Here is a 56,165-nt window from a genome sequence, read left to right on the forward strand (position 1 = left end):
TGGCCAGCGGCATCACCGCCGAAGGCGTGCGCTGCGCCCGCGCCGCGTTGGACCGCGCCCGCGCCATCAATGTCGAATTGCCGATCACCGAAGCGGTGTGCGCCGTGCTGTTCGAAGGCGTCGCGCCCATGACCGCCGTCTCGGCCCTGCTGGCGCGGGATGCGCGCTATGAAGGACTGGGCGCCGGCTCCGGCGAGGCCATCGGCGCCGCCTAGATCGCGCCCGTCCATCCCGCTTCCACAACAAGACACGACACCCACCCCGAGGAGACATCCTTCATGACGCAAACCCGCAAGTTCCGGGTCGGCCCGCTGCTGCGTGGCCTTTGCCTGAGCCTGGCCGCCATCCTGCCCGTTGCCGCCCACGCCGACTGGCCCGAGCGCCCGATCCACATGGTCGTGCCCTTCCCGCCCGGCTCGTCGCCCGACATCCTGGCGCGCACGATTTCCGAGCCGCTGTCCCAGGCCCTGGGCCAACCCATCGTGATCGACAACAAGCCGGGCGCCGGCGGCAACATCGGCACGCGCATGGTGTCGCAGGCCAAGCCCGACGGCTACACGCTGCTCTACACGATCAACGGTCCGCTGGTCACGGCGCCCACGCTCTATAAGAAGACGTTGGGCTACGACCCGCTGACCGACCTGGAGCCGGTATCGCTGGTCGGCACCAGCCCTAACGTGCTGGTCGTGCCGGGCAGCCTCAAGGTCGACAACGTCCAGGACTTCGTCAAGCTGGTCAAGGGCCGCGGCAACTCGCTGAACTACGGATCGGTCGGTCCGGGCAGTTCGGCCCATCTGGCCATGGAGATGTTCAAGGAACGCGCGGGCGTGGACCTGGCCCACATCCCGTATTCCGGTTTTCCGCAGGTCATCACCGCCATCATCGGCGGCGACGTGCAGGCCGGCTTCATGGTGCCGGCGATCGCCGTGCCGCAGGCGCGCGATGGGAAGGTCAAGCTGCTGGCCGTGACCAGCCTGCAGCCCAGCGACGCCTTGCCCGGCGTGCCCACCATGGCCTCGCAGGGCTATCCGGACTTTGAAGCCATCTCGTGGAACGCGATCCTGGCGCCGGCCGGCACGCCCACGCCGATCATTGAACGGCTCAACAGCGAACTGGCGCGCATCATCAATAGCGAGGCCGTACGCAAGCAGCTGGCGCTGCAATACTTCACGCCGGCCCCGTCCACGCCAGCAGCCCTGACCAATCGCATCAAGAATGAAAAGGCGCGCTGGGACCAGGTGATCGACAAGCTGAAGCTGTCGCTGGACTGATCTTCAGTCCGAGGGGCGGCGCCTATGCGCCCCCTTCGTAGCCCTGCTGGCGCCAGGCCTCGAACACCGTGACCGCCACGGCGTTCGACAGGTTCAGGCTGCGCTGGCCGGTGCGCATCGGCAGCCGCAGCCGCTGCTGCGGCGGAAACATCGCCTGATGCTCGTCCGACAAGCCCGCGCTTTCGCGGCCAAACACGAACACATCCCCCGGTTTGAAACTGACGTCGGCCACGCTGCGCTGCGCGTGCGTGGTCAGCGCATAGATGCTGGACGCGATTGCGCCGGTGTCGTCCAGGGCCTCTTGCAGCGTGTCGTGCACGCGCACGGGCTGCCACTCGTGATAGTCCAGCCCCGCGCGCCGCATGCGGGCGTCATCCAGCTCGAATCCCAGGGGACGCACCAGATGCAGTTGCGCGCCGGTATTGGCGCACAGCCGGATGGCGTTGCCAGTGTTGGGAGGGATCTCCGGACAGACAAGAATGACGTGGAACATGGTGCAGGCAAAGGGGGAAAGGTCCACGGCCGGGAAGCGGCCGCGCGAGCGTGATTGTCGCCGATTTGGCGGCGCAGGCCTGGAACCGCGACCCGACCGCGGTCCGATGAAGGTGCGGATGCGGGCGTGGATGCGCGCGCGGTTGCGGGCGCGGACACGAGCTCGGATGCAAACGGCAGATGCAGGCCAGGATGCCGGCGGGAATTGCGGGCTGGAATCCAGCCACGATCCAGGCGGCGATGCAGGCAGATCATGGCGTGCGCGCGGCCACCAACCCCGTCACGCTGGCCGCCCCTGCCGCCATCAGGGCCGTGGCCGCCGCGCCCACGGTACTGCCGGTGGTCATCACGTCGTCCACCACGGCCACATGCCGTCCGCGAACCGGGCCGGTGCAAACGAAGAGACCCGCCGCCCCCCGCTGCCGCGCCCGCCGGCCGAGCGTGGCCTGGCGCGGCGTTTCGCGCCGCCGTGCAAGCAGGAGACGCGGCGCCGGCAGCGCCAGTTCGGCGGCCAGACTACGCGCGATCTCGGCTGCCGGGTTCATGCCCCGCTGACGCAGCGACGCCCGGCTGGCGGGGATGGGAACCAGGAGGAGATCGGGCGGCATGAACCCGGCGCAATGCCCGCATTCGGCGGCAGTGTCGGTAACGCTTGATCCCGGAATGCCGACGGCTTGCGCGCCGGACTGCACCGCTGCCTCTTGCACCGCCTGCGCCATCATTCGCGCCAGCACCGGCGCCATGCTGAGCCGCAACTGCGTCTTCAGCATCAGCACCAGCGCATCGCCGGGAGGCGCATAGTCAAACGCCGCGATTGTGCGGCTGAACGTCTGCGGCTGCGCCATACACGCGGCGCAATGCTGTCCGCCCCCTTGAAGGCGCAGCGCGCATCGCGGGCATCTTGCCAAGCCCCCCGGCGGCCCGGCCATGATGTCCGCCTGACACCCGGCGCACAGCCGCGCCCCAGCGACCCGTGTCCCGCACAACGGACAATCGCACCCCAGGCGCGACAACAACCGTCGCCCCATATTCAGTAGGGGCAATCGGAGCCTGCCGCCGGGATGGGCAATAATGTGAGCCATCCCAGATCAAACCATGCTCCGCCCCGGGAGATCCCGCGAGCGCGACCGAAATGTCCCTGCCAGAAACCGCAACGCCCCCCTCCCTGCCCCTCGTCAGTGCCGACGTGCCGCGCCAATTTGCGCGCCGCGGCGACCTGGCCGACGCCCAGTTCCTCTATGGCGAAGTGGCGCGCCGCATGCTCGGCCGCCTGCAGTACATCCGAGTGCAACCGAAGGCTATGCTGGACGCCGGCTGCGGCGCCGGCGACAACCTGCCGTTGCTGCGCGAGCGCTATCCCGAAGCGGCTTACACCGGCCTGGACAACTGTGAGCCCTTGCTGGCGCAGGCGCGCCAGCGTCACGCGCCGGGCGGGCTGTCGGCCTGGATCGGCAAGCTGGCGCGTCGCGGCCCGGCGGCCCCTTCATTTGTGAACGCCGATCTGGCCAACACGGGACTGCCGCCCGAATCGCTGGAACTGGTCTGGTCGAACATGGCGATGCACTGGCACCGCGAACCGCACGCCGTGCTGGCCGAATGGCGCCGAATCCTGAAAGTGGGCGGCCTGGCGATGTTCTCCTGTCTGGGTCCGGCCACGCTGCGCGAACTGCGGCAGGCGCTGGCGGATGCCGGCCTGCGCACGGCCACGCCGTCTTTCGTGGACATGCACGACTTCGGCGACCTGCTGGTGGAAAACGGCTTTGCGGATCCGGTGATGGACCAGGAGATCCTGACGCTGACCTACCGCAGCCCCGAAAAGCTGCTGCAGGACGTGCGCGCCTTGGGCGGTAACCCCGCCGAAGGACGACGGGGCGGGCTGGTGGGACGCGGCTGGCGCGACCGCCTGTGCGCGGCGCTGGAAGCGCAGCGCAATGCGGACGGCCTGATCGTCTTGAGTATCGAAGTGGCCTACGGCCACGCCTGGCGCGCCGCCGCGCATCGGACCGTGGCAGGCGAAACCCGCCTGTCCATCAGCGCGATCGGCGGCCGGCAGCGCGGAACGCTTTGACGGCAGGGCCTGCAAAGCCGCCCTGAAAGACGGGTCTTCGAAAGCAGGCCTGAATGAACGCCCGTGAAAAAGGCGCGCGAAGCGGGCCTCGCACGCGTCCCTGCCGCAGCCTAGTGCAAGCGTTCCGGCACGGTGACGCCCGGCTCGGACGCCGACAGTCCCTGCATGGGCTCGGACGTCGCCCGGATGCGGCGGCGAAGCACCGCTGTCGGCTCTGCCGGCGGCGCAACGGGCGCCGCCGTACCGCGCCACGCGTTCGACATGGCTTCCACCACCAGCGGCAAGTCGCGCAGGCGATGGTACTGGCTGCGCAGCCAGCGGGCGTCGTTGCCGGCGCGCATGGCGTCGTCGCGCAAGGCGGCGATCATGTCGCCCGTACCCAGTTCCTCGGCCACCGGCATCAGACGCTGGAACAGCGCACGCATATGGTCGATCAGACGCACGCGCTGCCCGTCGGGCGTGACGTAGCTGCCCTGCAGGCCAAAGCGGCAGGCCTGGAAGTGGTTGCTGCGATAGGAAAGCCAGGCGTTGTCGCTGGGATCTTCCTCGCGCATCAGCAACACGGACAGCGCTTGGGCAAACGCCGCCACCTGGCAGGCGCGCTCCACCGTCAGCGGCGTGTCGCAGACCCGGATTTCGACCGTGCCGAACTCGGGCTTGGGACGGATATCCCAGTACAGGTCCTTGATGCTCTCGGCCAGACCGAAAGCGCGAAGCTGGGACAGGTGGGCTTCGAACTGGTACCAGTCCTTGACCTCGGGCGGCATGTGGCCGGCGAGCGGGAAGCTGTTGACCGCATTCAGGCGCGAGCACGAGAACAGGGTGTCCACCCCCTCGCAGTACGGCGACGACGCCGTCAGCGCGATGAAGTGCGGCACGTAGGGCGACAGGCGGCGTAGCAGCTTGATGGAGTCGTCGCCGCTTTTCACGCCCAGATGGATGTGTTGGCCGAACACCGTAAATTGACGCGCCAGGTAACCGTACATTTCGGCCAGGTACTGGAAGCGCGGGGTATCGGAGATGGAGCGCTCTTGCCAGCGCATGAAGGGATGGGCGCCACCGCCCGCCACCGACACGCCAACCGCATCCGCGGCTTCAACCAGGGCGTCGCGCATCTCGCGCATTTCGGCCAAGAGGCCCATGGGGTGCTCGTGCACCGAGGAGTTCAGTTCGATCATGGACCGCGTGATTTCGGGTTTTACGCGGTCGGCAATAGGATGGTTGGCCATTTGGGCCAACAGTTCGTCAGAGGCTGCAGCAAGGTCAAAACTGCGGGGGTCGATCAGTTGCAGCTCGAGTTCGATGCCCAGGGTGTTGGGGGCCGACGAAATGAACGGGATTTGTTCCATCTCGGACTCCTTTGAATGTTTGATGAGGGTATGCGCCGTTCGACCTTGAAGCCCGGCAACCTCCCGGGGGGCACTAGACGGCGGCTTGTGAACGCATGATAGCCGCAGGTTTGTGGCAAAACGATTGAAAATCGTGACATTTGTGTGCAACATCGCGAATCATCCGGTTTTTCCCTCTAAGGAACAGTAAGCAAGCGCTTACCGCCCAGGATTGACGCGGGTTCTGGGCGAGCGCCCGGCGCGGAGCCAGAAAAGACGGGGATCTCCAAAGGGGACGGGATAACCCTAATTAGGGTTATCCCTGACGATTTCGACGCCTGGCGGCGCCTATTTGCGCCAGAAGATCGGCGTGAAGAGCACCAGCACGGTCAGCAGTTCCAGCCGGCCGATCAGCATGGCAAAGGTGCAGACCCAGATCTGGAAGTCCGACAGCACCGCAAAGGTGCCCATGGGGCCCACCGGACCCAGGCCGGGCCCGGTGTTGTTCACGCTGGCGAACACGGCCGAGAACGCCGTGATCGGGTCCAGGCCCGAGAGCAGCAGCAAGCTGGTGAACACCGCGATGGACAGGCCGTAGAACAGCATGAAGGCCAGCACGGACGACATGGTCCGTGTCTCCACCGCCCGGCCGTTGATCCGGACGGGGCTGACGGCATGCGGATGCAACATGGTGACCAGCTCATTACGGGCTTGCTTGATCAGCAGGATGGCGCGGATCATCTTGATCCCGCCCCCCGTCGACCCCGCCGACGTCGCAAAGCCCGACAGCAGCAGCATCGTCAGCGGCGCAAACAGCGGCCATTGGGCGAAGTCGGTATTGGCATAGCCGGTCGTGGTGGCCATGGAGATGGTATTGAACATCCCGTAGCGCAGCGCTTCCAGCGGATCGGTGTAAACGTCCTTGATGAAGAGGTACACCGAGATGACCAGCCCGACCCCCAGCACGACGACCAGGTACGGAATGGCCTCCGGACAGCGCCAATAGGCGCGCGGACTGCGCTGGCGGAAGGCATTGAAGTGCGTGGCGAAGTTGATGCCGGCGATCAGCATGAACACCATCGCCACCATTTCGACCGCAACGGAGTCAAAGTGCGCGAAGCCGTCGTCCCAGGTGGAAAAGCCGCCCAGCCCCATGGTGGTGGCCATGTGGCACCAGGCCTCAAACCACGACAGCCCGGCCAGCCGGTACGCAATGAAGCAGAGGATAGAGAACACGAAATAGACCGCGTACAGCGCCTTGGCCGTGCTGGCGATGCGGGGCGTCAGGCGCTCGTCTTTCATGGGCCCCGGGGTCTCGGCCCGCACCACCTGGTGTCCGCCGACGCCCAGCAGCGGCAGAATGGCGACGGCCAGCACCAGGATGCCCATGCCGCCGATCCAGATCAGCGTCGCCCGCCACAGGTTGATCGACGGCGGCAAGGTGTCCAGGTTGGTCAGGACCGTGGCGCCGGTGGTGGTCAGCCCGGACATCGCCTCGAAATAGGCGCCCGTGAAGGACAGCGGCAGCCCGGCGCCATGGAAGTACAGCAGCAGCGGAATGGCCGCCAGCAGCGGCAGACCTGCCCAGACGGCCGACACCAGCACGAAGCCGTCGCGCGCCCGCAATTCGCTGCGGTTGCGCCGGGTCAGCGCGGCCAGGCCGCCGCCGATGCCGACGGAAATCAGGAAGCCGTCGCGGAAGGCATCACGCGCCGCGTCGCCCCCCACATAGGCGATGAACAGCGGGATCAGCATGGTGAGGGCGAACATCACCATGGTGAGGCCCAGGATGTACAGGGTGGCCAGGACGCGCTTCATGGAGGCTTATCCGGCCGCTCGCGGCCCACGCAAGGGGTGAACGGGGCGGCGCATCAGAAAAACGACGCCGAAACCTGGAACAGCTTTTCCACGCGCGGCATCTGCTGGCGCGAGGGCACGAAGACGATGACGTGGTCGTCGGTTTCGATGACGGTATCGGCGTCCGGCAGGATGATTTCTTCGCCGCGCACCAGCGCGCCGATGCTGGCGCCCTTGGGCAGGCTGATCTTGCCCACCGCGCGGCCCACCACCTTGGACGTGGAGCGGTCGCCGTGGGCAATGGCCTCCAGCGCCTCGGCCACGCCCTGGCGCAGCCGGTGCACGGCCACCACGTCGCCGCGGCGCACGTGGCGCAGCAGTTCGCTCATGGTGGCTTGCGACGGCGACACGGCGATGTCGATGTGGCTGCCCTGCATGAGTTCGCCGTACGCGTGGCGGTTGATCAGCGCGATCACCTTGCGCGCGCCCAGCCGCTTGGCCAGCAGCGACGACATGATGTTGTCTTCGTCGTCGCTGGTCAGGGCCAGCCACGTGTCCATGTCCTCGATGTTCTCGCGCTCGAGCAGCGCCTCGTCTGTGCCACTGCCGTGCAGGACCAGCACACTGTCCGGAAGCTGGGTTGCCAGGTATTCGCAACGCTTCAGGTCGTGCTCGATGATGCGGACGCTGTACTTTTCCTCGGCAAGCTGGCGCGCGAGCCGCAGGCCGATGTTGCCGCCGCCCGCGATCATCACGCGGCGCACCGCGCGCTCGGCGTCGCGCAGCTTGCGCACGGCGCGGCGTGCGTGGTCCGAATCGACAACCAGCACGACTTCGTCGCCCGGGGCGATGACGGTGCCGCTGCCCGCGCGCAGGGGACGGCCGCCGCGCAGCACGTCGATGACGCGCGCCTTCACGTCCGGCCAGACGTCGCGCAGCTTATCCACGGACGAATGCGCCATCGGGCTGCCGTGCCCCACGCGTACGGTGACGACGCTGACGCGGCCTTCGGCGAATTCGACGACCTGCAGGGCCTCGGGGAACTCGATGAGGCTTTGCAGATAGGTGGTGACGCTGCGTTCGGGGCTGATGAGCGCGTCGATGCAGAAGCCTTCTTCGCTCATGAGTTCCGGATGCTCCGGAAATTCCGCGGAGCGGATGCGGGCGATGCGGCGGGGGATGTTGAACAGTTGGCGCGCGATCTTGCACGCGACCATGTTGGCGGAGTCGGACGCCGCACAGGCGATGAGAAGATCGGTGTCGGCGGCGCCGGCATTTTCCAAAACAGAAACCTGCGAGCCGTCACCCAGGACGACACGCAGGTCAAAGTGTTCTTGCAGGTATTGCAACTGGGCGGGGTCGGAATCGATGACCGTGATGTCGTTTTGCTCGGACACCAGGTTTTCCGCCACGCTGGTGCCTACGCGACCAGCGCCCATGATCAGGATCTTCATGTGCTGCGCTTGCGCGCGGACTCGATGCCCAATTGCTTGAGCTTGCGGTAGAGGTGGGTGCGTTCCAGCCCGGTACGTTCGGACACGCGCGTCATGCTGTGGCTTTCCCTGACCAGGTGGTATTCAAAGTAGATGCGCTCGAATTCGTCGCGCGCTTCGCGCAGCGGCTGGTCCAGCGAAATGCTGCCCAACTGGCCGTTGGACGTGGCCGGCACATCGTTGGCGGACACGGCGGCCAGCGCGGCGGGCGGATCCAGTTCGTCTTCCAGCGCCACGATCGGGCTGGCGACGGCCGGATTGGCGGCGGCGGGCGCCGCATGCGGCACGCGGCCACGCGCCAGGCCCGCGGCAACGGTCTTGAGCAGACGCTGCAGCGTAATGGGCTTTTCGAGGAAATCCATGGCGCCGATGCGCGTGGCTTCGACCGCCGTGTCGATGGTGGCGTGGCCGCTCATCATGATGACAGGCATGTCCAGCAAGCCTTGCGAGCCCCACTCCTTGAGCAGGCTGACGCCGTCGGTGTCGGGCATCCAGATGTCCAGCAACACCAGATCGGGACGCATGCGAAGACGGGCAGCGCGCGCTTGCGCCGCGTTTTCGGCCAACTCGACCGTGTGTCCCTCGTCGTAAAGGATTTCCGACAACAGTTCGCGTATACCGACTTCGTCGTCAACCACCAGAATTCTGGCCATAAAGCATCCACCTATTGCGTAGCCGCATTATCCTTTTCTTGCGCGGTGGCGTCCATAGTGTCGGACCCGGGCGCGAGCCGGGTCAACAGGATGGAAATCCGCGCCCCTCCTTCCTTGCGGTTGGCAAGGTCGATACGTCCGCCATGCTCTTCCACGATCTTGCGGACGATTGCCAATCCTAACCCAGTCCCGTGGGACTTTGTGGTTACGTAGGGCTCAAATGCGCGTTGCATGACCTGCGGCGGGAAGCCGGGACCCGTGTCCGCCACCGTGAAACGCAGCGCCTGATGCGCCACGCGATCGGGCTGTTCGCTGCGCATGAGTTGGGTCGTCACGCTGACGCGGCCCTGCCCGCCCAGTTCCGCGATCGCATCGCGCGCATTGGAAAGCAGGTTGTGGATCACCTGCCGGAGCTGGGTCGGATCGCCTTCGATATCGGGCAGGTCGGCGCCCAGGCTGACATCCAGATTCATGGCCTTTTCCGTCAGCCGCGATGGGGCGCCCTCGGGTTCCCAGCCATAGAGCGACAGCACGTCCGCCACCAGCGCGTTGAAATTGATGCGCTGCATGACGGCCGGCGGCGTGCGCGCATACTCACGGAAGTCGTCCACCATCTGCTTGAGCGACGCCACCTGGTTCACGATCGTGTTGGTGGAACGCGCCACGATCTGCGCCTCGGCGGGCGGCAGCTTGCCTTCCAGCTTCATGGCCAGGCGCTCGGCCGAGAGCTGGATCGGGGTCAGCGGATTCTTGATTTCGTGGGCCAGCCGGCGCGCCACCTCGCCCCACGCCACGGTCCGGTTGGCGGAAATCACTTCGGTGATGTCGTCGAACACGACCAGATAACCGTTGCCGCGCCCATCGACGCGCAGGTGCGTGCCCCGCGCCAGCAAGGTCAGCGGCTGGGATGCGGTCGCGCCTTCGGCCTGGGCGGGCGCAATTTCGAATTGCTGCTGCCAGTGCTGGCGCTCGGAGCCGACCGCCGCGTGCGTGGAAAACGCCTGGCGCACGATATTCGCAAATTCCAGCATGCCGTCCGCGGTCTCGAGCGGACGGCCGATGACCGAGCGCAGGTCTGCGCCCAGGATGGTCTGGGCGCCCTGGTTCACGGTGGTGACGCGGAATGCTTCGTCGAACACCAGCACGCCGGAAGACAGGTTGGACAGCACGCTTTCCAGATAGACGTTGGAGCGTTCGAGCTGCTGGCGGTTGCTTTCGACCATGCGGCGCGCTTCGTCGAGCTGGCGGGTCATGGCGTTGAACGATCGCGTGAGTTGGCCGACTTCGTCGCGTTCCGGCGGCTCGGGCAGGGGCCGGTAGTCGCCCACGCCCACCGCCTGCGTGCCGCCCGCCAGGCTGAGCAGCGGGCGCACCAGCCGCTTGGACAGGGACAGAGCCACCGCGATGGCGCCAAACGCGGCCAGCAGCAGGGCCAGCGTCAGCGTGATGCCATAGAGTTTGCGCAGGCCCAGCCGCGACAGCGCCAGTTCCTGGTAATCCCGAAAACCCTGCTGCACGAGGTTGGCGTTGTGCGCGATCTGCTCGGGCACCGGCTGCAGCAATTGCAGCCAGCGGGGTTCGGAGGCCGGACCCAGCAGGTTGTCGTAACGGTCCGGGCCGTTCAGCGGGATCACCACACGCAGATGCAGGCCGCCTTCGGCGCCCGGCGTGACGGGGTCATCGGCTTCGGCCGCGGAATACCCGCGCGCCAGCCGCAACTGATTCATCACCGTGGAAGGCGGCATGGCCGGCAGCAACTGGCCGTACTGGCTGGTCGAAAACGCCACCATCCGGCCGCTGCCCGTGAACACCATGGCTTCCTGCACGCCGTTCGCCTCGCGCAGCCGGGTCAGCGCCAGCGTCACGCCGCTGTCGGTGCTGCGGTTCAATTCCACGGCCATCGAGCGGGCGCGGGCGTCCAGGTCGGCCAGCAGCGAATCCAACGCGGCGCGGCCCAGGTTCAGGCCGGCTTCCAGCGCCGTGTCCACGCGCACGTTGAACCAGGATTCGATCGAGCGCGACATGAACTGCACCGACACGGTGTAGATGAGCGCGCCGGGCACCACGCCGATCAGGGCGAAAGCCAGGGAAAAGCGGGCGGTGAGCCGCGCGCCGAATTGCCGGCGACGGATCTGCCGGGCCAGCCGCACCGTCAGCGCGACAACCCAGACAAAGAGCGCCAGCGCAAAGATGCCGTTCAGGACCAGCAGCGTGTCGTAGTAGCGCGCAAAACGCGAGGCGTTTCCGGTGGACCAGGCCAAGAGGCCCAGCAGCGCCAGGCCGCTCACGGCGCCGACCATCAGCGCCAGCCGAAGCAAAAGCCTCATGAGGGATCTTTCTCCTTGTCGCCCAACATGAACGAGAAGTCCATCCACGGCGTCGCCTGCGCCCACGAGCTGCTGTTCAGGGCGTTGACCTGAAACGGCCTGGGCAACAGCGACGTATCCAGCCGGAGGCGCAACTGCCCGTTGTATTGCAACCCCGCATCAAACTCGCCGGCCTTCGCGACCCGCCAATTGCGGATATGCCGGATGGCGCTCATGGCGTCGTCCAGCGAGGCCACCGGAAAGGACAGCTCGCCCACGCCCGCCCGCCACTGGCGGGTCAGCGCGTTATAGACCACACGCCAGGTGCGCGATGTGTCCACCAGTGACTCGTCGAACCAGTACCAGCGTTCTCGGGTAATGGTCAGGTCAGCCGTGAAATACAGGGCGACGCCGCGTTGGGCGGCGTCGCGCAACTGCTGGTTCAGCTCGAATTCGATGTCCGCGTCGATTTCCAGGTTGCCGTCGCGCACCAACGGTTCCACGCGCGTAACGCGCGGCTCGGACGCGTGAGCCACACCACCCGGCGCAGTCAAAAGCACGGCAGATACCAGCAACAACCCAAGAAATACGCGCGAAATAATGGACATACGGCACCGGAACTACGTCATGCCCCTATTCTTCGGGATTCAGGACTGCTTGGCAAACAAGGCGTAGAAAAACCCGTCGTGTTGCGCCGCGGGTGTTGCATCGACCGCAACTGGCAGCAATTGGCCGGGCGCGTCCAGGCGGGTCGCGTCGGGATGGCGCTGCAGGAATTCCAGGGCCTGACGCGTGCCTTCGATCGGAAACACCGAGCACGTCACATAGAGCAGCCGGCCGCCGGGGGCCACGGTGGACCAGAGCGCATCCAGGATCCGGGTCTGCAGGCTGGCGGTGCGGCGCAGGTCGTTCTCGCGGCGCAGCCAGCGGATGTCAGGGTGGCGGCGGACAATGCCCGACGCCGTGCACGGCACGTCCGCCAGCACGGCGTCAAAGGGCTTGCCGTCCCACCACGCGTCCAGGTCGGCGGCGTCGGCCGCCTTCAGCCGGACATGGCCGCCGCCCAGGCCCAGCCGTTCCAGATTCTGTTCGACGCGGCCAAGCCGGTCGGCGTCGGCATCCAGGGCAAGCAGGTCGATGTCCGCAAGTTCAAGCAGGTGTGCCGTCTTGCCCCCGGGCGCCGCGCAGGCGTCCAGCACGCGCATGCCGTCGGCAGGGGCCAGCAATTCCGCCGCGAGCTGGGCGCCCGCGTCCTGCACCGACCACCAGCCCTCGGCAAACCCCGGCAACTGCGTCACCGGTTTGGGCGTGGCCAGCACCACGCCCGATTGGCCCACGGCTTCTGCCGCCAGGCCCGCCTCCTCAAAGGCAGCCAGCACCTGCTCGCGGGTGGCGCGGCGGCGGTTGACCCGCAAGGTCAGCGGGGCCGGCAGATTGGACGCCGCGAGGATCTCGCGCCATTGCTTTGGATAGGCCACGGTAAGTTGCTTGACCCACCAGCCAGGGTGATTGAATTGCGCCTCGGGACTGTCGGCCACGGCGGCCTCCAGCGCGGCGCGTTCACGCAGGAAACGGCGCAGGCAGGCATTGAGCATCCCCTTGTAGGACGCCAGGGCGCGCGACCCAGCGGCCGCGGTCACCGCCTGGTCGACGACCGTGTGCGGGGCGTAGACCGGCATGCCAGGGAGGGCGACGGCCGCATCGCCCTCTTCCTTGAGCAGCGTCAGCGACACCAGCAGCAGGGATTCGAACAGCACGCTGGGGTAACGCTGCACCATCTCGCGGCCGACGGCGTCGGCCCAGCCCAGGTAGCGCATCGCATGGAACGACACCGCCTGCGTGGCCGGACGCAGCGCGCCATCGACCTCGGCCAGCGCCTCCGTGAGTGAGCGCCCGTCGAGCACGTCCTCCACCACCCCCGCGCTGGCAAGTAGAACGGAAGAAAGCGGGGGGGCCAGATTGGGGGAGTCAGGACGGGTGGACATGGTGCGAAATCAAAGAGTAAGACCGCTATGGTAGCCCGGACCTGGACGGACGGCGGCCCGCGCGGCACACTGGCTCCCTGCCCTGGAGCCCCGTCATGTCCCTCGCCACGCTGCTGCTGTTTGTCCTGGCCTCTGCCATCGCCATCATCACGCCCGGCCCCACCACGCTGCTCGCCATGAGCAACGGCTCGCGCCACGGCGTGCGCGCCGCCTGCTGGGGCATGGGCGGCGCGGTGATGGCGGATCTGGTCCTGATCGGCGCCGTGGCCTGCGGCCTGGGTGTGCTGCTGGCCGCCTCCGAGGTCGCCTTCCAGATCGTCAAATGGGTGGGCGCCGCGTACCTGGCCTGGCTGGGCTGGAAGCTCCTGCGCTCGGACGCGCCGGTGACCCTGCCGTCCGAAAGCGCCCGTGATGCGCGCCCGGCCGGGCTGGCCCTGGGCCTGCGCAGCTTCGTCGTGGCCCTGACCAACCCCAAGGCCCTGCTGTTCATGTCGGCCTTCCTTCCCCAATTCATCAACCCCACCGCTCCCCTGCCCGCCCAGTACGCCATCCTGGCCGGCGTCCTGGCGCTGCTGAATGTGGCGACGATGCTGGCCTATGCGGCGCTGGGCGCGCAGATGGTGCGCGCCTTCCGGGCAGGCGGCCTGCACTGGCTGAACCGGATCTGCGGCGGCATGCTGATCGGACTGGCGGGCACGCTGGCGCTGTATCGCCGCACTGCGGCCTGAATCGCGGGCCTCGGTTCCACGCGGCTTTCCGTCCCCCGTTGCCAGACGGGCCCCACCATCCCGCGCTATCCCCGCCTACGGCAATGCCGTATAATCCTGCGCTGCCCCGCTATCCCCATCGGTGCGGCCGCCGGCCGAATGCCCGCCGGCGCGAATGAATGCCGCACCGCCCCCCTCCCAGTGATTGAGTTATGAAGAAGGCTGTACCGCCTGCCCGGTCCGTCCGGTGGCAGGCGTCGCATATCAGCGAAGCGCGCAATCGCGTGGGCCTGCCGCAGGCGGATTTCGCGGAGTTGTTGGGCGTAAGCGTGCGCACCTTGCAGGATTGGGAGCAAGGCCGCCGCAACCCCTCGGGCGCCGCGCAGACCTTGCTGCGCGTCGCCATGCTGCATCCGGAAACGCTGCGCCACCTGTCCTCCCAGGACGCTCCGGCCTGGCCCTGAATCTTTGACGATGACCCCGCCGCACGCCGAATGCCCGTGCGCGAACCTACGGTGAATTAGATTGGAAGTTATTGAACATTCCCGCCCCGGCAAAGGCGCCGGCGCTGCCCCCAGCAACGGCAACAACGCCACGCTCGACGCCATCACGGCCGCCGCGCAAGAGGCCAACCCCGGCCGCGCGCCGCGCGTGGGCTTCGTGTCGCTGGGCTGTCCGAAGGCACTGGTCGACTCCGAACGCATCCTGACCCAGTTGCGTACCGAAGGCTACGAAGTCACGCCCGAGTACAACGATGCGGACGTGGTCGTCGTCAACACCTGTGGCTTTATCGACAGCGCCAAGGCCGAGTCGCTGGAAGCCATCGGCGAAGCCCTGGCCGAAAATGGCAAGGTCATCGTGACCGGCTGCATGGGCGTCGAGGAATCCGTAATCCGCGACGTGCACCCCAGCGTGCTGTCGGTGACCGGTCCCCAGCAATATGAAGAGGTCGTGCGCGCCGTGCACGGCGTGGCGCCCCCGCGCACGGATCACAATCCCTACGTGGATCTGGTGCCGCCGCAAGGCGTCAAGCTCACGCCGCGCCACTATGCCTACCTGAAGATCTCCGAAGGCTGCAATCATCGCTGCAGCTTCTGCATCATCCCCTCGATGCGCGGCGACCTGGTCAGCCGTCCCGTGGGCGACGTGCTGAACGAAGCCGAGCGCCTGGTGAAGGCGGGCGTGAAAGAGCTGCTGGTGATCTCGCAGGACACCAGTGCATACGGCGTGGACATGAAGTACCGCAGCGGCTTCTGGAACGGCCGCCCGGTCAGGACGCGCATGACCGAGCTCTGTATGGCCTTGTCCGAAATGGGCGTCTGGACGCGCCTGCACTACGTGTATCCGTACCCGCACGTGGACGAAGTGATTCCGCTGATGGCCGAGGGCAAGATCCTGCCCTACCTGGACATCCCGTTCCAGCACGCCAGCCCGCGCATCCTGAAGCTGATGAAGCGCCCGGCCTTCGAGGACAAGACGCTGGCGCGCATCAAGCGCTGGCGCGAAATCTGTCCGGACCTGACGATCCGTTCGACCTTCATCGTGGGCTTCCCCGGCGAAACCGAGGAAGACTTCCAGTACCTGCTGGACTGGATGCAGGAAGCGCAGCTCGACCGCGTGGGCTGTTTCCAGTATTCGCCGGTTGAAGGCGCACCCGCCAACCTGCTGGACGATCCGGTGCCGGACGACGTCAAGCAGGACCGCTGGGAACGCTTCATGGCGCTGCAGCAAACCATTTCAGCTGAGCGCCTGGCGCTCAAGGTGGGCCGCGAGATCGACGTGCTGATCGACGAGGTCGACGAAGACGGCGCCGTGGGCCGCAGCGCCGCCGACGCGCCTGAAATCGACGGCTGCGTCTACGTCAGTTCGGACAAGCCCCTGCAGCCGGGCGACATGGTGCGCGTGCGCGTCACCGACTCCGACGAATACGATCTCTGGGCCGACGTGGTCTGATCCAGGGCGTCTTCAGGACAAACGCCGTCCGGCGCATCGCGCGCCGGACGGCGTTTTGCTTTGACGGATCAGCGCCGCGTCACTTTTCCAGGAAGTCCGACAGATCGTCGGCGTGTTCCTCTTCAACCGCCAGGATTTCTTCCAGCAAACGGCGCGTGGTCGTGTCCTGTTCGCCGATGTACTCGATCATCTGGCGATAGCTGTCGATGGCGATCCGCTCGGCGATCAGGTTTTCCTTGATCATCTCTTCCAGCGTGTTGCCTTCGACGTATTCCGAGTGGCTGCGCTCCAGCAGCCCCTTGGGCGACAGATCCGGCTCGCCGCCCAACTGCACGATACGCTCGGCCAGCTTGTCGGCATGCTCCTGTTCCTGCGTTGCATGCTCGGCGAACTCGGCGGCGACGGGTTCGGCATTCAGGCCACGGGCCATGAAGTAGTGGCGCTTGTAGCGCAGCACACAGACGATTTCCGTGGCCAGCGCTTCATTCAGCAGCTTCAGCACGGTTTCGCGGTCTGCGCGGTACGTGTCGGTGATGGCGCCGGATTCGATGTCCTTGCGCGCCTTGGCGCGGATCGCCTGCACGTCCATGTCGAAGGGACGTTTGGTTTGCTGCGGGGTGCGGGTTGCTTGTTCCATATCGTTAGCTCCTCTAGTCAGTGAAAGCAGCACGACGCTGGACTTCCAGTCGTTTTCGCAATCTTCAGTCTACCGGCCATGCCGGAACATGCTGTGTCCAAACATTGCCCGCGCCGCACGGCCGGACCTGGCCGGCCGCAAAAAGGCGCCTGCGCAACCTTGCGTAAACTATCGGCTTCGCGAAAGGCATCGTGACGCAATCTGTAACGCGGCCGGCAATTTCCCATCGTTTTTATGACCCTGAAGAATATCTGCGTGTATTGCGGCTCCAACCCGGGCACGCGCCCGGACTACATCGAGCAGGCCCGAGTGCTGGCGCGCGAACTCGTCAAGCGCGACCTGGGCCTGGTGTACGGCGGATCGATCGTCGGCATCATGGGTGTGGTGGCCAATGAAGTGCTGGCCGGCGGCGGCCGCGTGATCGGCGTGATTCCCGAACTGCTTCTGAAGAAGGAGCAGGCGCACCTGGGACTGACGGAGCTGCACATGGTGCAGAACATGCACGAGCGCAAGGCCATGATGATGGAGAAGGCCGACGGCTTCATCGCCCTGCCCGGCGGCGCCGGCACGCTGGAAGAGTTCTTCGAGGTATGGACCTGGGCACAGCTGGGCATGCACCAGAAGCCCTGCGGACTGCTGAACGTCGCGGGGTACTACGATGCCCTGATGCAATTCATCGACCACACCGTGGAAGAAGCATTCATCCGTCCCCAGCATCGCGACATGCTGGTGGTGGAAGAAGACCCCGCCTTGCTGCTGGATCGCTATGCCATTTACGAGCCGCCCAACGTCTCGAAATGGTTCGATCCGGTCAGAAAGCCCTGACACCGACGCTTGAGACCTGAACGGAAGCCCCTCGCAATGCCCACCGATTCGTTGTTCCCCGCCTGCACCGAGTCCGTATTGCGCGACTATTTTCACGCCAAGGACGAGAACCGCCCGCATTACATGGCCCGTGCCTTTGCGCCCGACGCCGTGCTGAAGATGGCCCTGCGCACGCAGGCCATCGCCTTTCCGCCCGAATCGCATGGCCTGGCCGCCATCACCGACACCCTGGTGCGCAAGTTCGGCCAGACCTACGACAACGTCTATACCTTTTACCTGTCGCGCCCGGATGCCGACGCGCGCCTGTCCGAGTACCACTGCGACTGGCTGGTCGGCATGACGGAAAAAGCCACCGGCAACGTGCGCGTGGGCTGTGGCCGCTACGAGTGGGCGTTTCAGCCCGACCCGTATCGCGCCAAACGCCTGACCATCACGATCGAAACCATGGTCAGCCTGCCGCCCGCCAATTCGGCCGCGGTGTTCGGCTGGCTGCTGGCCCTGGACTATCCCTGGACCAGCGCGGCGCGCGTGGTCGCCGGCGCCCCGCCGCTTGAAGACCTGGCGCCGGTCGTGCACTATCTTCTTCACCCGCACGGCGTGTAGGGCTCGCGCAAGGCGCCTGTGAAACGGGCGTCTTTGACCAGCCCGCCGGCACTGGATTCAAGAATTGAAATACGACATCGCAGCCTTCGACTTTGACGGAACCCTGGCAGACACCATGCCGTGGTTCAACTCCATCCTCAACACCGTCGCGGACAAGTACAACTTCCGCCAGATCGATGCGGCCGAGCGCGAGCAACTGCGCAGCCGCGACGCGATGGAGATTCTGAAGTACCTGAACATTCCGCTGTGGAAGCTGCCCGCGATCATGACGCACGTGCGCTCGCTGATGCAGGACATCGACCCCAGCGTCCAGTTGTTCGACGGCATCCCCGACGCGCTGGCCCGCCTGAAGGCGAGCGGCCTGCGCCTGGCGGTGGTCAGCTCCAACTCCGTCGAGAACGTGCAGCGCGTGCTGGGCGAAGAAACCGCCGCGCTCTTTGACGACTACGAATGCGGCACCGACCTGTTCGGCAAGGCCGCCAAGATCGACCGGTTGCTCAAGCAGCACGGCACCGCGCCGGAGCGCTTTCTGCTGGTGGGCGACGAAATGCGCGACATCGATGCAGCCCGCAAGGCGGGCGTGCGCGTCGGATCGGTCGCCTGGGGCTATAACCACCCGGACGCCCTGCGCGGCCGCGGCCCCGATGAACTCTTCCTGACGGTCGAAGACCTTCCCAACGCACTGGCGTAACGCCCAGATCCCATGCACACCGATCCCGCCCACCTGATTACCGACGCCGACGCCCTGCAAGCGCTTTACGGTTCGCCCGGCGAAGCCTCCCTGAAAAAGGAGGTTGACCACGTGCATCCGCACTACCGCGCGTTCATCGAGGCCGCGCCCTTTGCGCTGCTGGCGACCGCTGGACCGGACGGACTGGACGCGTCTCCGCGCGGCGACCCCGCCGGATTCGTGGTGGTGGAAGACGAGAAAACGTTGCTCCTGCCAGACCGCCGCGGCAACAACCGTGTGGACAGCCTGCTCAATGTCATCGCCGATCCGCGGGTGGCCTTGCTGTTCCTGGTGCCGGGCGTGGGCGAGACGCTGCGCGTGAACGGCACGGCGCGCATCAGCGTCGACCCCGCACTGCTGGCGCGCTTCGAGATGGACGGCAAGCTGCCGCGCTCCGTGCTGATCGTCGACGTGCACAAGGTCTACTTCCAGTGCTCGCGCGCGCTGCTGCGCTCGCGCCTGTGGGATCCGGACACGCAGATTCCCCGCACCGCGCTGCCCAGCGTCGGCCGGATGCTTTCCGACCTGACGTCGGGCACCTTCGACGGGGTGGCCTACGACCGCGACCTGCCCGCGCGCGTGGCCAGCTCGCTTTACTGAACCCCGAGGCGCCCATGGCACGCAACGTCGAAATCAAGGCGCGGGTCGACAGCCTGGACGCCATCGAACACCTGGCCGCGGCGCTGTCCGGCCAGGAACCGGCGTTCATCGACCAGGACGACACCTTCTTCACGTGCGCCAATGGCCGTTTGAAACTGCGCGCCTTCGCGAATGGCTCGGGCGAGCTGATCTTCTATCAGCGCGCCGACGACAGCGGTCCCAAGGAAAGCTTCTACGTCATCTCGCCCACGGACGAACCCGACACCCTGCGCGAGGCGTTATCGCACGCCTACGGCGTGATCGGCCGCGTGAAAAAGCACCGTACGGTCTTCATGGCCGGACGCACCCGCATCCATCTGGACCGGGTGGAAGGCCTGGGCGAATTCCTGGAACTGGAAGTGGTGCTGCGCGAGGGCGAGACCGTCGAGGCAGGAATGGAAGAAGCCCGCACGCTGATGGCCGGGCTGGGCGTCGCGCCCGAGCAGTTGCTGTCGGGCGCCTACCTGGATCTGCTGGCGGCGCGCCACAGGGGTTGAACCCTCGCGCGGCGCCGGCGTGATCCGTCTTGGGGCGGGTTCAGGCCGGCTGCCAGCCGCGCACGAAAACATCCACGGGCTGGCGCTTGCCGCCCGCCTTTTGCAATTCAAGCAGGCGCAGCACGCCCTGGCCGGTGGCAATGTCGATGCCGGCCGCATCGGCGCGCAATACGCTGCCCGGTTCGGCAGTGGTGGCCTCGTCCAGCGCCTGCGCACGCCAGACCTTCACTGCGTCGGGCAATCCGGGCAGGCGGATGCTGGCGCCGGGCACCGGATTGAAGGCGCGCACGCGGCGCGCCAGCAGTTCGGCGGGCTGGGTGCAATCGAGCGGGGCTTCAGCCTTGTCCAGCTTGGCCGCGTAGGTCACGCCGTCTTCCGGCTGCTTGCGCGCGGTGAGGCCGCCGTTGGCCAGCGCGTCCAGCGCCTCGACGATGGCCTCGCCGCCGGCCTCGGCCAGCGCGTCGTGCAACTGCGCCGCATTGGTCTCGGCCGAGATCGGCACGATGCGTTCGAGCAGCATGTCGCCCGTATCCAGGCCCTCGTCCATCTGCATGATGGTGACGCCGGTGCGCGCATCACCCGCTTCGATCGCACGCTGGATCGGCGCGGCGCCGCGCCAGCGCGGCAGCAGGCTGGCGTGGATGTTCAGGCAGCCCAGGCGCGGCAATTCCAGCACCCATTGCGGCAGGATCAACCCGTACGCGGCCACCACCATGACATCGGGCGCCACGCTTTCCAGCAGGGCGCGCGCTTCGGCGGCCTCGTCGGGATAGCGGCCATCCAGGCGCAGGCTGCGCGGCTGGGCAACGGCGATGCCGGCGTCCAGCGCAGCCTGCTTGACCGGGCTGGGCGTGAGCTTCAGGCCGCGCCCCGCCGGCCGGTCCGGCTGCGTCATGACCAAGGGGATGTCGTGGCCGGCGGCCCGCAGGGCGTCGAACGCGATACGGGCGAATTCCGGGGTGCCGGCAAAAACGATGCGCATGAGGTGGACTGCTGAAGAGGTGAACGAAGGCGCGAGGGCGGGAATGGGCCGAAGTCAGGCCCCGGGATCAGGCGCGCAGCGCTTCCCGCTCCGCCTTCTTGAGCCTCGTCTTGATGCGGTTCTGCTTGAGGTTGGACAGGTATTCCACGAACACCTTGCCTTCAAGATGATCCAGTTCGTGCTGCACGCACACGGCCAGCAGGCCGTCGGCTTCAAATTCGAACGGCTTGCCGTCGATGTCCAGCGCCTTGCAGCGAATACGCGACGCGCGTTCCACCTCGTCGTAGACGCCGGGGACGGACAGACAGCCTTCTTCGTAGATCTTGTAGTCGTCGCTGCGCCAGGTGATCTCGGGGTTGATCAACGTCAGCAAATGATTGCTGTCTTCGGACACGTCGATCACGACCACGCGCTCGTGCACGTCGACCTGGGTCGCGGCTAGACCCACACCCGGCGCGTCGTACATGGTCTCGGCCATGTCGCGCACGAGTTGGCGAATGCGGTCGTCGACCTCGGCAACCGGCTTGGCCTTTTTGTGCAAGCGCGGGTCCGGGTAGCGAAGGATGGGAAGTAAAGCCATTGAATGGGGATGCCAGTAGGAATGCTTGTCCGAGAGTTTAATTCATTAGAGTCTTGATTTCTAATAGTTTTCGGCTAATTCCGGCATTGCGGACATTGCTACGGCACCCATTTTTAGCGCATTCCGGCGACAACTGGCTGCGCGCATATCGGTCCACCCGTCGCCCGCCGTGCCACGCGGCGCATGCGACACTCTCGGACGCCCGACGCCTTCCCCGCGTCCTTTTCCGCCCGTTTCATGCCGCTGACGCAATCCTCCGAAGAACTCGCCGCCTGGCTGCGGCTGTCCCTCGAACCCAACATCGGTTCGGCCACCGCCTGCATGCTGCTCAGCGCGCTGGGTCTGCCCGACCAGATCTACGCGCAACGCGCCACCGCGCTGTCGCGGCACGTGCCCGAAGCGCTGGCGCGCCAACTCGCGGCGCCCATGCCGGCCGACATGGCGGAACAGGGGGCGCGCGCGCTGGAATGGGTGCAGGCGCCCGGCCGCCACATCCTCACGCTGGCCGATCCCACGTATCCGCAAAGCCTGCTGACCATCGCCGATCCGCCGATCCTGCTCTACGTCGCGGGCGACCCGGCCTATCTGCAGGGACCTTCCCTGGCGGTCGTTGGCGCGCGCAACGCCACGCCCGGCGGCCAGGAAAACGCGCGCGCCTTTGCGCGGCACCTTGCCGGCGCGGGCTGGCGGGTCGTCAGCGGCCTGGCGCTGGGCATCGATGCTGCGGCGCATGAGGGCGCGCTGGATGCGGGTCCCAAGGGTGCAGGCACCGTGGCGGTCATGGGAACGGGTATCGACCGCATCTATCCGGCCAGCCATCGCGATCTGGCGCATCGCATCGCGGCGCACGGCGCGCTGGTGTCGGAGCTGCCGCTGGGCACCGGCGCACGGCCGCAACACTTTCCCAAGCGCAATCGCATCGTGGCGGGCCTGGCGCGCGGCGTGCTGGTCGTGGAGGCCGCCAAACAGAGCGGATCGCTGATCACGGCGCGGCTTGCCGGGGAGTGCGGACGCGAGGTCTTCGCCATTCCCGGTTCCATCCATTCGCCGCTGTCGCGCGGCTGCCATGCCCTGATCCGCCAGGGCGCCAAGCTGGTCGAGACGGCCATGGACATCACGGATGAGCTGGGCGGCGGACCCACGCCGTCGCAGCCCGCCCGCAAGGACGCGCCCCCCGCGCTCCCCGCGCATCCCGTGCTGGACGCGTTGGGCTTTGACCCGCTTCACCTGGATGCCATCCAGGCGCGATGCGGCCTGGAAACGGCCGCCCTGCAGACGCAACTGGTTGAACTGGAATTGCAGGGCCGCATCGCCCGCCTGGATGACGGCCGCTACCAGCGTTTGCACTAGCACCGCAACGGGGCCGGATGCGATGGCGCTAATATGTTCGGCAGCGCCGCAGCCTTGTAGCGCCGGTCACCCAATACCGATACAGGAAGAGACATGGCATTGCCCTCCCGCGTGAAGATCGTCGAGGTATCGCCCCGCGACGGTCTGCAGAACGAAAAAGAATTCGTCCCCACCGACATCAAGGTGGAACTGGTCAACCGCCTGACCGCCGCGGGCTTCCCCAATGTGGAAGCCGCGTCGTTCGTGTCGCCCAAATGGGTGCCGCAGATGGCCGACGGCGCCGACGTGATGGCGCGCATCGAGCGCCGGCCCGGCACGATCTACTCGGTGCTGACACCGAACATGAAGGGCTTTGAAGGGGCGCTGGCCGCCCGTGCGGACGAGATCGTGATCTTCGGCGCCGCCAGCGAGGCCTTTTCCCAGAAGAACATCAATTGCTCGATCGCCGAATCCATCGCGCGCTTCGAACCCGTGGTGCAGGCGGCGCGCGAAGCCGGCATTCGCGTGCGCGGCAGCATCAGTTGCGCGCTGGGCTGTCCCTACCAGGGCGAAGTCCCCGTCGAAGCGGTGGTCGACGTGGCGCAACGCTACCTGGCGATGCAGGTCGACGAGATCGACGTGGCCGACACCATCGGCGTGGGCACGCCCAAACGGGTGCGCGAAGTCATGGCCGCCGTCACGCGCGTCGTGGACCCGGCGCGCATCTCCGGCCATTTCCACGACACCTATGGTCAGGCGCTGGCCAACATCCTGGCGGCGCTGGAAACCGGCATCTCCATCTTCCACACCTCGGTGGCCGGCCTGGGCGGCTGCCCTTATGCCAAGGGCGCCACCGGCAATGTCGCGACGGAAGACGTGCTGTACATGCTGCGCGGTCTGGACATCGACACCGGCGTGGACTTCGACGCCGTGGTCGACATCGGTCAATGGATGTCCGCGCATCTGAACCGCAAGGGCTCCAGCCGCGCCGGCAACGCCATCGCCGCCAAGCGCGCGGCATGATCCCCGCCGCATGACCCGCACCGCATGACCACTCAGAATGCCCCCTCCGCGCCTGAAGACCTCGCGGCGCTGCTTCGCGCCATCGGCCCATTGCCCCTGGCGGGCCAGGCCTGGCCGGACTGGGTGCGCATTCTGACGTGGGTGTTGCTTGCCGTGCTGGGCGTGCAGGTCGTCACCACCGCGATCCGCGCGCCCTCGCAGCCTTTCGACACGCTGTTGGCGGTCGCCGTGGTGCTGTGCTTCGTGGCGCTGCTGTTCGTGTCGTGGCACATGCAGACGTCCATCACCACGATCGACGACCGCGGCATCCGCCAGACCTGGTTCACCCGGCGCGAAGTGGCCTGGGAAGACGTGCGCTTCGCGCGGTTTGTACCCATGGTGTTTTCCAAGCGGCTCGTCGTGTTCACACACCGCGGAAAACCTGTAATTTTTCAGGGCGGCACGCGGGAACTGCGCGTGGCGTTCGTGAAGATCGCACAGGTGTATCGGCGCGGTTAGCCCACGCGGTCAATCACAAAAAAACGCCCCGAGTCCGGGGCGTTTGGTTATACATGGCAATCCAGCTACGCGCCGCACTGGGCGCGTAGCCAATGCCGCCGAATCATCGAATCGGCAACGCGTACATCAACCCGCCCTGCGTCCACTGCGCATTCAGGCCACGCTTGATCTTCAGCGGGCTGCCCTCGCCCACATTCCGCTCAAAACTCTCGCCATAGTTGCCCACCTGCTTGACGATGTTGTACGCCCACTTCTCGTCCAACCCCAAGTTGGCGCCGCCACCCGGCGTCACCCCCAGGATGCGCTTGATGTTGGGGTTGGCGCTCTTGGCCTGTTCGTCCACGTTCCTGGACGTCACGCCGTATTCCTCGGCTTCGATCATGGCCGACAGCGACCAGCGCACGATGTTCAGCCACGCGTCGTCGCCCTGGCGCACGAAGGGGCCCAGCGGTTCCTTGGAGATGATTTCGGGCAGCACGACGTAGTCGTCGGGGTTCTGCAGCTTGGAGATGCGAATGGACGCCAGACCTGACGCGTCGGTCGAAAACACGTCGCAACGGCCGGACGCGAACGCATTGACGACTTCGTTGAAGGTCTCGATGACGACCGGTTTGTAGGTCACGTTGTTGGCGCGCGCCCAGTCGGCCAGGGTGTTTTCGTTGGACGTGCCCGTCTGCAGGCAGACCGTCGCGCCGTTGATTTCCTTGGCGCTTTTGACGCCCAGCGATTTGGGCACCAGGAAGCCCTGGCCGTCATAGAAATTGATGCCGGCGTGGATGATGCCCAGCGCCGTGTCGCGCTGCTGCGTCACGGTGGTGTTGCGCGTCAGCACATCGACTTCGCCGGATTGCAGCGCGGTAAAGCGTTGCTGCGAATTGAGGGGCACCACCTTGATCTTGTTCGCGTCGCCGAACACCGCAGCGGCGATGGCGCGGCACAGGTCCACGTCCAGGCCCTGCCATTTGCCTTGCGCGTCAGGGGCGGAAAAGCCTGCAAAGCCCGTGGTCGTGCCGCACGCCACGGCGCCGCGCTGTTTCACGACGTCCAGCGTCGCCGCCTGCGCGCCCTGCGCTGCCGCCATCAAGAGCGCCGCGCCCACCAACCCTTTTGCAATGTTCATGACCTGGATTCCTTTCTGCTACCGGGCGCGAAAGCGCGCCAAGGCAAGAAGCTTATAGACATGAAGCGCCCCCGCCAAATAACGAGCGCTTATTTAGGTATGCCGCCGGCGGGTGCCGGCGGCCTGCGCAGAAAGGATAGCAATGCGGGGCGGGCGTGGCGCTGCGCGCCGTCAAGCCGCCAGCGAGATCGACACCGGTTCGTTGGCCTGGCACGCGTCCAGCGCGCGGCCCAGGCGGACCATGCCCTGCGCGATCTGGCTTTCGTTCATGGTGGCAAACGACATGCGCATGGCAAAGAGATCCGCCTTCGCCGGGTCGGCGTAAAACGCCTTGCCTGGCACGTAGACCACCTCGTGCTCGATCGCGTACGGCAACAGGCGCGTGGCATCCACGTCGCCCGTCAGCCGCGCCCAGAAGAACATGCCGCCCTCGGGCTTGCTGAAGGTGATGCGCCCGTCCAGTTCCCGCGCCAGCGAGTCAGCCATGGCGGCGCAGCGCAGGCCATAGGCGGCCCGGATGCGCGGCACGTGTTCGTCATAGCGGCCGTTGGCCAGGTACTGGGCAACGATTTCCTGGATCCAGGCCGAGGACGCCATGTCGTCGGCCGCCTTGGCGCCGACGCAGCGGCGGCGGATCTCGGGCGGCGCAACCAGCCAGCCGATACGCAGCGCGGGCGCCATCGTCTTGGACATGCTGGCCATGTACACCGCCCAGTGGCGGGCCTCGCCCTCTGCCAATGCCGCGATGGGCGGCACGGCTTCGCCGGCAAAGCGCAGTTCGCTGTAGGGATCGTCCTCGACGATCAGGAAGCGATGCTTGACGGCCAGTTCCAGCAAGCGCAGCCGGCGCTCACGCGTCAGGGTGGCGCCGCAGGGATTCGAGAACGAGGCAACGACGCAGACCATCTTGGGTTTCACGCGCGCGGCCAGTTCGTCCAGCGCGTCCACGTCGATGCCGTCGGGCCCGGACGGCACGGTGTGCACCGTGGCGCCCGTGTAGCGCAGGGCCTGCACGGAATTCGGAAAGGCCGGCGACTCGATGATGGCGTGGTCGCCCGCTTGCAGCATCACGCGGGTCAGGAGCGCCAGCGCCTGCTGCGAGCCGCCCGTCACGACAAGTTCGGTGTCGGCATTGCAGTGCAGGCCACGCGCCGCGGACAGGCGCGCCAGCTCATGCCGCAGACTGGCCTGACCGTCGATGTTGGAATACTGCAGGCAGGCGCCCAGCCGGGCCGTGACCTGCGACGACGCGATCGACAAGCCGTCGACGTCGAACAATTCCTGGGCCGGATAGCCGCCGGCCAGCGAAATGGTGCCCGGACGCATGGCGTAGGGCATGAGCGATCGGATGGGCGAGGCGGGGGGATTCAGGAAAGGCGTGGCGAAGACGTATTCGGGCGCTGCACTGGACATGGCGTGGGGGCTGAGTAGGAGGGAAACGTGTCGCCCGAATGGGCGGCGCCGGACGGCATAGAACTTTGAAATATAAACAAATCTCCGCAAATTCTAAGCCTGCCGATCAGACAGGGTCAACGGCGGGATTCGGGGCGGCGGATACCCATGCGGCGGCAGGCCCGAAACACGTCCTACACTATGGGACTTCCTGTTTTTGCCAGAGAGCTGCATGACCGCCGAAGACACCATGGCCGGGCGCCTCGCCCAGATCCAGCAACGCATCCACGAGGCTTGCGAGCGCGCGGGCCGCGCACCCGGCAGCGTGACTTTGCTGCCCGTCAGCAAGACGTTCGGCGAGGACGCCATCCGCGAGGCGATGGCGCTGGGCCTGACCCGCTTTGGCGAAAACAAGACGCAGGAGATCCGTCAGAAGGCCGCCGTGTTCGAAGGCGACGGGCTGCAATGGGTGCTGATCGGCCACCTGCAGACCAACAAGGCCAAGGATGCCGCGCGCGACGCCGCGGAGGTGCAATCCCTGGACCGCGTGGAGCTGGCCGATGCCCTGCACCGCCGTCTGCAAAATGAGGGCCGCACGCTGGACGTGCTGGTGCAGGTCAAGACCTCGTCCGAGCCCAGCAAGTTCGGCATGGAGCCCGAGGAGGTCGGCCCCTTCCTGCGCCGCATTGCCTCGGAATACCCGACGCTGCGTGTGCAGGGCCTCATGACCCTGGCGGTCAACTCGCCCGATGCCGACGAAGTCCGCGCCTGCTTTCGCGCGCTGCGCGAGCTGCGTGATGGTCTGGTGCAGGAGAACATTCCCGGCGTGGCGCTGGACCGTCTGTCGATGGGCATGAGCGGCGACTTCGAACTGGCCATCGAGGAAGGCTCGACGGAGGTCCGCATCGGTTCGGCCATCTTTGGCGCGCGACACTATCCGGATCCGCAATAACGCAGACCCATGCAGACCCGCGCGGACCTGTAGCAGCTGCAATAGGCTGGCGCGTGACGATTTGAGGGGGCCCAAATCACGGGCCCCTTTTTGCGTAGGCGCAAGGCATAATAGCCACGCAAAAAATATGCGGCGCAAGTTGACGTCGATCAACACGCGGACGCCGCGCTCACGATACCCCGCACGAGGAGACACTCCATGCACAAGCACGCAAAGCGCCTGCTGGCGCTTGCCGCCCTATCGCTGGCCGCCACCGCGGCCGCAGCCCAGTCCTGGCCCACGCAACCGGTCCGCTGGATCGTTCCCTACCCCGCCGGCGGCGGCACCGACGTGGTCGCACGTACGGTGGCCAGCAGCCTGGAAAAGACGCTGGGCCAGACCATCGTGGTCGAGAACCGTCCGGGCGCCGGCACCATCATCGGCGCCACGGCCATCGCCCAGGCGGAACCAAACGGCTACCTGGTAGGCACCGCCGACTCGGGCACGCTGGCCTTCAATTCGTCGCTATACGCCAAGCTGTCGTACGACCCCACCAAGTTCACCTACATCGGCGGCATCGCCAAGTTCCCGCTGCTGCTGGCCGTGAACGTCAACTCGCCGTACAAGACCGTCGAAGACGTGCTCGCCGCGGCCAAGAAGGAACCGGGCAAGCTGACGTCGGCTTCCGCCGGCGCGGGCTCGCCGCATCACCTGGCGCTGGAGCTCTTCAAGCAGCGCACCGGCGCCAACGTGCTGCACGTCCCGTACAAGGGCGCCGCGCCCGCCATCCAGGATCTGCTCGGCGGCCAGGTGGACATGATGTTCATCGATCTGGGTTCGGGCCTGCCCAACGTCAAGGCCGGCAAGCTGCGTGTGCTCGCCGCCGCCACGCCCGAACGCGTGACGGTGCTGCCGGATGTGCCGACGATGGCCGAACAAGGCGTCGCCAATTTCACGGCCTATGCCTGGCAAGGCCTGGTCGGCCCGGCCGGCCTGCCTGACGCGGTGGTGAAGAAGCTGTCCGCGGATCTGGATGCCACGCTCAAGTCGCCCGCGGTGTCGCAGAAGATGCTGGACATGGGCGTCATCCCCATGCCGATGTCGGCGCAGGACTTCAAGACGTATGCCGATCAGGAGCGCAGCGCCTGGGCCGACGTCATCAAGAAGGCGAACATCAAGCTGGAGTGATCGCCCCGGCGTCACGCAGAAATGGGAAAGCCGCGGTCATCGGACCGCGGCTTTTTTCATGACGTGCCTGAGACGGCGTCAGACACCGAATCACCCCGCCACGACAGGAATCTGCCGGGGTTGCGCCTCGCGCACGCGCGGGATGCGCAGCGTCAGAAGGCCCTGCTTCAGGTTGGCGCTGATCTGCGCGCGATCAAACTCCTGCCCCAGCCGGAACGACCGGCGAAAGAGCGGCGCACGCATCTCGCCCAGCACCAGCCGCAGATCGCTGGGCGTCTCGACCGAGGCCTCGCCTTCGATCTGCAGCACGTCGGACTCGACGTTGATGCGCAGCCTTTCCTTGGACACGCCGGGCAGGTCCGCCAGCAGCGTGATGCCCTCCTTGTCCTCGAAGATATCCACGGCCGGCACGGTCACCCCGCGTCCGTCGCGCTTCTCAGAAACGGCCGCTTCGGCGGGCACGGTCAGATCTTTGCGTTCATTCATGATCGGTACTCCTATGCGGTTGCGTTGACGGGTCACTGCACAGTCACGGTGCGCGGCTTGGCCGATTCGCGGCGCTTGATGGAAATGGCCAGGCAGCCGTCCGTATATCGCGCCTGCACGTTGTCCGGATCCGCGTCGGCCGGCAACTCGATGATGCGCGTATAGCGGCCCTGCGTGCGTTCGCGCGCGTAATAGCGGGCGCCTTCGGGAAGTTCCTGCGACTTTCGTTCGCCGCTGATGGTCAGCAGACTCTTCTCGATCGACACGTTCAGGCCCTCGGGATCCATGCCGGGCACGAAGGCGACGACTTCGATGGAATCGCCCGACACGCCGACGTTGACCGGCGGAAAGTAAGCCTGCGGCGTGGCGCGCAAGGCGGCAGGTACGCCGGCATTGCGAAGCACGCGGCCCATGTGTTCCTGAATTGCGTCGAACGCGCTGGCAAAGCCGTTATCGCTAAAAGGAAAGGTGCTCATGAAGGTCTCCTCGAACGAAAAAAGGGACCGATGCAGACGCATCACAGACGCGACTTGCGCAACCGGATGTCTGATCGCTTCAATCCGAGTATGGGATCGGTTTTTGGCGTTTCAAGAGGGCTTTGCAGGCCGGCAAAACACGCCCCGCGCACAGTCCGGAAGCCAAAAAAAACCGCGGCCATCCCTGGCCGCGGTTTCCATCTGGCGCGCTGACGTCTACACCAGAACGCGCTCGATCCCGCCCGCGTTCGCACGGCGCACGTAGTCTTCCATCCAGCCTTCGCCCAGGATGTGGCGGGCCATCTCGACCACGATGTAGTCGGCTTCCATCTTGGTGTCGCCCTCGTAGCGCGACAGGCCCTGCAGGCAGGACGGGCACGAGGTCAGGACCTTCACGTCGCCCGTGAAGCCGTCACTGCGCATCGCGGCGTCGCCCTTGAGCAGTTCTTCCTGCTTGCGGAAACGCACCTGCGTGGAGATGTCCGGACGGCTGACCGCCAAGGTGCCCGACTCGCCGCAGCAGCGGTCGCTCTTGACCGCGCCATCGCCCACCAGCGCGCGCACCGTCTTCATGGGCTCCTGCAGTTTCATCGGCGTGTGGCAGGGGTCGTGATACATGTAGCGCACGCCCTTGGCGCCCTCCAGCTTGATACCCTTTTCCAGCAGGTATTCGTGGATGTCGATCAGCCGGCAGCCCGGGAAGATCTTCTCGAATTCATACCCGGCAAGCTGGTCGTAGCACGTGCCGCAGCTGACCACCACGGTCTTGATGTCCAGGTAGTTCAACGTGTTGGCCACGCGGTGGAACAGCACCCGGTTGTCGGTGATGATCTGCTCGGCTTTGTCCGTCATGCCATTGCCGCGCTGGGGATAGCCGCAGCACAGGTAACCCGGCGGCAGCACGGTCTGCACGCCCGCATGCCACAGCATCGCCTGCGTAGCCAGGCCCACTTGCGAGAACAGGCGCTCGGAACCGCAGCCCGGGAAGTAGAACACCGCTTCCGTATCGGCTGTGGTGGCCTTGGGATCGCGGATGATCGGCACGTAGTTCGCGTCTTCGATGTCGAGCAGCTTGCGCGCGGCCTGCTTGGGCAGCCCGCCCGGCATCTTCTTGTTCACGAAGTGCACCACCTGCTCGCGCAGCGGCGGTTTGCCCACCGTGGCCGGCGGCTTGGCGGTCTGCTTCTTGACCAGGCCGGAGAACAGGTCGTGCGCGGCGCGCTGCACCTTGTAGCCCACGCCCACCATCGCCTTGCGGGTGGCGTTGATGGTGGCCGGATCCTTGGCGTTCAGGAAGAACATGGCGCTGGCCGTGCCCGGATTGAACGACTTGCGGCCCATGCGGCGCAGCACGGCGCGCATGTTCATCGACACGTCGCCGAAGTCGATATCGACCGGACAGGGGTTGTAGCACTTGTGGCAGACGGTGCAGTGGTCGGCCACGTCCTCGAACTCTTCCCAGTGCTTGAGACTCACGCCGCGACGGGTCTGCTCTTCGTACAGGAAGGCTTCGACCAGCAGCGACGTCGCCAGGATCTTGTTACGGGGCGAATACAGCAGGTTCGCACGCGGCACGTGGGTGGCGCACACGGGCTTGCACTTGCCGCAGCGCAGGCAGTCCTTGATGGATTCCGAGATGGCGCCGATGTCGCTCTGCTGCATGATCAGCGACTCGTGGCCCATCAGGTTGAAGCTGGGCGTCCAGGCGTGGCGCAGGTCCGCGCCGGGCATGAGCTTGCCGGCATTGAAGTGGCCGTTGGGGTCCACGCGCCGCTTGTAGTCCTGAAACGGGGCCAGTTCGGCTTCGGTCAGGAATTCGTACTTGGTCAGGCCGATGCCGTGCTCGCCCGAAATCACGCCGTCCAGGTCGCGCGCGATCTGCATGATGCGTTCGACGGCAGCGTGGGCCTCGCCCAGCATCTCGTAGTCGTCCGAGTTGACCGGAATGTTGGTGTGCACGTTGCCGTCGCCCGCATGCATGTGCAGCGCGACGAAGACGCGGCTCTTGAGCACGCGGGCATGGATGGCAACGAGCTCGTCGACGATCTTCTTGTACGCCGCGCCCGAGAAGGCGCGCTGCAGGCCGGCCAGCACTTCGGTCTTCCAGGAGACGCGGATGGTGCGGTCCTGCACCACGTCGAAGACGCGGGCGCCGGGCTGAGCGGCCAGGCGAGCGGTCAGCGTGGCGTGAAGCTCGCCCAGGCCAAGGCCTTCGAGTTGCGGCAGCGCGTCGCCCAGCGGCAGGTCCAGGTTGTCCAGCAGCCACTGCCAGCGCTGGCGCGTGGCGGCGATCAGTTCGATGGCCTGTCGGGTACGTTCGGCCAGCACCTCGGCGCGCGTGGTTTCGATGTCGGCATCGTCGATCTTGCCGACCGGCAGCGGCGTGCACAGGTAGGCGTCAAGCTCGCCCAGCAGCTTGAGCTTGTTGCTGGTCGACAATTCGATGTTGATGCGTTCGATGTGATCCGTGTATTCGCCCATGCGGGGCAGCGGGATCACGACGTCTTCGTTGATCTTGAAAGCGTTGGTGTGACGCGCGATCGCGGCGGTGCGCGAGCGGTCCAGCCAGAATTTCTTGCGCGCCTCGGGGCTGACGGCGACAAAGCCTTCGCCGTGACGCGTGTTGGCCAGGCGCACGACTTCGCTGGCGGCCGCGGCCACTGCGTCATCATCGTCGCCGACGATGTCGCCGATCAGGACCATCTTGGGCAGCACGCCGCGCTTGCTCTTGGTGGCGTAGCCAACAGCACGCAGATAGCGTTCGTCCAGATGCTCCAGGCCGGCCAGGATGGCGCCGCGCGCCTTGCCTTCGCCGTCCAGGTAACCCTTGACCTCGACGATCGACGGGATGGCGTCACGCGCCTGCCCGAAGAATTCCATACAGACGGTGCGCGTGTGGCGCGGCATCCGGTGCAGCACCCAGCGCGCCGACGTGATGAGACCGTCGCAGCCTTCCTTCTGGATGCCGGGCAGCCCCGCCAAGAACTTGTCCGTCACGTCCTTGCCCAGGCCTTCCTTGCGGAACACGCGGCCCTGGATTTCCAGCGTTTCGGTCTTGAGCAGGCGTTCGCCGGGCTTGCCCTTGCCGTCGAACCACTTGAGCTCGAAGCGGGCCACTTCCACGTCATGGATCTTGCCCATGTTGTGGTCCAGGCGCGTGACTTCCAGCCAGTTGCCGTCCGGATCGACCATGCGCCACCAGGCCAAGTTGTCCAGCGCGGTGCCCCACAGCACAGCCTTCTTGCCGCCGGCGTTCATGGCGATGTTGCCACCCACGCACGAGGCTTCGGCGGACGTCGGGTCCACGGCGAACACGAAGCCGGCCGCCTCGGCCGCTTCGGACACGCGCTTGGTGACCACGCCGGCGCCGGCATGGATGACCGCCACGGGCTCGGTGAGGCCGGGCAGGATACAGGACTCGACCTTGCCCAGCTTGTCGAATTTTTCGGTGTTGATGACCGCCGACTTCCAGGTCAGCGGAATGGCGCCGCCGGTGTAGCCGGTGCCGCCGCCGCGCGGCACGATGGTCAGGCCCAGTTCAATACAGGCAGTGACCAGCGCGGCGATCTCGTCTTCGGTGTCCGGCGTCAGCACCACGAAGGGGTACTCGACGCGCCAGTCGGTCGCGTCCGTGACGTGCGACACGCGCGACAGACCGTCGAACTTGATGTTGTCGCGCGCCGTGATGCGGCCCAGCACCTTCTGCGCCTGCTTGCGCATCATGGCGGTCTGGTCGAATTCGCCCTCAAATGCCGCAATGGCGGAGCGCGCCCGGGCCAGCAGACCGACGACCTTTTCGTCGCGATGCGGATCGTGGCCGGCTTCAGCGGGCGCGCTCGGGTCGCGGCGCTTGTCGATTTCGCCCAGGCGGTGATGCAGCGCTTCGATGAGCTGCTTGCGGCGCTTGGGATTGTCGAGCAGGTCGTCCTGCAGATAGGGATTGCGGCGCACGACCCAGATGTCGCCCAGCACTTCATAGAGCATCCGGGCGGAACGGCCGGTGCGGCGCTCGCCGCGCAGGTCGCTCAGCAGGCTCCAGGCGTCTTCACCCAATAACCGGCCCACGATTTCGCGGTCGGAAAACGACGTGTAGTTATAGGGGATTTCGCGCAATCGCGCGGGTGCGGCGGGCGGCATCGCCCCGTTCAAGATGTGGCTGGCGAGTGGGGCGTTCATGGCGGCAAGAGGGGGCCCTTAAAAAAGTATTTTATGCCATTGTCCCGACTTGACCCCTAATAAGTCTGGCAAGGCGTCCAAAAGCGCGCCGGGGACGGCATGTACCGTCCCCGTTTAAGTCCGGCGTCAGGGCTAGATTTTTCCAGGAAAGAACCAGAGCAGCCCGGCGGTCATGAACAGATAGCGCATGAATTTGCCGATGGCCATATAGAACACGCAGGGCCAGAACGACAGGCGCAGCCAGCCAGCAACTGCGCATAGGGGATCGCCCACTGCGGGCAGCCAGGACAACAGCAGCGCGGGCGGCCCCATCTTGTGCAGCCAGTCATGGGCGCGCTCGTTCCAGCGGCCACGCATGCGGCCACCCTCGGTCGCCTTGGGATGCGGATGCGGGTGCTTTTCCTTCCAGCGCTCGACCGCCTTTTCGGCGCCCAGGCCCATGGCGTAGCTGATGGCCCCGCCCACGGTGTTGCCTGCGGTGGCCACCAGGATGGCGGGCCAGAACATGTCCGGCGAAAGCTTGATGTAGCCGAACACCGCCGGCTCGGAGCCCAGCGGCAACAGCGTCGCGGACACGAGCGAAACGGTGAAGATGGCCGACAGGCCGACTGAGGGCAATGCCAGCACGCCCAGAAGCCAATGAACTGCGGATAAGAGACTTTCTTCCATGGTTGCGGCAGTGTAGCCGCGGGAATCCCGGAAGGCGACACGCATTTCCCTGCAATAATCTTGGCCAGTCCTCACTCTTGCCTGTTGCGCGGTCCATGTCCACTGATTATCTGAAACGCATCCTGACTTCCAAGGTTTACGACGTCGCGGTCGAATCCCCGCTCGAGGCGGCGCCGCTGCTGTCGCAGCGGATGTCGAACACGATGTTGCTCAAGCGCGAAGATACCCAGGCGGTGTTCAGCTTCAAGCTGCGCGGCGCGTACAACAAGATGGCCAACCTCACGCCGGCGGCGCGCAATCGCGGCGTGATCGCGGCCTCGGCCGGCAACCACGCCCAGGGCGTCGCGCTGGCGGCCAGCCGGCTTGGCTGCCGCGCCGTGATCGTCATGCCCACGACCAGCCCTCAGGTCAAGATCGACGCCGTGCGCCGCCTGGGCGGCGAGGTCGTGCTGGCCGGCGAGAGCTTTTCGGACGCCTACGCGCATGCGCAGGTGCTGGAAAAGAAAGAAAAGCTGACCTTTGTCCATCCGTTCGACGATCCCGACGTGATCGCCGGCCAGGGCACCGTGGGCATGGAAATCCTGCGCCAGCATCCGGGCCACATCGACGCGATCTTCGTGGCGATCGGCGGCGGCGGCCTCATCGCCGGCGTGGCGGCCTACATCAAGCAGCTGCGCCCAGAAATCAAGATCATCGGCGTGCAGACCGAGGACTCCGACGCCATGCTGCGCAGCGTGCGCGCGGGCCGGCGCGTTCAGTTGAACGACGTGGGCCTGTTCTCGGACGGCACGGCAGTCAAGATGGTCGGCGCCGAGACCTTCAAGCTGGCGCGCAAATACGTGGATGACTACGTGGTGGTCAACACCGATGCGATCTGCGCCGCCATCAAGGACGTCTTCCAGGACACGCGCAGCGTGCTGGAGCCGGCCGGCGCGATGGCCGTGGCCGGCGCCAAGCAGTACGCGGCCGAACACAATCTGAAGAACAAGACGCTGGTGGCAATTGCCTGCGGCGCCAACATGAACTTCGACCGGCTGCGCTTCGTGTCCGAACGAGCCGAGGTCGGCGAAATGCGCGAGGCCGTCTTCGCGGTCACCATGCCCGAGCAGCGCGGGAGCTTTCGCCGCTTCTGCGAACTGGTGGGCGAACGCAGCGTCACCGAATTCAACTACCGCATCTCGGACGCGGACCGCGCCCACGTGTTCGTCGGCATCCAGGTCTCTTCGGCCGCAGAACCCGACAAGATCGCGGCGAATTTCCGCCGCCACGGCTTCGACACGCTGGACCTGACCCACGACGAAATGGCCAAGACCCACTTGCGGCACATGGTGGGCGGGCGCTCGGCCCTGGCGCGCAACGAACTCTTGTACCGCTTTGAATTCCCCGAGCGGCCGGGCGCGCTGATGCGCTTTCTAAACGCGATGAATCCCGACTGGAACATCAGCCTGTTCCATTACCGCAACCAGGGCGCGGACTACGGCCGCATCCTGATCGGCATCCAGGTGCCGCCGGCGGACAAGAAGCAGTTCCGCAACTTCGTGGCAGAACTGGGCTATCCGCATTGGAACGAAACCGACAACCCGGCGTACAAGCTCTTCCTGTAGCCGCTGCGATTCAGGTGTCCTGAATGCGAGAGGGCCTCCTTGCGGAGGCCCTTCCCTTCTGTGCGCAAGGCGCGCCCGGCTGAACCCGATCTAGGGGGGGTTCGCTGTCACTCAGCGGTCCACGGAGAATGGCCCGCACATTCAGCAAGGTCCAGCCGGACGTGCTGACGCTTAGAAACGGTGGCGCAGGCCGACGGCGACAGCCGTGTCGGTCGCGTCGTGCTGGAACGCGTAGTTGTCGCCATACGAGGCGTACGCGTACAGGTTCGTGCGCTTGGTGAAGTCGTACGTGTAGCCAAGGCTGTACACGTTGAACGTCGCGTCGTCGCCCGTCAGCTTGTCGTTGCTGGCGGTGGCGCGCTGCCACGAGCCGAACACGGCGTGGCGGCCCATCGGCACGGTGGCGCCGATCATGTACGAGTTGGCGCGGAAGCCATCAGCCAGCTTGAACGAACCCAGCTTGTTCATGCCGTCGGGCGTCGTGCCCATGTTCTGGCCGACGAACCAGCCGTCACGGGTCTGGCCGAAAGCCGCCGCGATCTTCACGACTTCAAAGTCGTACGAACCGCCAACGATGTATTCCTGGATGCGCGCCGCATCCTTGCCGCCGACGCGGTCGTTGGACGGGTTGAAGCGGTCATAGGCGGCCGCCAGATTCAGCGGGCCGTTGACGTATTGCACACCAGCGGTGATCACACGGTTGTTGTTGCCCGTGGCGAAGCCCTTCTGCGTCGTGTCGGTCACGGTGTCGTCCGCGCTGAACGCGTAGCCGAGGCCGACCTTCAAACCGCCCAGGCTGGGGGTTTGATACAGGACCATGTTGTCCAGGCGCATCGTGTTGGCGCTGCCGAACGTCGTACCCATGTTGGCGTTGTTGTAGCTGATCGAGAACGGGTCGATCGAGCCGAAGTACTTCGACGCCAGGTTCGTTTGACGGCCGAATTCCAGACGGCCCCACGAATCGCTGTCCAGGCCAACCGTCGCTTGGCGGCCGAACAAACGGTCGTTCTGCAGCGACTTGCCGTTCAGGGGACCGAAGCCGCCTTCCAGCGTGAACACGGCGCGCAGGCCGTCGCCCAGGTCTTCCGTGCCGCGCAAGCCAAAGCGCGAACCACTGCTCACGCCCTGAACTGCACCGATGCGGCTTTGCGAGTTGCCCTTGAACTTCACTTTTTCGTAACCGAGGCCAGCATCGATCAAGCCGTACAGCGTCACGGAATCGGCGGCCTGCGCGGCGCCGGCAAAGCCGGTCAGCAACGCGACGGCCAAAAACGTCTTCTTCATTTGAATCCCCAAAATGGCGAGATGAAAGGCGCATTGCGGGGCGCCGCCGAACACCGCGGGCCCTCGCATGCCGCAAGTTGAATCGAGCGGCGATGCACTGGGCGTAGTGTCCGGCTTGTAGCAGTTCGTAGTAACCCGGATTTCGACGAACTACTTTCCATGGCTGGGATAATGACGCGAAACTGAAGGCTCGCCTTATTCCAAAAAGCTCGCTAAGGCCTTGATCTCAAATATGAATCATTGCTCGCATCAGTGCATCGCAAGATCAGAGGCGGCTTTCCTTGTCCTTCCTGCCGGCAACATATGTAGTGCGGGCGGAATAGTTATGCGGCGTAAACGCCACAGTGTTTCCGAGCAGATAGAAACGCGGGGCACAAAAAAACCCCTCGGCGTCACAAGGGGTTCTTTCAATGACCTGCCGGGCGGCGCGGCGCGCCAGCGCTGAAACTCAGCGGCCTTTGGGCGGGTAGTCCAGTTCGCCAAACGTGTACTCGCCGCGCGCCTTGGCGTCGGCCAGTTCCTGGCGGACTTCTGCACGGCTCTTGCCGGCGGTCTGCGCCACGGTCTTGGGCGGGTAATCCAGTTCAGCGCTCGTCACCTGGCCTGCGGCCTTGGCGCTTTGCAGTTCCTGCTGCACCTGTTCACGCGACAGGCTGGTGGACTGAGTAACGGCGGGCGGATAGTCCAGTTCACCAAAGGTGACGGTGCCTGCGGCCTTGGCGGCTTGCAGTTCCTGCTGGACCTGTTCACGCGTCTTGCCATCGGCGTGAGCGGCGGACATGCCGACCAGGGTTGCGGTAACCATGAGTGCGGTTGCTAGGGCTTTCATTGAGATGACTCCATCCTAAACGTTGCACATCGTCTTGCGCCGGGTTGGCGGCATTCGATATGACAATTTGATTGCTGGGACGAAGTATCTGGTTATTAGCGCTTAGTAAAAACCCTTAATTTGGTGAACATATTTGCACGGATGGGACAATTGCAAGTCGTATCCGTGGGGGACGCGGCATGCAAACCCGCTCGCTAGACTGATGCACCATGCGCGCACGCGTTGAGTTCATTCAGTTTCGCGCAAGCTAGGTAACGCAATCTGAACGCGGAGCGCGTGGCACTGTTGTGCAATCCGGAGAAATAGACATTTCTACTGGCGGGACAATAATTCCATTTATCATACGAATCTGCCAGAAATGGAAATTTGAGTCTCGAGGGCATTCATGGACATCCAGCTTAACGACATCGCGCTATTCGTCGAGGTCGCCAAGCGCAAGAACTTCAGCCACGCCGCCGAAGCCCTGAATATCCCGACCTCCACGCTGTCGCGCCGGGTCAGCGAACTGGAACGCAGTGTCGGCATGCGGCTGCTCAATCGCAGCACCCGCAAGATCGACCTGACCGAAGCGGGCGCCATCTATTTTGAACGCTGCCGGCACATCGTCGAAGAGGCGCGCATCGCGCACGATCAGTTGCTGGACATGGCGGTGCAGCCCAAGGGCCGTCTGCGGATCTCGCTGCCCACCAGTCTTGCGCAGTTGTTCCTGCCTGCCGTGATCCGCGAATTCCGCGAACAGCATCCCGATATCGAGTGCGACTTCGACCTGAGCATGCGCCCGATCGACCCCATCAGCAATCCGTTCGACCTGATCCTGCGCTTTGGACAGCAGCCCGATTCCAGCCTCATCTCGCGCAAGATCGTGCTGATGGCGCACCAGCTCTATGCGTCGCCCGAATACCTGGCGCGCCACGGAGAGCCGCGCGTGCCGGCAGACCTGACGCACCACGAATGCCTGCGCCCGACCATGCGCGAGGAGTCGTCCTTCTGGATGCTCCATTCGGGCGACAAGGTGGAACGCGTTCAGGTGTCTGGCCGCCTGTCGGCCAATAACGTGGGAATGCTGGGGCGATTGGCCGGCCAGGGGCTGGGCATCACGCCGCTGCTGGTGTTTGATGCGATGGAACGCGCCATCAAGCAGACGGGCCTGGTGCGCGTGTTGCCGGAATGGAGTCTGACGCCCCTGCCCTTGTTTGCGCTGCTGCCTTCGCGCATGCTGCCCGCCAAGACGAAGGCGTTCCTGGACTTCATCCAGCCTCGCTTGTCGGAGGCGTAGCAAGCAAACAGTGCTGGATGGCGGTGCTGAAGGGCAGTGCCGGAGGACGGCACCGAAGGACGGCGCCGAACTGCGGCGCCATCACGACGACGCGGACTACGACGTCGTGTCCGCGCCGTACTGACAGACCGTGTAAAGCGGCGTGCCGGTCGCGGCCACCTTGGCCGAGCCGCCAAGATCCGGCAGGTCGATGATGGCGGCGGCTTCCACCACGTTGGCGCCCAGGCGCTGCAGTAGCTTGATGGCCGCGAGCATGGTGCCCCCGGTGGCGATCAGATCGTCCACCAGCAGGACGCGCTGGCCCGTGCGGACCGAATCGGTATGCATCTCAACGGCGGCATTGCCGTATTCCAGCGAGTATTCCTCGGCCACCGTGCGATAGGGCAGCTTGCCCTTCTTGCGCACGGGCACGAACCCCAGATTCAGTTCATAAGCCAGCACGCTGCCCACGATGAAGCCGCGCGCGTCCACGCCCGCCACCAGATCCAGGCGCTGGCGCATGTAGCGATAGACGAAGAGATCGATCAGGACACGGAACGCACGAGGGTCCTGCAGCACCGGCGTGATGTCGCGGAACGTGACACCGGGTTGGGGCCAGTCCGGAACGCTGCGGATGGTGCGCCGGATGAACTCGGCGTTGTCGGTCTGCATGGAATCGGCCCTGAAGAATTGAAGCAAGGCGAACTATAACCGCGCCGCTGCGCTTAAGCCAGGATTGCCGCGCTTGATGACATGTCATGCAATTGCCCATCGCGCAACACATGGCAACGATGCACCGCCCCCTCGGGCAATGCCGCATGCGTGGCCAGCACCACGGTGCGCCCGCGTACCGCCTGCGCCAGATCCGCGAAGAACGCGGTTTCGGCCGCGGCGTCCAAGCCCGCGGTCGGTTCGTCCAGCACGATGACGGCGGCAGGCGCCAGCAAGGCTCTGGCCAGACACAGGCGCCGTGCCTGCCCGGCCGACAACTGCGAGCCCGTCTCGCCGGCCCACGTGTCCAGGCCATCGGGCAGGCCGCGCACGAAATCGCCAAGCCGTGCCGCGTCCAGGGCGCGCCACAACGCGGCGTCGTCGGCATCGGGATCGCCGATCAACAGATTGGTGCGCAGCGTGCCCAGAAACACCGGCGCATCCTGCGACAGCAGGACGATCCGCCGATGCCAGTCCGCCTGCGCGCATTCGCGCGCATCACAACCGCCGAACCTAACCTGCCCGCCCTGCGGATCCTCGAGCCTGAGGATCAGATGCAGCAGCGTGGACTTGCCCGCGCCGCTGGCCCCCACGATCGCCACGCGTTCGCCCGGTTCGATCCGCAGGTTGATGTCCTGCAGCACCGGCGCGCTGTTGCCCGCTGCGCGGGCCGGGTATGCAAAGCGCACACCTGCCAGCTCCAACGTGCCGTGAGTGGGCAGCGGGCGCGGCATGGCCGGATCCTGCATGTCGGGTTCGCTTTGCGTGATCTCGCGGATGCGCGCCGCCGCCGACATCGCGGAACCCATCCGGGATGCGCCCCGCATGATCGGGCCGGCAACCTCGAAAATGCCGATGACAGCCAGCAGCAGACCGGCCAGGAGAGGGCCTTCGATCCGTCCCGACTCAAGCCCGGCCAGACCGAACCACAGCAGCGCCATCACCGCCACACCTGCGGCCACCTGCAGAAACCATTGTCCGCGCACCGCCACCCGTGCCTGGCTGCGCCGCGCCAGAGCGCTTGCCTCGCACAGACGCTCGAAGTGCGCCAGCGTCTGCGCCTGCGCATGCAGGGCAACCATGTCCGCGTGACCCTCCACGGCGTCCAGCGTGGCAGCGCGCAATCCTGCCGCACTTTCCTGCGCCGACACGCCCGGTTTGCGCGCCGCGCGCAATAGCCACAGGGGCACCACCACGCACGCGGTCAACAGGGCCAATGCAAAAATCAGCGCTGCGGCCGGCACCCACTGCCCCAGCACGGCGGTGAGCACCGCCCCGGCAAGCATTGCGGTGGCCAGCGGCGCCAGCACAAACAGAAAGACCGTATCGAGCGCATCGACGTCGTTCGTCATGCGGGCGACCAGGTCGCCGCTGCGATAACGCGAAAGCTGGCGCGGCGTCAGCCGGGTCAGCGCCGCAAACACCATGGCGCGCAGATCCGCCAGCAGGCGCAAGGTGGCGGCATGCCCAACCACGCGGTCGGCGTAGCGCGACACGATGCGCAGAAACGACAGCCCGCGCACCAGCGCGGAGGGCGCGAACAGGTTGAATACACTGCCGGCGCCAGCCAGGAACGCGCCTGTCAGAAACCAGCCCGATACGCCCAGCAATCCGACGCCGGCCGCGACGGTCGCCAGCGCACAGAACAATGCGAGCAATAGCCCGCCTTTGCGGCGCGCATACAAGGGCAGGAGCAGCAACAGATTCTTCATGCGTCTTTCACCGTGCCGTTGGCGACGCGCGCCACCCGGCCAAATCGCGCGGCCACCGCGGGCGAATGCGTCGCCAGCACCAGGGTGCGGCCAGCGGAGAATTGCAGAATCTCGTCCAGCACCCGAGCCTGCGTCGCTTCATCCAGATGCGCGGTAGGTTCGTCCAGCAGGATCAGACCAGGGTCGCGCAGGAACAGACGGGCCAGCGCCACACGCTGCGCCTGTCCGCCGGACAAGCCATGGCCGCGGCTGCCCAGCGCGGTATCCAGGCCGTGCGGCAGGTCTTGCGTGAATTCCAGCACGCAGGCGCGGCGCGCGGCGTCCTGCACCTGTGCATCCGTGGCGCCGGGCTGGCCCAGCCGGATGTTGTCGGCGATCGAACCGGCCAGCAACTGCGGCCGCTGGCCGATCAGCGCCACGCGCTGGCGCAAGGCGGCTTCATCCCATTGCGCCAGCGGCAAGCCATCGATGCGGATATCGCCGCTGGCCGGCCGCAGACGGGCGATGGCCTCGATGAGCGTGGATTTGCCGACGCCGCTCGGTCCCATCAGCGCCACGTGCTCACCCGGCGCCAGGACCAGGGCAGCATTTTCAAGCACCGGCTCGCCACGGCCCGGCGCCTCGGCACGCAGACCTTCCACGGTGACCACCGCGCCCTTGCCCGCGTGCGCGGGCTGGCCGCGCAGTGCGGACGTGTCTTCGGCATCGGCTTGCGGCAGGCCATCGAACAGGACGGCGATCTGCGTCACGGCAGCCAGCGCCGTCGCGCGGTCGTGATAGTGGGCGGCAAACTGGCGCAGCGGCGCATAGACCTCGGGCGCCATCAACAGGCAGAACAGCCCGGCCTGCAACGTCAGGGGTGACCAGCGCACGTCCAGGAATCCCAGGTACGTCAGGCCGATGTACACCGCAACACCCGCCACGCCCAGGGCGGCGAAGAATTCCAGTACGGCCGACGACAGAAACGCAATGCGCAGCACCGACATCGTCCGCTGGCGCAGCGCATCGCTGGCCGCCACGACGGACTGCGCCTCGGCCTGCGCGCGCCCATACAGTTTCAGGGTGGACAGCCCGCGCAGGCGGTCCGCGAAAAAGCCCGACAGGCGGGCGAAGGCCCGCAGGTGACGGCGGCTGGCGCCTTGCGCCCCCCACCCCACCAGCGCCATGAACAGCGGAATCAGCGGCGCGGTGATCAACAGCACCAGACCGGCGATCACATCCACCGGCAACAGCACCACCGAGAAGGCTACCGGCAGCATTGCCGCCGCGGCCATCGCGGGCAGGTACTTGGCAAAGAAGCCATCCAGCGCCTCCACCTGGTCGACCACGGCGCTCGCCAGTTCACCCGACGCCTTGCCGCGGCTCCAGTAGGGGCCTTTCTGCACCAGCCGTTGGAACAGGGACTGGCGCACGTGGCGCTTGATGCGTTCGGACGCATCCGCGCCAGCGCGCTCGCCCGCCCAGGTGATGCATGCGCGCACCAGCATCAGCCCTGCGATGGCGGCGATGCCGCCTATCAGTTCATGCCGCGGCACATGACCGACGATGGCCGAATCAAGCACCCTGGCCAGCAGCCAGGCCTGCACGACCAGCAGGGCGCCGCTGACCAGCGGCGCGGCGCCCGCCAGCATCAGCGGGAACCGAGCCGACCGGGCCAGCCCCATCAGCCACCGCGACTGCTCGCGCGGCGGCTTCTGCAGAGACGCTGACGGGTCGTGCTCGAGGCTGCTTGCGCCGTTACTCACTCGACGTCGCGGCTGGCTTTCGGGTCATGCGTCTGACCTTCGCGCAGCTCGAACCACATCGCATTGAGAATGGCGAATGCGCACGCCAGGCCGAGGCCGAGGATCCACGAGAAATACCACATGGTGGAGGCTCCTTTATCAGTACGAGTTGGGCGAATCGCCCACCGTTTCATGGGTGACCTTGCCGCGCATGACGCGATACACCCAGCCGGTGTAGAGCGTCACGATGGGCAGGAAGATGGCGACCGCGATCACCATGATCCACAGGGTCAGGTGGCTGGACGAGCCGTCCCAGATCGTCAGGCCGGCCTTCGGATTCGTCGACGACGGCATGATGAACGGAAAGAGCGAGAAACCCACCGTCAGGATCACGCCGGCAATGGACGCCGAGGACGACAGGAATGCCAGCATGTTGGCGCGCACAGTGAGCAGCAGGGCCGCGAGCACGGCGCCGGCCACGCCCAGCGCGGGCGCAATCCACATCCACGGCCACTTCGCGTAGTTGGCCATCCAGGCGCCGGTCTGCACCGACACGGTCTTGAGCATCGGATCCGACGGCGCGCCCATGTCGACCGCGCTGGTGATCGCATGGCCCGGCACGCCGCCCGCCACCCAGAAGCCGCCGGCCACGAACAGCGCCGCCGTCAGCACCGCGCACAGACGGCCCCAGTTTCGCGCCCGCGAGGACACGGGATCATCCGTGCGCCAGGCCAGCAGCACCGCGCCGTGCATGGCCAGCATCACCACACTCAGCACGCCGGCCAGCAGGGCAAACGGCATGAACAGCTGGAAGAAGTGCCCTTCATAGATGGGGCGCAGCGTCATCGCGTCGTACGTGAACGGCACACCGAGAATGACGTTGCCCATGGCCACGCCGAACACCAGCGAAGCCACCACGCCGGAGAAGCACAGCACGGCGTCCCAACGGTTGCGCCAGCGCGTGCCTTCCATCTTGCTGCGGTACTTGAACCCGACCGGCCGCAAGATCAACGCCAGCAGCACCAGCATCATCGCCAGGTAAAAGCCCGAGAACGAGGCGGCATACAGCAACGGCCACGCGGCGAAGATGGCGCCGCCCGCCGTGATGAGCCAGACCTGGTTACCTTCCCAGACCGGCCCCACCACGTTGATCACGATGCGGCGCTCGGCGTCCGTCTTGGCGACCACCGGCAACAGCGCCGCCACGCCCAGGTCGAAGCCGTCCATGACGGCAAAGCCGATGAGCAATGCGCCCAGCAGCACCCACCACACCACGCGCAGCGTGCCGTAGTCAAAAGGAATCAGGGTATCCATTTGCGTTTCTCCCCTTACGCGCGCACGGCGGCGTGGACGGGATCGGCGGCGGCATCACCCGGCGCCGGCCCGTCGGATTTCGGTCCGGCCTTGATGGCATGCAGCATGACCTTCACGCCGATGATGAGCAGGATCGTGTACAGCACCAGGAAGATCGACAGGCTGATGACGAGGTCGGTCATCGTCAGGCCCGATGCCGCGTAATAGGTCGGCAGCACGCCTTCGATCACCCAGGGCTGGCGGCCGTATTCCGCGACGAACCAGCCGCTCTCGATCGCGACCCACGGCAGCGGCAGACTCCACAACGCCACCTTGAGCAGCGCCGGACGCTTGTCCAGACGGCCGCGCGAGGCAAGCCAGAACGCGACGCCGAAGAACACGATCAGGTACATGCCCACCGCGACCATGATGCGGAACGCCCAGAACAGCGGCGCCACGGTCGGCACGGTATCGATCGCGGCCTGCTTGATGTCGGCCTCGGTGACCTTGCTGATGTCGGGCTGGTGACGCTTGACGAGCAGCGCGTAGCCCAGGTCCGGCCAGGTCTTGTCGAACACCATGCGGGCATCGACGTCCTTGGGATTGGCGCGGATCTTCTGCAGGGCCTCGTAGGCCACCATGCCGTCGCGGATGCGATTCTCGGCGCGCAGGATCAGGTCGTTGATCCCCAGCAGCGGCGTGGTCAGCGACCGCGTGCCGATGATGCCCATGACGTAGGGAATCTCGATCGCGAAATCGTTGCGGCGCTCGGCCTGGTTCGGGATGGCGAACAGGTTGAACGACGCAGGCGCGGGCTCGGTGTGCCACATGGACTCCATGGCCGCGATCTTCATCTTCTGGTGTTCGGTGGTGAGGTAGCCGCTTTCGTCGCCCAGCACGACCACCGACAGGGCGCCGGCCAGACCGAAGCTGGCCGCCACCGCCATCGAGCGCTTGGCCAGATCAATATGACGGCCGCGCAGCAGATACCAGGCGCTGATCGACATGACGAACATGGCGCCCGCCACGTAGCCGGCGCTGACGGTGTGCACGAACTTGGCTTGCGCGACCGGGTTGAAGATGACCGCGGCGAAGTCGGTCATTTCCATGCGCATCGTGTCGGGGTTGAAGATCGCGCCGACCGGATTCTGCATCCAGCCGTTGGCGATCAGGATCCACAGGGCCGAGAAGTTGGTGCCGAAGGCAACCAGCCAGGTCACGGCCAGGTGGCTGACCTTGGACATGCGGTTCCAGCCGAAGAAGAACAGGCCGACGAAGGTGGCTTCCAGGAAGAACGCCATCAGCCCTTCAAGCGCCAGCGGCGCGCCGAAGATGTCGCCGACGTAGTGGCTGTAGTAGGACCAGTTCATGCCGAACTGGAACTCCATCACCACGCCGGTGGCTACGCCCAGCGCGAAGTTGATGCCGAACAGCGTGCCCCAGAACATCGTCATCTTTTTCCAGATGGCGCGTCCGGTCATGACATACACGCTTTCCATGATGGCCAGAATGAACGACAGGCCAAGCGTGAGCGGGACAAAGATGAAATGGTAGAGCGCAGTCGCGGCGAACTGGAACCGCGAGAGGTTCACGACATCGAGATCAATCATGAGGCTGCTCCCAAGGCGTCGACGCGCTGCGGCAACCGGCATGGTTCCCAGGCCGTCTGACGCGCCATGTTAGGGGCGTTGCATACAACTTCATAGAGGTTTCCTGAAAAATCGAGGCGTGACGGGTCAGCCCTTGCCCCGCAATTTGCCGGCGAATCCCAACACCTTCTGCACCTTGGAACCAAGTTTCATGAGGCTTTGGAGGGTTTCGGGCGGCAGCCGTTGAACCTCATCGAACCACCCCGTGGATAGTTCGATGAGCTCCAGCATTTCGGTCATTCGTTGTTGCGCGTAAGCCTCGTCCGCGCCGGACGGCGACTCCAGCAGCGTGTCGCGCAGAAGCGTGAGGGTGGGATCGACTTCGCGCTTGCGCTTCTCTTCCATGAGGATGCGGAAGATTTCCCAGACGTCCTTGGGGGTCTCGAAGTAGTCGCGGCGGTCGCCCACCTGATGGATCAGCTTGACCAGGCGCCAGGATTGCAGCTCTTTCAGGCCAAGGCTGACATTCGAGCGCGAAAAGCCCAGGGCTTCGGCGATGTCGTCGGCGTTGAGCGGCTGCGGCGCGAGGAATAGCAAGGCATAGATCTGACCGACCGTGCGATTCACGCCCCAGCGGCTGCCCATTTCACCGAAGTGCAGGACAAAACGTTCAATTTGGGGGGAAAGCGCCATGAGGATCAGCCGGTAACACAACGACGCGCTGCACGACATATGCAGTTACGTTGCTTTCAGAAATTTCTGAAATTATCGAACAAACGATGAGAAAGCGCAAACCACACTTGTCGCAGGGGCAAGGGCGCAAACCCACGTCATTCAGAGGACGCGCAGGGCAAATTAGCCGCCGAACGTGACAGCCATACAACACCTGGCGGGCGGCAGCGGACAACAAAAAAGCCACCGGCCGGGTGGCGGGTGGCTTTCTTCGGGGGAAAAAGCGGCGGGAACGGCGGGCGTTATCCCATTAGCGACGCAGGTTCACGGCGGTCAGCCGGCCTTGACGGTCACGGCGGCGGACACGCGCTTGGCCTTGGCACGGGCGGCGGCAACGTCCTCGGCCACGGCCAGCCCCACGCCCATGCGGCGTTTGACGAAGGATTCGGGCTTGCCAAAGAGACGGATGTCCGTGCCGGGCTCGGCCAGCGCCTCGGCCACGCCGTGGAAGGTCACTGCCTTAGCTTCCACACCGCCATAGATGACGCTGCTGGCGCCCGGCTGGCGCAGGCTGGGGTCGACGGGCAGCCCCAGGAGCGCGCGGGCGTGCAGTTCGAATTCGTTTTGCACCTGCGTGATCATGGTGACCATGCCGGTGTCGTGCGGACGCGGACTGACTTCCGAGAACCAGACCTGATCGCCCGCCACGAAGAGCTCGACGCCGAAGATCCCCAGGCCGCCCAGTTCGGACGTAACAGCCAATGCGATGTCGCGAGCGCGCTGCAGCGCTGCGGGCGACATGGGGTGCGGCTGCCAGCTTTCGACGTAGTCGCCGTCGACCTGCTTGTGGCCGATGGGCTCGCAGTACCGGGTCTCGACCTGGCCGTCGGCGCCGCGGGCGCGCACGGTCAGAAGCGTGATTTCGTAGTCGAAGCGGATGAACCCTTCGACGATGGCGCGGCCGCCCCCAACCCGGCCCCCTTCCTGGGCATAGCGCCAGGCGGATGCGACGTCGTCGGCGCTCTTGATGACCGACTGGCCCTTGCCCGAGGACGACATGACCGGCTTGATGACGCACGGATAGCCGATGCCGCCGTCGATGGCCTGGCGCAGTTCTTCCTCGGTGTCGACGAAGCTGTACGGCGAGGTCGGCAAACCCAGGGTTTCGGCCGCCAGACGGCGGATACCCTCGCGATTCATGGTGAGCTGGGCCGCGCGGGCCGTCGGGGTGACCCGCGCCACGCCGGCCGCTTCCAGTTCCACCAGCAGGCTGGTGGCAATAGCCTCGATTTCGGGGACAATAACGTGCGGCTGCTCCTGCTCGATGATCTGCCGCAGGGCTTGCGGGTCTGTCATCGAGACCACATGCGCCCGGTGCGCCACCTGATGGCCCGGGGCGTCGGCATACCGATCCACCGCAATGACTTCGACGCCCAGGCGCTGCAGGGCGATGATGACCTCTTTGCCCAGTTCACCGGAACCCAGCAGCATGACGCGGGTGGCCAAGGGGGACAGTGGCGTGCCAAGGACGGGACTGGAAATGCTGGACATGGAGCGGGCCTGGAAGGAAAGTTTGAAAGCCGTTGAAAGACTCGCCAGCATGCCATACGCCCCTGCGCGGGGCAAACTAGCATACTGCGATTAAAATCCGCCCCATGACCGACCATCCCACCTCATCGTCCGGCACCGCGCTGGCATCCGCGCGCAGAACCCTACAGATTGAAAGCCAGGGCCTGCTGGACCTGTCCGCCCGGCTGGACGACAGCTTCACGCGGGTCGTCGACCTGCTGCTTGCCTGCCGCGGCCGAGTGGTCGTCAGTGGCATCGGAAAAACGGGACACATTGCCCGCAAGATCGCCGCGACGCTGGCCTCGACCGGCACGCCTGCCTTCTTCGTGCATGCCGCCGAGGCCGTCCATGGCGACCTGGGCATGATCACCCGCGACGACGTCCTCATCGCCATCTCCTATTCGGGCTCGGGCGAGGAACTGCTGACCATCCTCCCCGTGGTGCGCCGCATGGGCGCCGGCCTGGTGGCGATCACCGGCAACCCGCAATCCGAACTGGCCCGCCAGGCCGACATCCATCTGGATGCCAGCGTGGCGCAAGAGGCCTGCCCGCTGAACCTGGCGCCCACCGCCAGCACCACGGCCGCGCTGGCACTGGGCGACGCCTTGGCCGTCGCCTGCCTGGAAGCGCGCGGATTCGGGCCGCAGGATTTTGCCCGATCGCATCCGGGCGGCGCGCTGGGCCGCCGGCTGCTCACCCATGTGCGCGACGTCATGCGCGAGGGAACCGCCCTGCCCATCGTCACGGCGGGCACCTCGGTGTCGCAGGCCCTGGAGGTCATGTCGGCCAAGGGCATGGGCATGACGGTCGTGACCGACACGCAGCACCGCCCCCTGGGCATCTTTACCGACGGCGACTTGCGCCGCCTCATCGCGCGGCACGGCGACATCCGCAGCCTGACCGTCGAGGCCGGCATGACGCGATCGCCACGCAGCATCAATCCCGAGGCGCTGGCCGTCGAGGCCGCCCGGCAGATGGACGAACAACGGCTCAATCACATGCTGGTGATGGACAATGACGGCGCGCTGGTCGGCGCATTGCACATGCACGATCTGATGGCCGCTAAAGTGGTATGACTATGAACCTCTCTGCTTCCCTGAATCACCCGGCCGAAGCGCTGGTGCTTGCCCGTATCCCCGCCATCGTGCGTGAGCGCGCCGCGGCCGTGCGCCTGATGGTCTTCGACGTGGACGGCGTGCTGACCGATGGCAGCCTCTATTACGGCGAGGGCGGCGAACTGCAAAAGCGCTTCCATGCGCTGGACGGCCACGGGCTGCGGCTGCTGATGGAAGGCGGACTGAAAGTCGCGCTGATCACGGGCCGTTCCGGCCCCATCGTCGCGCGCCGCGCGGCCGAACTGGGTATCGCCGAAGTCATCCAGGGCGTACGCGACAAGGGCACCGCCCTGACCGAACTTGCGCAGCGCTGCGGTGTCCAACTGAATCAAACCGGCTACATGGGCGATGACATCATCGACCTGCCGGCCTTGCAGCGCGCGGGCTTTGCCGCCAGCGTGCCCAACGCCCCCGGCTACGTCAGCCAGGCCGCGCATTGGGTTTCGACCCTGCCCGGCGGAAGCGGGGCCGTGCGCGAATGCTGCGATCTCCTGTTGGCCTCGCAAGGCCGCCTGGGCGCCTTCCTGGCTGCGCCGGGCCTGCTCGGCCCCGGGGCGATCCAGTGATTCCGCGCGTAACGAATACGCCCTCGCGGCGCACCCGATGAAAGAACGCTTTCCCTCACTGATCGCGCTGTTCCTGCTGCTGGTGCTGGTCACCAGTTCGTGGTGGGCGGCCGATTACGCGCAGCGCGCCATCCAGGTGGACCCGCCGCGCCGCGTCACCCATGAAATGGATGCGTGGTCGCGCAATTTCGTGATGCTGCGCACAGATCCCACGGGCAAGCCCATCAACCGCCTGGAAGGCGAGTACATGGAACACTTCCCCGACGACGATTCGTATCACGTCACGGCGCCCCGCGCCGTGGGCCAGCGCGAGTCCAATCCGATCACGGTGGCGGTGTCCAAGACGGCCGTGATGGAACAAGGCGGCAAGCGCATCGTCATGCAAGGCGATGCCCATGTGCTGCGGCAGCCCGACGCCGAGAACGACATGCTGGACGTTCGCAGCCAGCAGCTCATCATCCTGCCCGATGAAGACGTGGTCTTCACCGACCTGCCTGCCACGGTTCTTAAGGGCCGCTCGCGCATGCAGGGCACGGGCATGCACTACAACAACAAGACTCGCCAATTGCAGGTTTCGGCATCGACCGACGTGGAAATTGCCGGTTCGGAAGGCAAACAGCAGCGCCGCACCGAAATTCCAGCCAACAACTCCAACCAGAACAAACCATGACCGACCTTCGGACCTTCCTCGCCCCGACCACCCGCCTGATGGGCGCCGTGCTGTTGACGGCCTGCGCGCTTGCGCCGGCCCACGCGGCGGAACCGAAAGCGGCCGCGCCGGCCGAAGAGCCCAGCACGCTGATCCTGTCGGACACGCTGCACTACGACGACGTGAAGAAACAAAGCGTGTTCACCGGCAACGTCAACATGACGCGTGGCCTGATGACGCTGACCTCCGACACCTTGCAGATGAACGAGGATGCAAAGGGCAACCAGTACGGCACGGCCACGGCCAACAAGGGCAAGGTCGTCACCATCCGCCAGGAGCGCCCCGAAAACTTCGAACTCATCGAAGGCAAGGGCCTGCGCGCCGAATACGACGGCACCAACAGCACGTTCGACCTGATCGGCCAGGCCATCGTGACCCGCTACGTCTGTGGGAAACCGTTCGATACCATTCGCGGCGAACGGGTACGCTACAACGAGAAGTCCGGTACTTACGAAGCGCAAGGCGGCCCGAACTCCGCCGCGGCTGGCGGACGCGTGAGGTCGCTGGCCGAACCGCGCGCCAAGCTGGACGCCGCCGTCGCCGAATGCCGCAAGCAGCAGGCAGCCAAGAAAGGGCGCTGAAGCGCTTCTCCCGCAACACCAATCGCAGCCACGATGAATCAACCTTCAGTGCCGACCCCCGTGACCTCCGCCCCTTCGGGCGTCAAGCAGGGCAGCCTGCGCGCAACCGGACTGCGCAAAACCTACAACGGCCGCACCGTCGTGCAGGATGTGTCCCTGTCCGTGGTCAGCGGCGAAGTCGTCGGCCTGCTGGGCCCCAATGGTGCAGGCAAGACCACCAGCTTCTACATGATCGTCGGCCTGGTGCCGGCGGACGCCGGCCGCATTGAAATCGACGGCTCCGTCATCACCGCGATGCCCATCCACAAGCGCGCGCGCATGGGTCTGTCGTACCTGCCGCAGGACGCCTCCGTGTTCCGCCGCCTGACGGTTGAGCAGAACATCCGCGCGGTGCTCGAACTGCAAGTGGGTGCAGATGGCCGACCGCTGTCGACCCCGAAGATCAACGAACAGATGGAATCGCTGCTCGAAGAACTGCAGATCGGACACATCCGCAGCAACGCCGCCATCTCGCTGTCGGGCGGTGAACGCCGCCGCGTCGAAATCGCGCGCGCGCTGGCCACCAGTCCGCGCTTCATCCTGCTGGACGAACCGTTCGCCGGCGTGGATCCCATTGCGGTCATCGAAATCCAGCGCATCGTGCGCTTCCTGAAGGGCCGGGGGATCGGGGTGCTGATCACCGACCACAACGTGCGCGAAACCCTGGGCATCTGCGACCGCGCCTACATCATCAGTGAAGGCAAGGTGCTGACCGACGGCCACCCCGAAGAAATCGTGGGCGACCCCGCCGTTCGCCGGGTGTACCTGGGCGAACACTTCCGTATGTAACCACGGTCTGAAAGACCCCGTAACGCATAAAAATAGACCGCCATACGCCCTCGGGCTCAGCCATAAAAATGCCATGAAGTTGCGGTAGGTCAGCTTGTTTTATCGGCCCGAGTCTATACACTAGAGCTAAACGAACCCTGCTTATTGAAGGAGAACGCCTACGACCCCACCGCGCCTTTTGCGCAATTTTTTCCTCTTTTAGAAGGAGAGCACACTATGAACCTGAGCATCTGCGGTCGTCACCTCGACGTCACCCCGGCCATCCGGGAATATGTCATGAACAAACTGGCGCGAGTGCTGCGGCATTTCGATCACGTCATCGATACCCAGGTCATGCTCTCAGTAGAGCCCCTGCGACATAGAGCCGAAATCACCATGCGTCTGAGCGGCAAGGACATTCATTGTGAAGCAACCGATGAAAACCTCTATGCAGCCATAGACCTTCTTGCTGACAAAGTCGACCGTCAGGTCATCAAGCACAAGGACAAGGTAAGGAGTCATTCAGCAGAGTCCGTGAAGCGGCAAGCGGCGACACTCTCGCCACCCCAGCAGTAACGCGCTTCATGACCGCTCACCTGAGCGACTAGCAATACAGCGATCCCAGGATCCTGCCTAAGTCCCGGTGTCCCGCTAGACCTTGCGTCCAGCCGGGGCATCGGCAAACTCCCCTCCTGCATTACCCAATCCCCCCCTGTTTCATCCGCTGCCGCCCGACGGCCTCTTCGCGTTTTCCCTGCCTTTGTCCGATACGTGCCTCTCGGGGAACCCTCTCAGCCCCAGGAATGTCCACAAGGTATCGCGATCAGACTATGCTGTCGCTCTTGTGGTCCCGCTGGCATCTCGGTCTTCCGAGGCCCGGGTCGGTTGATTGTTGCAGTGCGTCATATAACCCTATAATGCCCCGATGAATCATTTGTCGCGCATCCTCCCCGCCGGCAACGTCGTGCTCGATATGCTCGCCACGAGCAAGAAACGTGCGTTCGAACAGGCCGGTCTGCTTTTTGAAAACAACAACGGCTTGGCACGCGCCCTCGTGTTCGACAGCCTTTTTGCCCGTGAGCGCCTGGGGTCTACCGCCCTGGGTCAGGGCGTGGCCGTACCGCATGGCCGTGTGAAAGGTCTGGAGCAGGCACTGGCGGCGTTCATCCGTCTTGCTCAGCCCATCACCTTCGACGCGCCCGACGGACAGCCCGTGTCGATGCTGCTGTGCCTGCTGGTGCCTGAAAACGCCACGCAGCAGCACCTGGACATCCTGGCCGAACTCGCCCAGCTGATGTCCAACAAAGCATTGCGCGAGGCCCTGGCCACCGAGTCCGATCCGGCCATCGTCCACAAAATGCTCACGACCGGCCAACTCTGATCCCACGCGGAATCGCTGCCATGCTCACGGTGCAGGAACTCGTCGACGACAACGCCGACAAAATCCCCTTTAACTGGATCTCGGGCCAGGGCGCCGCAGACCGCGCGATTCCCGACGATGGCATGGCAGCCGCCGACCTCGTCGGTCACTTGAACCTGATCCACCCGTCGCGCATCCAGGTGTTCGGCCAGGAAGAGCTGGCGTACTACACGCGCTTCGACCTGCGCCGCCGCATGCACCACATGGACGAGCTGCTGATCGGTGGCGTGCCGGCGATTCTGCTGGCCGATGGCCTGACGCCGCCGCAAGATCTGGTCGACCAGTGCGACCAGCACCAGGTGCCGCTGCTGTCCACGCCGGTGGCCGCCGCGCAGCTCATCGACCTGTTGCGCATCTATCTCGGCAAGAAGCTCGCGCCCACCACCACGGTGCACGGCGTGTTCCTCGACGTGTTGGGACTGGGCGTGCTGATCACCGGCGAATCGGGTCTGGGCAAGAGCGAACTGGCCCTTGAACTGATTTCGCGTGGGCACGGGCTGGTGGCCGATGACGCGGTCGAGTTCTCGCGCACCGCGCCCAACATGATCGAAGGCCACTGTCCGCAACTGCTGCAGAACCTGCTCGAAGTCCGCGGCCTGGGCCTGCTCGACATCCGCACGATCTTTGGCGAAACGTCGGTGCGCCGCAAGATGCGGCTCAAGCTCATCGTGCACCTGGTGCGCGCCACGGCGCAGGACAAGTTCGAGCGCCTGCCGCTGCAGGACATCACGCAGGACATGCTGGGACTGCCCGTGCGCAAGGTGATGCTGCAAGTGGCCGCGGGCCGCAACCTGGCCGTGCTGGTCGAGGCGGCAGTGCGCAACACGATCCTCAAACTGCGCGGCATCGACACGCTGGGCGAGTTCATGGAACGCCAGGCCATGGCGATTCTCCAAAGCAGCAAATGAGCCCGCAACGTCGCCCTGCGGCATCGTGAGCCTTTACGAAACCCTGGCCGACGAGATCGCCGCGTCGATCGCAAGCGGCGTCCTGCGGGCCGGCGACAAGCTGCCTTCGGTGCGCGACGCGTGCGCCACGCGCAACGTCAGCCCCTCCACCGTCTTTCAGGCGTATTACCTGCTCGAAGCGCGCGGCCTGATTCGTGCACAGCCGCGCTCGGGCTATTACGTCAACGCCCCCGCCGAATCGCTGCCGCCCGAACCGGGCGCCTCGTGTCCCGACGGCGAATCCACCGAACTGGCGATCAGCGAGCGGATCTTCGACATCCTCGGCTCGGTGCGCAACCGTGACGTCACGCCGCTGGGTTCGGCCTTCCCCTCTCCGCTTCTGTTTCCATTGCCGCGATTGGCGCAGGCCATGGCTGCGCATCTCAAGCGCCAGGATCCGCGCGACACCGTCGAAGACCTGGCGCCCGGCAATCCGCGCCTGCGCCGGCAGATTGCGCTGCGCTACCTGATCGGCGGCATCAACCTGCCCGCCAGCGACATCGTCGTCACCAACGGCGCCCTGGAGGCGTTGAACCTCTGCCTGCAAGCGGTCACGCAGCCGGGCGACACCGTCATGGTCGAGGCGCCCACCTTTTACGGTGCGCTGCAGGCGCTGGAACGACTTGGCCTGAAAGCGCTGGAAGTCCCAACCCATCCACGCACCGGCATCGACCTGGACGCGATGCAGGCTGCCATCCTGCGTCACGCACCGCGCGCCTGCTGGCTGATGACGCAATTCCAGAATCCGCTGGGTTGTCTGATGCCCGACGACCGAAAGCGGCAACTGGTCGACCTGCTTGCGCGGCACGACATCCCGCTGATCGAAGACGACGTCTATGGCGAGCTGTACTTCGGCACGACACGGCCCGTACCCGCAAAGGCGTACGACACGCGCGGACTGGTGCTGCATTGCTCGTCGTTTTCGAAATGCCTGGCGCCCGGCT

General features: G+C 65.6%; 54 protein-coding genes and 1 pseudogene (1 of these 55 running past the window's edge). 27 read left to right on the forward strand and 28 right to left on the reverse strand.

Annotated elements, in window-relative coordinates; translation table 11 throughout:
• Window positions 1-215, forward strand: a pseudogene (locus B3446_RS25710) (glycerol-3-phosphate dehydrogenase); the annotation flags it as partial.
• A gap of 63 nt (window positions 216-278) precedes the next feature.
• Window positions 279-1,271, forward strand: a complete 993-nt coding sequence (locus B3446_RS25715; protein WP_291386724.1) for a Bug family tripartite tricarboxylate transporter substrate binding protein — start codon at window positions 279-281, stop codon at window positions 1,269-1,271.
• A 22-nt stretch (window positions 1,272-1,293) separates the two neighbouring features.
• Here B3446_RS25715 and B3446_RS25720 read toward each other — a convergent pair whose 3' ends face one another.
• Together B3446_RS25720 and B3446_RS25725 are read right to left on the reverse strand one after the other, a co-directional pair.
• Window positions 1,294-1,764: a tRNA (cytidine(34)-2'-O)-methyltransferase gene (locus B3446_RS25720; protein WP_191578417.1), complete on the reverse strand. Its 471-nt coding sequence runs from the start codon at window positions 1,762-1,764 to the stop codon at window positions 1,294-1,296.
• Window positions 1,765-2,014: 250 nt separating this feature from the next.
• Window positions 2,015-2,608: a ComF family protein gene (locus B3446_RS25725; RefSeq protein WP_291386726.1), complete on the reverse strand. Its 594-nt coding sequence runs from the start codon at window positions 2,606-2,608 to the stop codon at window positions 2,015-2,017.
• Window positions 2,609-2,895: 287 nt separating this feature from the next.
• Between B3446_RS25725 and B3446_RS25730 the strand changes: the two genes are divergently transcribed.
• The gene (locus B3446_RS25730) at window positions 2,896-3,831 is read left to right on the forward strand and encodes a methyltransferase domain-containing protein (protein ID WP_291386728.1); all 936 of its coding nucleotides are present in this window, start codon (window positions 2,896-2,898) and stop codon (window positions 3,829-3,831) included.
• A gap of 110 nt (window positions 3,832-3,941) precedes the next feature.
• Here the strand turns inward: B3446_RS25730 and B3446_RS25735 are convergent, their stop codons facing one another.
• The 7 genes from B3446_RS25735 to rsmB all read right to left on the reverse strand — a co-directional run bounded on the left by B3446_RS25735 (window position 3,942) and on the right by rsmB (window position 13,393).
• Window positions 3,942-5,180, reverse strand: coding sequence for a YbdK family carboxylate-amine ligase (locus B3446_RS25735; protein WP_175122075.1), 1,239 nt, complete (start codon window positions 5,178-5,180; stop codon window positions 3,942-3,944).
• A 327-nt stretch (window positions 5,181-5,507) separates the two neighbouring features.
• Window positions 5,508-6,977, reverse strand: coding sequence for a TrkH family potassium uptake protein (locus tag B3446_RS25740; protein ID WP_191578419.1), 1,470 nt, complete (start codon window positions 6,975-6,977; stop codon window positions 5,508-5,510).
• A 53-nt stretch (window positions 6,978-7,030) separates the two neighbouring features.
• The gene (trkA, locus tag B3446_RS25745; RefSeq protein ID WP_291386733.1) at window positions 7,031-8,410 is read right to left on the reverse strand and encodes a Trk system potassium transporter TrkA; all 1,380 of its coding nucleotides are present in this window, start codon (window positions 8,408-8,410) and stop codon (window positions 7,031-7,033) included.
• A complete protein-coding gene (locus tag B3446_RS25750; RefSeq protein ID WP_175186352.1) occupies window positions 8,407-9,102 on the reverse strand; it encodes a response regulator in 696 nt (231 codons plus the stop codon). The genes trkA and B3446_RS25750 overlap by 4 nt, the downstream gene beginning before the upstream one ends.
• An 11-nt stretch (window positions 9,103-9,113) precedes the next feature.
• Window positions 9,114-11,429 carry a sensor histidine kinase gene (locus B3446_RS25755; RefSeq protein WP_291386735.1) on the reverse strand — a complete coding sequence of 772 codons (2,316 nt, stop codon included), beginning with the start codon at window positions 11,427-11,429 and terminating at the stop codon, window positions 9,114-9,116.
• Window positions 11,426-12,016, reverse strand: coding sequence for a DUF4390 domain-containing protein (locus B3446_RS25760; protein ID WP_291386737.1), 591 nt, complete (start codon window positions 12,014-12,016; stop codon window positions 11,426-11,428). The genes B3446_RS25755 and B3446_RS25760 overlap by 4 nt, the downstream gene beginning before the upstream one ends.
• A 39-nt stretch (window positions 12,017-12,055) precedes the next feature.
• A complete protein-coding gene (gene rsmB / locus B3446_RS25765) occupies window positions 12,056-13,393 on the reverse strand; it encodes a 16S rRNA (cytosine(967)-C(5))-methyltransferase RsmB (RefSeq protein WP_291386739.1) in 1,338 nt (445 codons plus the stop codon).
• A 95-nt stretch (window positions 13,394-13,488) separates the two neighbouring features.
• Between rsmB and B3446_RS25770 the strand changes: the two genes are divergently transcribed.
• The 3 genes from B3446_RS25770 to rimO all read left to right on the forward strand — a co-directional run bounded on the left by B3446_RS25770 (window position 13,489) and on the right by rimO (window position 16,053).
• The gene (locus B3446_RS25770; RefSeq protein WP_291386741.1) at window positions 13,489-14,121 is read left to right on the forward strand and encodes a LysE family translocator; all 633 of its coding nucleotides are present in this window, start codon (window positions 13,489-13,491) and stop codon (window positions 14,119-14,121) included.
• 191 nt (window positions 14,122-14,312) lie between these two features.
• The gene (locus B3446_RS25775; RefSeq protein WP_175122067.1) at window positions 14,313-14,564 is read left to right on the forward strand and encodes a helix-turn-helix domain-containing protein; all 252 of its coding nucleotides are present in this window, start codon (window positions 14,313-14,315) and stop codon (window positions 14,562-14,564) included.
• 142 nt (window positions 14,565-14,706) lie between these two features.
• On the forward strand, window positions 14,707-16,053 hold the full coding sequence (gene rimO, locus B3446_RS25780; protein ID WP_291386795.1) for a 30S ribosomal protein S12 methylthiotransferase RimO: 1,347 nt from the start codon (window positions 14,707-14,709) through the stop codon (window positions 16,051-16,053).
• Between the two features lie 79 nt (window positions 16,054-16,132).
• On the opposite strand, the gene B3446_RS25785 is transcribed toward rimO, so the two are convergent.
• Window positions 16,133-16,690 carry a ferritin-like domain-containing protein gene (locus tag B3446_RS25785; protein ID WP_191578425.1) on the reverse strand — a complete coding sequence of 186 codons (558 nt, stop codon included), beginning with the start codon at window positions 16,688-16,690 and terminating at the stop codon, window positions 16,133-16,135.
• Window positions 16,691-16,924: 234 nt separating this feature from the next.
• Here B3446_RS25785 and B3446_RS25790 point away from each other — a divergent pair, with 234 nt between their 5' ends.
• The 5 genes from B3446_RS25790 (at window position 16,925) to B3446_RS25810 (ending at window position 19,984) form a co-directional block, all read left to right on the forward strand.
• On the forward strand, window positions 16,925-17,515 hold the full coding sequence (locus tag B3446_RS25790) for a TIGR00730 family Rossman fold protein (protein ID WP_191578426.1): 591 nt from the start codon (window positions 16,925-16,927) through the stop codon (window positions 17,513-17,515).
• Window positions 17,516-17,551: 36 nt separating this feature from the next.
• Entirely contained in the window at window positions 17,552-18,118 is a 567-nt protein-coding gene (locus B3446_RS25795) for a hypothetical protein (RefSeq protein WP_191578427.1), read from the forward strand.
• 64 nt (window positions 18,119-18,182) lie between these two features.
• Window positions 18,183-18,809: an HAD hydrolase-like protein gene (locus tag B3446_RS25800; protein ID WP_191578428.1), complete on the forward strand. Its 627-nt coding sequence runs from the start codon at window positions 18,183-18,185 to the stop codon at window positions 18,807-18,809.
• A gap of 12 nt (window positions 18,810-18,821) precedes the next feature.
• Window positions 18,822-19,448, forward strand: a complete 627-nt coding sequence (locus B3446_RS25805) for a pyridoxamine 5'-phosphate oxidase family protein (protein ID WP_175122062.1) — start codon at window positions 18,822-18,824, stop codon at window positions 19,446-19,448.
• Window positions 19,449-19,462: 14 nt separating this feature from the next.
• Window positions 19,463-19,984 carry a class IV adenylate cyclase gene (locus B3446_RS25810; RefSeq protein WP_291386747.1) on the forward strand — a complete coding sequence of 174 codons (522 nt, stop codon included), beginning with the start codon at window positions 19,463-19,465 and terminating at the stop codon, window positions 19,982-19,984.
• A gap of 40 nt (window positions 19,985-20,024) precedes the next feature.
• Here the strand turns inward: B3446_RS25810 and fmt are convergent, their stop codons facing one another.
• Together fmt and def are read right to left on the reverse strand one after the other, a co-directional pair.
• Entirely contained in the window at window positions 20,025-20,966 is a 942-nt protein-coding gene (gene fmt, locus B3446_RS25815; RefSeq protein ID WP_291386749.1) for a methionyl-tRNA formyltransferase, read from the reverse strand.
• Window positions 20,967-21,033: 67 nt separating this feature from the next.
• Complete coding sequence (gene def, locus B3446_RS25820; protein ID WP_291386751.1) at window positions 21,034-21,546, reverse strand: peptide deformylase; 513 nt, start codon at window positions 21,544-21,546, stop codon at window positions 21,034-21,036.
• A 237-nt stretch (window positions 21,547-21,783) separates the two neighbouring features.
• On the opposite strand from def, the gene dprA reads away from it, so the two are divergent.
• The 3 genes from dprA to B3446_RS25835 all read left to right on the forward strand — a co-directional run bounded on the left by dprA (window position 21,784) and on the right by B3446_RS25835 (window position 24,396).
• Window positions 21,784-22,896, forward strand: coding sequence for a DNA-processing protein DprA (gene dprA / locus B3446_RS25825; RefSeq protein ID WP_291386797.1), 1,113 nt, complete (start codon window positions 21,784-21,786; stop codon window positions 22,894-22,896).
• Between the two features lie 93 nt (window positions 22,897-22,989).
• Window positions 22,990-23,898: a hydroxymethylglutaryl-CoA lyase gene (locus B3446_RS25830; RefSeq protein ID WP_191578432.1), complete on the forward strand. Its 909-nt coding sequence runs from the start codon at window positions 22,990-22,992 to the stop codon at window positions 23,896-23,898.
• A 24-nt stretch (window positions 23,899-23,922) separates the two neighbouring features.
• The gene (locus B3446_RS25835) at window positions 23,923-24,396 is read left to right on the forward strand and encodes a hypothetical protein (protein WP_175122057.1); all 474 of its coding nucleotides are present in this window, start codon (window positions 23,923-23,925) and stop codon (window positions 24,394-24,396) included.
• A gap of 103 nt (window positions 24,397-24,499) precedes the next feature.
• On the opposite strand, the gene B3446_RS25840 is transcribed toward B3446_RS25835, so the two are convergent.
• On the reverse strand, window positions 24,500-25,516 hold the full coding sequence (locus B3446_RS25840; RefSeq protein ID WP_291386754.1) for an amino acid ABC transporter substrate-binding protein: 1,017 nt from the start codon (window positions 25,514-25,516) through the stop codon (window positions 24,500-24,502).
• Window positions 25,517-25,687: 171 nt separating this feature from the next.
• The gene (locus B3446_RS25845; protein ID WP_291386756.1) at window positions 25,688-26,929 is read right to left on the reverse strand and encodes a PLP-dependent aminotransferase family protein; all 1,242 of its coding nucleotides are present in this window, start codon (window positions 26,927-26,929) and stop codon (window positions 25,688-25,690) included.
• Window positions 26,930-27,140: 211 nt separating this feature from the next.
• Between B3446_RS25845 and B3446_RS25850 the strand changes: the two genes are divergently transcribed.
• Both B3446_RS25850 and B3446_RS25855 read left to right on the forward strand, forming a co-directional pair.
• Window positions 27,141-27,860, forward strand: coding sequence for a YggS family pyridoxal phosphate-dependent enzyme (locus B3446_RS25850; RefSeq protein WP_291386758.1), 720 nt, complete (start codon window positions 27,141-27,143; stop codon window positions 27,858-27,860).
• A 198-nt stretch (window positions 27,861-28,058) separates the two neighbouring features.
• The gene (locus tag B3446_RS25855) at window positions 28,059-29,027 is read left to right on the forward strand and encodes a Bug family tripartite tricarboxylate transporter substrate binding protein (protein WP_291386761.1); all 969 of its coding nucleotides are present in this window, start codon (window positions 28,059-28,061) and stop codon (window positions 29,025-29,027) included.
• Window positions 29,028-29,117: 90 nt separating this feature from the next.
• Here B3446_RS25855 and B3446_RS25860 read toward each other — a convergent pair whose 3' ends face one another.
• The 4 genes from B3446_RS25860 to B3446_RS25875 form a co-directional block, all read right to left on the reverse strand.
• Window positions 29,118-29,513 (reverse strand): Hsp20/alpha crystallin family protein, encoded by a 396-nt coding sequence (locus B3446_RS25860; RefSeq protein WP_291386763.1) that lies wholly within the window; start codon window positions 29,511-29,513, stop codon window positions 29,118-29,120.
• Window positions 29,514-29,545: 32 nt separating this feature from the next.
• A complete protein-coding gene (locus B3446_RS25865; RefSeq protein WP_291386765.1) occupies window positions 29,546-29,989 on the reverse strand; it encodes an Hsp20/alpha crystallin family protein in 444 nt (147 codons plus the stop codon).
• A 216-nt stretch (window positions 29,990-30,205) separates the two neighbouring features.
• Window positions 30,206-34,165 (reverse strand): DUF3683 domain-containing protein, encoded by a 3,960-nt coding sequence (locus tag B3446_RS25870; RefSeq protein WP_191578437.1) that lies wholly within the window; start codon window positions 34,163-34,165, stop codon window positions 30,206-30,208.
• 132 nt (window positions 34,166-34,297) lie between these two features.
• On the reverse strand, window positions 34,298-34,834 hold the full coding sequence (locus tag B3446_RS25875; protein WP_191578438.1) for a YqaA family protein: 537 nt from the start codon (window positions 34,832-34,834) through the stop codon (window positions 34,298-34,300).
• Between the two features lie 95 nt (window positions 34,835-34,929).
• On the opposite strand from B3446_RS25875, the gene ilvA reads away from it, so the two are divergent.
• A complete protein-coding gene (gene ilvA, locus B3446_RS25880; protein ID WP_175122048.1) occupies window positions 34,930-36,438 on the forward strand; it encodes a threonine ammonia-lyase, biosynthetic in 1,509 nt (502 codons plus the stop codon).
• Between the two features lie 171 nt (window positions 36,439-36,609).
• Here ilvA and B3446_RS25885 read toward each other — a convergent pair whose 3' ends face one another.
• Both B3446_RS25885 and B3446_RS25890 read right to left on the reverse strand, forming a co-directional pair.
• Window positions 36,610-37,722 carry a porin gene (locus B3446_RS25885; RefSeq protein WP_175122047.1) on the reverse strand — a complete coding sequence of 371 codons (1,113 nt, stop codon included), beginning with the start codon at window positions 37,720-37,722 and terminating at the stop codon, window positions 36,610-36,612.
• Window positions 37,723-38,170: 448 nt separating this feature from the next.
• The gene (locus B3446_RS25890) at window positions 38,171-38,551 is read right to left on the reverse strand and encodes a DUF4148 domain-containing protein (RefSeq protein WP_191578440.1); all 381 of its coding nucleotides are present in this window, start codon (window positions 38,549-38,551) and stop codon (window positions 38,171-38,173) included.
• 385 nt (window positions 38,552-38,936) lie between these two features.
• Between B3446_RS25890 and B3446_RS25895 the strand changes: the two genes are divergently transcribed.
• Window positions 38,937-39,827: a LysR family transcriptional regulator gene (locus tag B3446_RS25895; protein ID WP_175138999.1), complete on the forward strand. Its 891-nt coding sequence runs from the start codon at window positions 38,937-38,939 to the stop codon at window positions 39,825-39,827.
• Window positions 39,828-39,923: 96 nt separating this feature from the next.
• On the opposite strand, the gene B3446_RS25900 is transcribed toward B3446_RS25895, so the two are convergent.
• The 8 genes from B3446_RS25900 to purT all read right to left on the reverse strand — a co-directional run bounded on the left by B3446_RS25900 (window position 39,924) and on the right by purT (window position 49,058).
• A complete protein-coding gene (locus B3446_RS25900; protein WP_191578441.1) occupies window positions 39,924-40,478 on the reverse strand; it encodes an adenine phosphoribosyltransferase in 555 nt (184 codons plus the stop codon).
• A 53-nt stretch (window positions 40,479-40,531) separates the two neighbouring features.
• The gene (gene cydC / locus B3446_RS25905; protein ID WP_291386771.1) at window positions 40,532-42,229 is read right to left on the reverse strand and encodes a thiol reductant ABC exporter subunit CydC; all 1,698 of its coding nucleotides are present in this window, start codon (window positions 42,227-42,229) and stop codon (window positions 40,532-40,534) included.
• Entirely contained in the window at window positions 42,226-43,974 is a 1,749-nt protein-coding gene (cydD, locus tag B3446_RS25910; protein WP_409558289.1) for a thiol reductant ABC exporter subunit CydD, read from the reverse strand. The genes cydC and cydD overlap by 4 nt, the downstream gene beginning before the upstream one ends.
• Window positions 43,971-44,096: a cytochrome bd-I oxidase subunit CydX gene (cydX, locus tag B3446_RS25915; protein ID WP_175122043.1), complete on the reverse strand. Its 126-nt coding sequence runs from the start codon at window positions 44,094-44,096 to the stop codon at window positions 43,971-43,973. The genes cydD and cydX overlap by 4 nt, the downstream gene beginning before the upstream one ends.
• Before the next feature lie 16 nt (window positions 44,097-44,112).
• A complete protein-coding gene (gene cydB / locus B3446_RS25920; RefSeq protein ID WP_175138996.1) occupies window positions 44,113-45,267 on the reverse strand; it encodes a cytochrome d ubiquinol oxidase subunit II in 1,155 nt (384 codons plus the stop codon).
• Window positions 45,268-45,281: 14 nt separating this feature from the next.
• Window positions 45,282-46,856 (reverse strand): cytochrome ubiquinol oxidase subunit I, encoded by a 1,575-nt coding sequence (locus B3446_RS25925; RefSeq protein ID WP_175122041.1) that lies wholly within the window; start codon window positions 46,854-46,856, stop codon window positions 45,282-45,284.
• Window positions 46,857-46,982: 126 nt separating this feature from the next.
• A complete protein-coding gene (locus B3446_RS25930) occupies window positions 46,983-47,528 on the reverse strand; it encodes a GbsR/MarR family transcriptional regulator (protein ID WP_175122040.1) in 546 nt (181 codons plus the stop codon).
• Between the two features lie 312 nt (window positions 47,529-47,840).
• A complete protein-coding gene (gene purT, locus B3446_RS25935; protein ID WP_191578445.1) occupies window positions 47,841-49,058 on the reverse strand; it encodes a formate-dependent phosphoribosylglycinamide formyltransferase in 1,218 nt (405 codons plus the stop codon).
• A 104-nt stretch (window positions 49,059-49,162) separates the two neighbouring features.
• Between purT and B3446_RS25940 the strand changes: the two genes are divergently transcribed.
• From B3446_RS25940 to B3446_RS25980, 9 genes are all read left to right on the forward strand, one after another.
• Window positions 49,163-50,152, forward strand: coding sequence for a KpsF/GutQ family sugar-phosphate isomerase (locus B3446_RS25940; protein ID WP_175122038.1), 990 nt, complete (start codon window positions 49,163-49,165; stop codon window positions 50,150-50,152).
• Window positions 50,149-50,757, forward strand: a complete 609-nt coding sequence (locus B3446_RS25945; RefSeq protein WP_175122037.1) for a KdsC family phosphatase — start codon at window positions 50,149-50,151, stop codon at window positions 50,755-50,757. The genes B3446_RS25940 and B3446_RS25945 overlap by 4 nt, the downstream gene beginning before the upstream one ends.
• A gap of 37 nt (window positions 50,758-50,794) precedes the next feature.
• Window positions 50,795-51,427 (forward strand): LPS export ABC transporter periplasmic protein LptC, encoded by a 633-nt coding sequence (gene lptC, locus B3446_RS25950; protein ID WP_291386778.1) that lies wholly within the window; start codon window positions 50,795-50,797, stop codon window positions 51,425-51,427.
• Window positions 51,424-52,047 carry a lipopolysaccharide transport periplasmic protein LptA gene (gene lptA / locus B3446_RS25955; protein ID WP_291386780.1) on the forward strand — a complete coding sequence of 208 codons (624 nt, stop codon included), beginning with the start codon at window positions 51,424-51,426 and terminating at the stop codon, window positions 52,045-52,047. The genes lptC and lptA overlap by 4 nt, the downstream gene beginning before the upstream one ends.
• Before the next feature lie 33 nt (window positions 52,048-52,080).
• Window positions 52,081-52,875, forward strand: coding sequence for an LPS export ABC transporter ATP-binding protein (gene lptB / locus B3446_RS25960; protein ID WP_191578448.1), 795 nt, complete (start codon window positions 52,081-52,083; stop codon window positions 52,873-52,875).
• 216 nt (window positions 52,876-53,091) lie between these two features.
• Window positions 53,092-53,430, forward strand: a complete 339-nt coding sequence (hpf, locus tag B3446_RS25965; RefSeq protein WP_056319592.1) for a ribosome hibernation-promoting factor, HPF/YfiA family — start codon at window positions 53,092-53,094, stop codon at window positions 53,428-53,430.
• Window positions 53,431-53,779: 349 nt separating this feature from the next.
• The gene (locus B3446_RS25970) at window positions 53,780-54,235 is read left to right on the forward strand and encodes a PTS sugar transporter subunit IIA (RefSeq protein ID WP_191578449.1); all 456 of its coding nucleotides are present in this window, start codon (window positions 53,780-53,782) and stop codon (window positions 54,233-54,235) included.
• Between the two features lie 20 nt (window positions 54,236-54,255).
• A complete protein-coding gene (hprK, locus tag B3446_RS25975; protein WP_006216298.1) occupies window positions 54,256-55,182 on the forward strand; it encodes an HPr(Ser) kinase/phosphatase in 927 nt (308 codons plus the stop codon).
• Window positions 55,183-55,207: 25 nt separating this feature from the next.
• On the forward strand, window positions 55,208-56,165 hold the 5' portion of the coding sequence (locus tag B3446_RS25980) for a PLP-dependent aminotransferase family protein (protein ID WP_291386793.1). It continues 476 nt past the right edge of the window; only the first 958 of its 1,434 coding nucleotides appear in the window; its start codon is at window positions 55,208-55,210; its stop codon lies off the right edge, out of view.

Origin of the sequence: Achromobacter sp. UBA5777 (assembly GCF_002418565.1) — a bacterium.
In the GTDB taxonomy this organism is placed as follows: Bacteria; Pseudomonadota; Gammaproteobacteria; order Burkholderiales; family Burkholderiaceae_B; genus Achromobacter; species Achromobacter animicus.

Bases quoted from the DNA above. Each gene is read 5' to 3' on its own strand.
- B3446_RS25795 (WP_191578427.1), top strand. From the start codon at position 17,552: ATGCCCACCGATTCGTTGTTCCCCGCCTGCACCGAGTCCGTATTGCGC.
- B3446_RS25760 (WP_291386737.1), bottom strand. From the start codon at position 12,016: ATGTCCATTATTTCGCGCGTATTTCTTGGGTTGTTGCTGGTATCTGCC.
- B3446_RS25775 (WP_175122067.1), top strand. From the start codon at position 14,313: ATGAAGAAGGCTGTACCGCCTGCCCGGTCCGTCCGGTGGCAGGCGTCG.
- lptA (WP_291386780.1), top strand. From the start codon at position 51,424: ATGACCGACCTTCGGACCTTCCTCGCCCCGACCACCCGCCTGATGGGC.
- purT (WP_191578445.1), bottom strand. From the start codon at position 49,058: ATGTCCAGCATTTCCAGTCCCGTCCTTGGCACGCCACTGTCCCCCTTG.
- B3446_RS25865 (WP_291386765.1), bottom strand. From the start codon at position 29,989: ATGAGCACCTTTCCTTTTAGCGATAACGGCTTTGCCAGCGCGTTCGAC.
- B3446_RS25925 (WP_175122041.1), bottom strand. From the start codon at position 46,856: ATGATTGATCTCGATGTCGTGAACCTCTCGCGGTTCCAGTTCGCCGCG.
- B3446_RS25840 (WP_291386754.1), bottom strand. From the start codon at position 25,516: ATGAACATTGCAAAAGGGTTGGTGGGCGCGGCGCTCTTGATGGCGGCA.
- B3446_RS25970 (WP_191578449.1), top strand. From the start codon at position 53,780: ATGAATCATTTGTCGCGCATCCTCCCCGCCGGCAACGTCGTGCTCGAT.
- cydX (WP_175122043.1), bottom strand. From the start codon at position 44,096: ATGTGGTATTTCTCGTGGATCCTCGGCCTCGGCCTGGCGTGCGCATTC.
- fmt (WP_291386749.1), bottom strand. From the start codon at position 20,966: ATGCGCATCGTTTTTGCCGGCACCCCGGAATTCGCCCGTATCGCGTTC.
- B3446_RS25830 (WP_191578432.1), top strand. From the start codon at position 22,990: ATGGCATTGCCCTCCCGCGTGAAGATCGTCGAGGTATCGCCCCGCGAC.
- B3446_RS25870 (WP_191578437.1), bottom strand. From the start codon at position 34,165: ATGAACGCCCCACTCGCCAGCCACATCTTGAACGGGGCGATGCCGCCC.
- B3446_RS25885 (WP_175122047.1), bottom strand. From the start codon at position 37,722: ATGAAGAAGACGTTTTTGGCCGTCGCGTTGCTGACCGGCTTTGCCGGC.
- B3446_RS25770 (WP_291386741.1), top strand. From the start codon at position 13,489: ATGTCCCTCGCCACGCTGCTGCTGTTTGTCCTGGCCTCTGCCATCGCC.
- hpf (WP_056319592.1), top strand. From the start codon at position 53,092: ATGAACCTGAGCATCTGCGGTCGTCACCTCGACGTCACCCCGGCCATC.
- B3446_RS25725 (WP_291386726.1), bottom strand. From the start codon at position 2,608: ATGGCGCAGCCGCAGACGTTCAGCCGCACAATCGCGGCGTTTGACTAT.
- B3446_RS25930 (WP_175122040.1), bottom strand. From the start codon at position 47,528: ATGGCGCTTTCCCCCCAAATTGAACGTTTTGTCCTGCACTTCGGTGAA.
- B3446_RS25875 (WP_191578438.1), bottom strand. From the start codon at position 34,834: ATGGAAGAAAGTCTCTTATCCGCAGTTCATTGGCTTCTGGGCGTGCTG.
- cydC (WP_291386771.1), bottom strand. From the start codon at position 42,229: ATGAAGAATCTGTTGCTGCTCCTGCCCTTGTATGCGCGCCGCAAAGGC.
- B3446_RS25945 (WP_175122037.1), top strand. From the start codon at position 50,149: ATGACTATGAACCTCTCTGCTTCCCTGAATCACCCGGCCGAAGCGCTG.
- ilvA (WP_175122048.1), top strand. From the start codon at position 34,930: ATGTCCACTGATTATCTGAAACGCATCCTGACTTCCAAGGTTTACGAC.
- dprA (WP_291386797.1), top strand. From the start codon at position 21,784: ATGCCGCTGACGCAATCCTCCGAAGAACTCGCCGCCTGGCTGCGGCTG.
- B3446_RS25890 (WP_191578440.1), bottom strand. From the start codon at position 38,551: ATGAAAGCCCTAGCAACCGCACTCATGGTTACCGCAACCCTGGTCGGC.
- B3446_RS25810 (WP_291386747.1), top strand. From the start codon at position 19,463: ATGGCACGCAACGTCGAAATCAAGGCGCGGGTCGACAGCCTGGACGCC.
- B3446_RS25900 (WP_191578441.1), bottom strand. From the start codon at position 40,478: ATGCAGACCGACAACGCCGAGTTCATCCGGCGCACCATCCGCAGCGTT.
- trkA (WP_291386733.1), bottom strand. From the start codon at position 8,410: ATGAAGATCCTGATCATGGGCGCTGGTCGCGTAGGCACCAGCGTGGCG.
- B3446_RS25750 (WP_175186352.1), bottom strand. From the start codon at position 9,102: ATGGCCAGAATTCTGGTGGTTGACGACGAAGTCGGTATACGCGAACTG.
- def (WP_291386751.1), bottom strand. From the start codon at position 21,546: ATGGCTTTACTTCCCATCCTTCGCTACCCGGACCCGCGCTTGCACAAA.
- lptB (WP_191578448.1), top strand. From the start codon at position 52,081: ATGAATCAACCTTCAGTGCCGACCCCCGTGACCTCCGCCCCTTCGGGC.
- rsmB (WP_291386739.1), bottom strand. From the start codon at position 13,393: ATGTCCACCCGTCCTGACTCCCCCAATCTGGCCCCCCCGCTTTCTTCC.
- B3446_RS25720 (WP_191578417.1), bottom strand. From the start codon at position 1,764: ATGTTCCACGTCATTCTTGTCTGTCCGGAGATCCCTCCCAACACTGGC.
- B3446_RS25895 (WP_175138999.1), top strand. From the start codon at position 38,937: ATGGACATCCAGCTTAACGACATCGCGCTATTCGTCGAGGTCGCCAAG.
- B3446_RS25940 (WP_175122038.1), top strand. From the start codon at position 49,163: ATGACCGACCATCCCACCTCATCGTCCGGCACCGCGCTGGCATCCGCG.
- B3446_RS25755 (WP_291386735.1), bottom strand. From the start codon at position 11,429: ATGAGGCTTTTGCTTCGGCTGGCGCTGATGGTCGGCGCCGTGAGCGGC.
- B3446_RS25785 (WP_191578425.1), bottom strand. From the start codon at position 16,690: ATGGAACAAGCAACCCGCACCCCGCAGCAAACCAAACGTCCCTTCGAC.
- B3446_RS25735 (WP_175122075.1), bottom strand. From the start codon at position 5,180: ATGGAACAAATCCCGTTCATTTCGTCGGCCCCCAACACCCTGGGCATC.
- B3446_RS25850 (WP_291386758.1), top strand. From the start codon at position 27,141: ATGACCGCCGAAGACACCATGGCCGGGCGCCTCGCCCAGATCCAGCAA.
- B3446_RS25730 (WP_291386728.1), top strand. From the start codon at position 2,896: ATGTCCCTGCCAGAAACCGCAACGCCCCCCTCCCTGCCCCTCGTCAGT.
- B3446_RS25855 (WP_291386761.1), top strand. From the start codon at position 28,059: ATGCACAAGCACGCAAAGCGCCTGCTGGCGCTTGCCGCCCTATCGCTG.
- B3446_RS25860 (WP_291386763.1), bottom strand. From the start codon at position 29,513: ATGAATGAACGCAAAGATCTGACCGTGCCCGCCGAAGCGGCCGTTTCT.
- B3446_RS25845 (WP_291386756.1), bottom strand. From the start codon at position 26,929: ATGTCCAGTGCAGCGCCCGAATACGTCTTCGCCACGCCTTTCCTGAAT.
- B3446_RS25740 (WP_191578419.1), bottom strand. From the start codon at position 6,977: ATGAAGCGCGTCCTGGCCACCCTGTACATCCTGGGCCTCACCATGGTG.
- hprK (WP_006216298.1), top strand. From the start codon at position 54,256: ATGCTCACGGTGCAGGAACTCGTCGACGACAACGCCGACAAAATCCCC.
- cydB (WP_175138996.1), bottom strand. From the start codon at position 45,267: ATGGATACCCTGATTCCTTTTGACTACGGCACGCTGCGCGTGGTGTGG.
- B3446_RS25835 (WP_175122057.1), top strand. From the start codon at position 23,923: ATGACCACTCAGAATGCCCCCTCCGCGCCTGAAGACCTCGCGGCGCTG.
- lptC (WP_291386778.1), top strand. From the start codon at position 50,795: ATGAAAGAACGCTTTCCCTCACTGATCGCGCTGTTCCTGCTGCTGGTG.
- B3446_RS25790 (WP_191578426.1), top strand. From the start codon at position 16,925: ATGACCCTGAAGAATATCTGCGTGTATTGCGGCTCCAACCCGGGCACG.
- B3446_RS25805 (WP_175122062.1), top strand. From the start codon at position 18,822: ATGCACACCGATCCCGCCCACCTGATTACCGACGCCGACGCCCTGCAA.
- B3446_RS25715 (WP_291386724.1), top strand. From the start codon at position 279: ATGACGCAAACCCGCAAGTTCCGGGTCGGCCCGCTGCTGCGTGGCCTT.